The sequence below is a fragment of the Streptomyces sp. NPDC004327 genome (assembly GCF_042873935.1).
In the GTDB taxonomy this organism is placed as follows: Bacteria; Actinomycetota; Actinomycetes; order Streptomycetales; family Streptomycetaceae; genus Streptomyces.
This window is the reverse complement of sequence record NZ_JBIAME010000009.1, coordinates 1-56033: the sequence shown is the minus strand read 5'-3', so window position 1 is coordinate 56033 and position 56033 is coordinate 1. Positions and strand designations below refer to the sequence as shown.

At 71.4% G+C, this 56033-nt stretch carries 53 protein-coding genes, 1 tRNA gene and 1 pseudogene (1 of these 55 running past the window's edge); 39 read left to right on the top strand and 16 right to left on the bottom strand.

The window, feature by feature from the left end:
* The 5 genes from ACFYU9_RS28525 to ACFYU9_RS28505 form a co-directional block, all read left to right on the top strand.
* Positions 1-321, top strand: partial view of an NADP-dependent oxidoreductase gene (locus ACFYU9_RS28525; protein ID WP_389208540.1) — the end only. Its footprint begins 609 nt before the window's first position; the window shows 321 of its 930 coding nt (coding positions 610-930); its start codon lies beyond the left edge, outside the window; its stop codon occupies positions 319-321.
* Positions 322-522: 201 nt separating this feature from the next.
* Positions 523-1566: a methyltransferase gene (locus tag ACFYU9_RS28520; RefSeq protein ID WP_389208542.1), complete on the top strand. Its 1044-nt coding sequence runs from the start codon at positions 523-525 to the stop codon at positions 1564-1566.
* A gap of 270 nt (positions 1567-1836) precedes the next feature.
* Positions 1837-2187, top strand: a complete 351-nt coding sequence (locus tag ACFYU9_RS28515) for a DoxX family protein (protein ID WP_389208544.1) — start codon at positions 1837-1839, stop codon at positions 2185-2187.
* A 117-nt stretch (positions 2188-2304) separates the two neighbouring features.
* Positions 2305-2955 carry a disulfide bond formation protein DsbA gene (locus ACFYU9_RS28510; protein ID WP_389208546.1) on the top strand — a complete coding sequence of 217 codons (651 nt, stop codon included), beginning with the start codon at positions 2305-2307 and terminating at the stop codon, positions 2953-2955.
* Between the two features lie 364 nt (positions 2956-3319).
* Positions 3320-4945: a M4 family metallopeptidase gene (locus tag ACFYU9_RS28505; RefSeq protein WP_389208548.1), complete on the top strand. Its 1626-nt coding sequence runs from the start codon at positions 3320-3322 to the stop codon at positions 4943-4945.
* Between the two features lie 84 nt (positions 4946-5029).
* Here ACFYU9_RS28505 and ACFYU9_RS28500 read toward each other — a convergent pair whose 3' ends face one another.
* The gene (locus ACFYU9_RS28500) at positions 5030-6040 is read right to left on the bottom strand and encodes a DUF5954 family protein (RefSeq protein WP_389346536.1); all 1011 of its coding nucleotides are present in this window, start codon (positions 6038-6040) and stop codon (positions 5030-5032) included.
* A 171-nt stretch (positions 6041-6211) separates the two neighbouring features.
* Between ACFYU9_RS28500 and ACFYU9_RS28495 the strand changes: the two genes are divergently transcribed.
* Positions 6212-6556: a hypothetical protein gene (locus tag ACFYU9_RS28495; protein WP_389346533.1), complete on the top strand. Its 345-nt coding sequence runs from the start codon at positions 6212-6214 to the stop codon at positions 6554-6556.
* Between the two features lie 220 nt (positions 6557-6776).
* On the opposite strand, the gene ACFYU9_RS28490 is transcribed toward ACFYU9_RS28495, so the two are convergent.
* A tRNA-Arg gene (locus ACFYU9_RS28490) sits at positions 6777-6848 on the bottom strand.
* A 158-nt stretch (positions 6849-7006) separates the two neighbouring features.
* On the opposite strand from ACFYU9_RS28490, the gene ACFYU9_RS28485 reads away from it, so the two are divergent.
* The 26 genes from ACFYU9_RS28485 to ACFYU9_RS28360 all read left to right on the top strand — a co-directional run bounded on the left by ACFYU9_RS28485 (position 7007) and on the right by ACFYU9_RS28360 (position 33864).
* Positions 7007-7495, top strand: coding sequence for a response regulator (locus tag ACFYU9_RS28485; RefSeq protein WP_389208551.1), 489 nt, complete (start codon positions 7007-7009; stop codon positions 7493-7495).
* Between the two features lie 231 nt (positions 7496-7726).
* On the top strand, positions 7727-8692 hold the full coding sequence (gene nrtL, locus ACFYU9_RS28480; protein WP_389346531.1) for an ArgS-related anticodon-binding protein NrtL: 966 nt from the start codon (positions 7727-7729) through the stop codon (positions 8690-8692).
* Between the two features lie 14 nt (positions 8693-8706).
* The gene (gene lysA / locus ACFYU9_RS28475; RefSeq protein ID WP_389208555.1) at positions 8707-10098 is read left to right on the top strand and encodes a diaminopimelate decarboxylase; all 1392 of its coding nucleotides are present in this window, start codon (positions 8707-8709) and stop codon (positions 10096-10098) included.
* Positions 10099-10258: 160 nt separating this feature from the next.
* Positions 10259-11551, top strand: a complete 1293-nt coding sequence (locus ACFYU9_RS28470) for a homoserine dehydrogenase (protein ID WP_389208557.1) — start codon at positions 10259-10261, stop codon at positions 11549-11551.
* 6 nt (positions 11552-11557) lie between these two features.
* The gene (thrC, locus tag ACFYU9_RS28465) at positions 11558-12628 is read left to right on the top strand and encodes a threonine synthase (protein WP_389208559.1); all 1071 of its coding nucleotides are present in this window, start codon (positions 11558-11560) and stop codon (positions 12626-12628) included.
* Positions 12629-12890: 262 nt separating this feature from the next.
* Positions 12891-13808 carry a homoserine kinase gene (gene thrB / locus ACFYU9_RS28460; RefSeq protein ID WP_389208561.1) on the top strand — a complete coding sequence of 306 codons (918 nt, stop codon included), beginning with the start codon at positions 12891-12893 and terminating at the stop codon, positions 13806-13808.
* 424 nt (positions 13809-14232) lie between these two features.
* Positions 14233-16263 carry a transcription termination factor Rho gene (gene rho / locus ACFYU9_RS28455; RefSeq protein WP_389346529.1) on the top strand — a complete coding sequence of 677 codons (2031 nt, stop codon included), beginning with the start codon at positions 14233-14235 and terminating at the stop codon, positions 16261-16263.
* Between the two features lie 232 nt (positions 16264-16495).
* Entirely contained in the window at positions 16496-17590 is a 1095-nt protein-coding gene (locus ACFYU9_RS28450; RefSeq protein ID WP_389208565.1) for an LCP family protein, read from the top strand.
* 155 nt (positions 17591-17745) lie between these two features.
* A complete protein-coding gene (gene rpmE / locus ACFYU9_RS28445; protein WP_046909139.1) occupies positions 17746-17964 on the top strand; it encodes a 50S ribosomal protein L31 in 219 nt (72 codons plus the stop codon).
* Between the two features lie 115 nt (positions 17965-18079).
* Positions 18080-19156 (top strand): peptide chain release factor 1, encoded by a 1077-nt coding sequence (prfA, locus tag ACFYU9_RS28440; RefSeq protein WP_389208567.1) that lies wholly within the window; start codon positions 18080-18082, stop codon positions 19154-19156.
* 38 nt (positions 19157-19194) lie between these two features.
* Positions 19195-20040, top strand: a complete 846-nt coding sequence (gene prmC / locus ACFYU9_RS28435; RefSeq protein ID WP_389208569.1) for a peptide chain release factor N(5)-glutamine methyltransferase — start codon at positions 19195-19197, stop codon at positions 20038-20040.
* Positions 20041-20080: 40 nt separating this feature from the next.
* Positions 20081-20728 (top strand): L-threonylcarbamoyladenylate synthase, encoded by a 648-nt coding sequence (locus tag ACFYU9_RS28430; RefSeq protein ID WP_389208571.1) that lies wholly within the window; start codon positions 20081-20083, stop codon positions 20726-20728.
* The gene (locus tag ACFYU9_RS28425; protein ID WP_389208573.1) at positions 20725-21378 is read left to right on the top strand and encodes a protein-tyrosine-phosphatase; all 654 of its coding nucleotides are present in this window, start codon (positions 20725-20727) and stop codon (positions 21376-21378) included. The genes ACFYU9_RS28430 and ACFYU9_RS28425 overlap by 4 nt, the downstream gene beginning before the upstream one ends.
* A 270-nt stretch (positions 21379-21648) precedes the next feature.
* Positions 21649-22938, top strand: a complete 1290-nt coding sequence (gene glyA / locus ACFYU9_RS28420) for a serine hydroxymethyltransferase (protein ID WP_389208575.1) — start codon at positions 21649-21651, stop codon at positions 22936-22938.
* Between the two features lie 107 nt (positions 22939-23045).
* Positions 23046-24392 (top strand): MraY family glycosyltransferase, encoded by a 1347-nt coding sequence (locus ACFYU9_RS28415; RefSeq protein ID WP_389208577.1) that lies wholly within the window; start codon positions 23046-23048, stop codon positions 24390-24392.
* A gap of 263 nt (positions 24393-24655) precedes the next feature.
* Positions 24656-25069, top strand: a complete 414-nt coding sequence (locus ACFYU9_RS28410) for a hypothetical protein (protein WP_389208579.1) — start codon at positions 24656-24658, stop codon at positions 25067-25069.
* Between the two features lie 225 nt (positions 25070-25294).
* The gene (gene atpB / locus ACFYU9_RS28405) at positions 25295-26104 is read left to right on the top strand and encodes a F0F1 ATP synthase subunit A (RefSeq protein ID WP_389208581.1); all 810 of its coding nucleotides are present in this window, start codon (positions 25295-25297) and stop codon (positions 26102-26104) included.
* An 89-nt stretch (positions 26105-26193) separates the two neighbouring features.
* Complete coding sequence (atpE, locus tag ACFYU9_RS28400) at positions 26194-26427, top strand: ATP synthase F0 subunit C (RefSeq protein WP_010474382.1); 234 nt, start codon at positions 26194-26196, stop codon at positions 26425-26427.
* A gap of 41 nt (positions 26428-26468) precedes the next feature.
* Positions 26469-27014 carry a F0F1 ATP synthase subunit B gene (locus ACFYU9_RS28395; RefSeq protein ID WP_389208583.1) on the top strand — a complete coding sequence of 182 codons (546 nt, stop codon included), beginning with the start codon at positions 26469-26471 and terminating at the stop codon, positions 27012-27014.
* Positions 27011-27826 (top strand): F0F1 ATP synthase subunit delta, encoded by an 816-nt coding sequence (locus tag ACFYU9_RS28390; RefSeq protein WP_389208585.1) that lies wholly within the window; start codon positions 27011-27013, stop codon positions 27824-27826. The genes ACFYU9_RS28395 and ACFYU9_RS28390 overlap by 4 nt, the downstream gene beginning before the upstream one ends.
* A 129-nt stretch (positions 27827-27955) precedes the next feature.
* Positions 27956-29551 (top strand): F0F1 ATP synthase subunit alpha, encoded by a 1596-nt coding sequence (atpA, locus tag ACFYU9_RS28385; protein ID WP_389208587.1) that lies wholly within the window; start codon positions 27956-27958, stop codon positions 29549-29551.
* Between the two features lie 20 nt (positions 29552-29571).
* Entirely contained in the window at positions 29572-30489 is a 918-nt protein-coding gene (locus tag ACFYU9_RS28380; protein WP_389208589.1) for a F0F1 ATP synthase subunit gamma, read from the top strand.
* Positions 30489-31931, top strand: a complete 1443-nt coding sequence (gene atpD / locus ACFYU9_RS28375; RefSeq protein ID WP_365755241.1) for a F0F1 ATP synthase subunit beta — start codon at positions 30489-30491, stop codon at positions 31929-31931. Before ACFYU9_RS28380 ends, atpD begins: the two co-directional genes overlap by 1 nt.
* Positions 31932-32129: 198 nt before the next feature.
* Entirely contained in the window at positions 32130-32504 is a 375-nt protein-coding gene (locus ACFYU9_RS28370; RefSeq protein WP_389208591.1) for a F0F1 ATP synthase subunit epsilon, read from the top strand.
* 146 nt (positions 32505-32650) lie between these two features.
* Complete coding sequence (locus tag ACFYU9_RS28365; RefSeq protein WP_389346767.1) at positions 32651-33097, top strand: DUF2550 domain-containing protein; 447 nt, start codon at positions 32651-32653, stop codon at positions 33095-33097.
* A gap of 68 nt (positions 33098-33165) precedes the next feature.
* The gene (locus tag ACFYU9_RS28360) at positions 33166-33864 is read left to right on the top strand and encodes a 4'-phosphopantetheinyl transferase family protein (RefSeq protein ID WP_389346526.1); all 699 of its coding nucleotides are present in this window, start codon (positions 33166-33168) and stop codon (positions 33862-33864) included.
* Here the strand turns inward: ACFYU9_RS28360 and ACFYU9_RS28355 are convergent.
* From ACFYU9_RS28355 to ACFYU9_RS28345, 3 genes are all read right to left on the bottom strand, one after another.
* The gene (locus ACFYU9_RS28355) at positions 33861-35711 is read right to left on the bottom strand and encodes a glycosyl hydrolase family 18 protein (protein WP_389208597.1); all 1851 of its coding nucleotides are present in this window, start codon (positions 35709-35711) and stop codon (positions 33861-33863) included. The two genes, ACFYU9_RS28360 and ACFYU9_RS28355, sit on opposite strands and share 4 nt — an antisense overlap.
* A 123-nt stretch (positions 35712-35834) precedes the next feature.
* Positions 35835-36566 carry a response regulator gene (locus ACFYU9_RS28350; protein ID WP_389208599.1) on the bottom strand — a complete coding sequence of 244 codons (732 nt, stop codon included), beginning with the start codon at positions 36564-36566 and terminating at the stop codon, positions 35835-35837.
* Entirely contained in the window at positions 36563-37783 is a 1221-nt protein-coding gene (locus tag ACFYU9_RS28345) for a sensor histidine kinase (RefSeq protein WP_389208600.1), read from the bottom strand. The genes ACFYU9_RS28350 and ACFYU9_RS28345 overlap by 4 nt, the downstream gene beginning before the upstream one ends.
* A 160-nt stretch (positions 37784-37943) precedes the next feature.
* On the opposite strand from ACFYU9_RS28345, the gene ACFYU9_RS28340 reads away from it, so the two are divergent.
* On the top strand, positions 37944-38573 hold the full coding sequence (locus ACFYU9_RS28340) for a hypothetical protein (protein ID WP_389208602.1): 630 nt from the start codon (positions 37944-37946) through the stop codon (positions 38571-38573).
* Here the strand turns inward: ACFYU9_RS28340 and ACFYU9_RS28335 are convergent.
* The 3 genes from ACFYU9_RS28335 to ACFYU9_RS28325 are packed head-to-tail and all read right to left on the bottom strand — an operon-like array spanning position 38493 to position 40613.
* A complete protein-coding gene (locus ACFYU9_RS28335) occupies positions 38493-39065 on the bottom strand; it encodes a cob(I)yrinic acid a,c-diamide adenosyltransferase (protein ID WP_389208604.1) in 573 nt (190 codons plus the stop codon). The two genes, ACFYU9_RS28340 and ACFYU9_RS28335, sit on opposite strands and share 81 nt — an antisense overlap.
* 13 nt (positions 39066-39078) lie before the next feature.
* Complete coding sequence (locus ACFYU9_RS28330) at positions 39079-39828, bottom strand: ABC transporter permease (protein ID WP_389208606.1); 750 nt, start codon at positions 39826-39828, stop codon at positions 39079-39081.
* A gap of 11 nt (positions 39829-39839) precedes the next feature.
* A complete protein-coding gene (locus tag ACFYU9_RS28325) occupies positions 39840-40613 on the bottom strand; it encodes an ABC transporter ATP-binding protein (protein ID WP_389208608.1) in 774 nt (257 codons plus the stop codon).
* Between the two features lie 92 nt (positions 40614-40705).
* Between ACFYU9_RS28325 and ACFYU9_RS28320 the strand changes: the two genes are divergently transcribed.
* The 4 genes from ACFYU9_RS28320 to ACFYU9_RS28305 all read left to right on the top strand — a co-directional run bounded on the left by ACFYU9_RS28320 (position 40706) and on the right by ACFYU9_RS28305 (position 46069).
* Positions 40706-41344: a TetR/AcrR family transcriptional regulator gene (locus ACFYU9_RS28320; protein ID WP_389208610.1), complete on the top strand. Its 639-nt coding sequence runs from the start codon at positions 40706-40708 to the stop codon at positions 41342-41344.
* 266 nt (positions 41345-41610) lie between these two features.
* Positions 41611-42459, top strand: a complete 849-nt coding sequence (locus ACFYU9_RS28315) for a 3-hydroxyacyl-CoA dehydrogenase family protein (RefSeq protein ID WP_389208612.1) — start codon at positions 41611-41613, stop codon at positions 42457-42459.
* A 197-nt stretch (positions 42460-42656) separates the two neighbouring features.
* Positions 42657-42980, top strand: a complete 324-nt coding sequence (locus ACFYU9_RS28310; protein ID WP_389208614.1) for an STAS domain-containing protein — start codon at positions 42657-42659, stop codon at positions 42978-42980.
* Between the two features lie 239 nt (positions 42981-43219).
* The gene (locus tag ACFYU9_RS28305; protein ID WP_389208616.1) at positions 43220-46069 is read left to right on the top strand and encodes an ATP-binding protein; all 2850 of its coding nucleotides are present in this window, start codon (positions 43220-43222) and stop codon (positions 46067-46069) included.
* Positions 46070-46129: 60 nt separating this feature from the next.
* On the opposite strand, the gene nucS is transcribed toward ACFYU9_RS28305, so the two are convergent.
* Complete coding sequence (gene nucS / locus ACFYU9_RS28300) at positions 46130-46801, bottom strand: endonuclease NucS (protein ID WP_329424257.1); 672 nt, start codon at positions 46799-46801, stop codon at positions 46130-46132.
* Between the two features lie 272 nt (positions 46802-47073).
* On the opposite strand from nucS, the gene ACFYU9_RS28295 reads away from it, so the two are divergent.
* On the top strand, positions 47074-47466 hold the full coding sequence (locus ACFYU9_RS28295; protein WP_389208618.1) for an SCO5389 family protein: 393 nt from the start codon (positions 47074-47076) through the stop codon (positions 47464-47466).
* A 205-nt stretch (positions 47467-47671) separates the two neighbouring features.
* Here the strand turns inward: ACFYU9_RS28295 and ACFYU9_RS28290 are convergent, their stop codons facing one another.
* Complete coding sequence (locus tag ACFYU9_RS28290; RefSeq protein WP_389208620.1) at positions 47672-48739, bottom strand: LLM class flavin-dependent oxidoreductase; 1068 nt, start codon at positions 48737-48739, stop codon at positions 47672-47674.
* A 246-nt stretch (positions 48740-48985) separates the two neighbouring features.
* Between ACFYU9_RS28290 and ACFYU9_RS28285 the strand changes: the two genes are divergently transcribed.
* Entirely contained in the window at positions 48986-49309 is a 324-nt protein-coding gene (locus ACFYU9_RS28285; protein ID WP_389208622.1) for an ATP/GTP-binding protein, read from the top strand.
* Positions 49310-49331: 22 nt separating this feature from the next.
* Here the strand turns inward: ACFYU9_RS28285 and ACFYU9_RS28280 are convergent, their stop codons facing one another.
* The 6 genes and pseudogenes from ACFYU9_RS28280 to ACFYU9_RS28255 form a co-directional block, all read right to left on the bottom strand.
* Positions 49332-50174, bottom strand: coding sequence for an ABC transporter permease (locus ACFYU9_RS28280; RefSeq protein ID WP_389208624.1), 843 nt, complete (start codon positions 50172-50174; stop codon positions 49332-49334).
* The gene (locus ACFYU9_RS28275) at positions 50171-51292 is read right to left on the bottom strand and encodes an ABC transporter ATP-binding protein (RefSeq protein ID WP_389208626.1); all 1122 of its coding nucleotides are present in this window, start codon (positions 51290-51292) and stop codon (positions 50171-50173) included. The genes ACFYU9_RS28280 and ACFYU9_RS28275 overlap by 4 nt, the downstream gene beginning before the upstream one ends.
* Before the next feature lie 256 nt (positions 51293-51548).
* Positions 51549-52328 (bottom strand): ABC transporter permease, encoded by a 780-nt coding sequence (locus ACFYU9_RS28270; RefSeq protein ID WP_389208628.1) that lies wholly within the window; start codon positions 52326-52328, stop codon positions 51549-51551.
* Positions 52329-53300, bottom strand: coding sequence for an ATP-binding cassette domain-containing protein (locus ACFYU9_RS28265; protein WP_389208630.1), 972 nt, complete (start codon positions 53298-53300; stop codon positions 52329-52331). It abuts the gene before it with no gap.
* A gap of 209 nt (positions 53301-53509) precedes the next feature.
* Positions 53510-54445: a cellulose-binding protein gene (locus ACFYU9_RS28260; RefSeq protein ID WP_389208632.1), complete on the bottom strand. Its 936-nt coding sequence runs from the start codon at positions 54443-54445 to the stop codon at positions 53510-53512.
* 115 nt (positions 54446-54560) lie between these two features.
* Positions 54561-56033, bottom strand: a pseudogene (locus ACFYU9_RS28255) (hypothetical protein); the annotation flags it as partial.

The window sequence follows — 56033 nt, the reverse complement described above, 5'->3', positions numbered from 1 at the left end:
AAGGCCGTCGCCCCGAACGGCGTGCACGCCGTGGCCCACCTGGCCGGCGACCCGGTCGCCGCCGCCGCGCTCGTCACCGCCGGCGGCCGGCTGGCCTCCACCCTGGGCTTCGGCCCGGAGGCGGCCACCGAGCTCGACATCACCGTCACCTCCGTGATGGCCAACCCCGACGCGGCCACCCTGCAGCGCCTCGCCGACGCCGTCGTCTCCGGCGCCCTGACGGTGCCGATCGGGCAGAGCGTCTCCCTGGACGCGGTCGGCCAGGGCTTCGCCGCCTTCGGCGCCGGCACGGTCGGCAAGATCGGCGTCACGGTCGCCTGACGCGCCGGCCCGCCGGAAGGCCGTACGGGGTGGCCCCTGCCACCCCGTACGGTCGCGCGCCCGCGCCGCCGTCCCCGACCGCGGCACTTCAGCACCTACCTACGCCCTTCCGTACTTCCGCACCTCCGTACTTCCGCACCTCCGTACTTCCGCACCTCCGTACACCGACCCTCCTCCCGAGCCCCCGGAGCAGACCTCCCCATGGACGCACGCACCAGCGGACCTGAGCAGCAGGACCGGCAGCCCGACTTCCAGCGGATGTTCGAGATCGTCACCAGCTACTGGGTGTCCCGGGCCGTCCACGCCGGCACCGCGCTCGGCGTGCCGGACCTCGTGGCCGAGGCCCCCCGTACCGCCGCAGAGCTCGCCGCGGCCACCGGCACCGACCCGCGCTCCCTGCACCGCCTGCTGCGCGCGCTCGAAGGCGTCGGCGTCCTGAGCGTCGACGACGAGGGCCGCTACGCCACCACCGCGCTCGGCGACACCCTGCGCACCGACGTCCCCGGCTCGCTCGCCTCCCTGGTCCAACTGGAGCTCGGCACCGCCCACCACGGCACCTGGGGCCGGCTCGCGGAGTCCGTCCGTACCGGAGCCCCGGTCTTCGAGGCCGCGAACGGCATCCCGATCTGGGAGTACTTCGAGCGCACGCCGGAGCTGGCCGACCACTTGGGCAAGGCCATGACCGGCCTGACCGCGATGGTGGCCGACGCGGTCGTGGAGGCCTTCGACTTCGCCCCGTACGGCACGGTCGTCGACGTCGGCGGCGGCGAGGGCGGCTTCCTCTCCGCGATCCTGCGCGCCCAGCCGGAGGCCCGGGGCATCGTCTTCGACCTGCCGCACGTGGTCGCCAACGGCCGCGCCCGGGTCGCCGAGGCGGGCCTCGCGGACCGCTGCGAGCTGGTCGGCGGCAGCTTCTTCGAGAAGGTGCCGGAGGGCGGCGACCTCTACACGATGAAGTGGGTCCTGCACGACTGGAACGACGAGTCGAGCATCGAGATCCTCAAGTCGGTGCGGCGCGTGATGTCCCCGGAAGCCCGGCTGCTCGTCGTCGACACGGTCGTGCCGGAGGGCGGCGGCTTCTCGCCGAGCAAGATCATCGACCTCAACATGATGGTGCTGAGCGGCGGCCAGGAGCGCACCGCGGAGGAGTTCCGGGCGCTGTTCGACGCCGCCGGCTTCACGCTCACGCGGATCCTGCCGACGCGCTCGCCGAGCAGCGTGGTCGAGGCGATCCCGCGCCCCTGACGTCGCCGCCGCGGGGGCCCGGGCCCTGACTCCCGGGCCCTGACCCCGGGTGCCGGCCCCCGGGGCCGACCCCGGGTCCCTGACTCCCGGGCACCTGACTTCCTCACCCCGACTTCCTTCTCTCTCCTGGACAGTCCCCTTTCCGTCCCCCTTCCGTCCCCTTTGCCTCCCCTCCCTCCCGCTCCCTCCCCATCTCCGTCCCTTTCCTTCCCTTCCCTTGCCCCTCCTCCCTCCTCCCACCCCCTCCCACAACCCGCTCAAGGAGCAACCGTGTTCATCGCCTATGTCGTCCTCGCGATCCTGGTCTCGCTGGTCCTCGTCGGCTCGGCGCGCGGCAAGCTGGTCCGCGACGAGAAGATCGTGGCCGGCATGCAGAAGGTCAACGTCCCGGACTCCTGGCTGCCCCGCCTCGCGATCCTGGAGATCCTGGGCGCGATCGGCCTGATCGCCGGCATCTGGTTCCGTCCGCTGGGCATCGCCGCCGGCGTCGGCGTGGTCCTGTACTTCGTCGGCGCGTTCATCACGCACCTGCGCGCCAAGGACGGCAAGGGCGCCCCGGTCCCGGTGGTCCTCGCGCTGCTGGCGGCCGCGCCGGTGGTCCTGGGCCTGGCGACCAACTGACGCAGTGCTGTGGGGTTCACGTCGACCGCGGCGGCACGCGGGGGACGTGAACCCCGTCGTCGTACGTACGGATGTGTACGGATGTGTGCGGATGTGCACGAAGGAGAGGAACGGAACATGACCACCACCGAAGAGCAGACGCGCGTCCCCGTGGACTTCTGGTTCGACCCGCTGTGCCCGTGGACGTGGGTGACCTCCCGCTGGCTGGTGGAGGCCGAGCAGCAGGGCCTCGCCGAGATCCACTGGCACGTGATGAGCCTGGCGATCCTGAACGAGGACCGGCTGGACCAGATCCCGGAGCAGTACCGGGAGCTGCTGGGCCCCAAGGGCTGGTACCCGGTGCGGACGCTGGCCGCGGTCAAGGACAAGTACGGCAACGAGGCGGCCGGCCGGCTCTACACCGAACTCGGCACCCGCTACCACCCGGGCGGCCGGGCGCCCGAGCTCGACGTGATCGAGGAGGCGCTGGCGGCGGCGGACCTGCCGGCCGGCGAGCTCCTGGCGTACGCGAGGAACGACACGTACGACGGCGAGGTGCGCGCCTCGCACGAGGCGAGCCAGGCGGCCGTCGGCGAGGAGGCGGGCAGCCCGGTCCTCGCGGCGCCGGGCCCGGACGGCGCACGGCTCGGCTTCAACGGCCCGGTCCTCACCCGGATCCCGAGGGGTGAGGAGGCGGCGCGGCTGTGGCGGGCGACGCTGCTCGCGGCGTCGGTGTCGGGCTTCGCGGAGCTGAAGCGGGCGCGGGTGTCGGGGCCGGTGTTCGACTGAGTGCGACGCGTGGGGGAGGGGCGGGAGGCCGGGTGCGCAACCGGACCTCCCGCCCCTTTTCGCGCTGGGCGCACCTTTCGCGCGCTGTCGCGCACCGTCCTCCCGCCTTCCCGAAACCCTCCTCCGCCCCTCCCGGCACCCTCCGCGCACCCCTCTCCGGCGCCCCTACCCCGCCCCTATTGCACCCCTGCACGACCCTTGAGGCGGTCAGCTCCCCGTATAGCGGACGGAGTTGGCCGCCCTTCGGACAACTGCAGGTCAAATCCTTGTTGCATACCTGTCAATCGGCTCTGGTTGATGGCACGCTCACGTCACGCACCACCCCCCACAACAAACCCCCACGCTTCACAGCGAAGGAGCCCGCGTGACCCGCCTGCAGTCCTCGCCTCGCCGTACCACCGCCCGCGCCGCCGCCCTGATCGCCTCGGCCGCCATGGTCGTCGTCGGCATCCAGACCGGATCCGCCAGCGCCGCCGGGACCGCCGCCCAGCGCGAGGCCGGTGCGACCGCCGTCGCCCTCTCGGGCAGCCAGCGCGCCGCCGCCATCAAGGACGCCCAGTCCACCGCGGCCGACACCGCGCAGGCCATCGGCCTGTCCGGCCAGGAGAAGCTGGTCGTCCGTGACGTCGTCAAGGACGCCGACGGCACGGTCCACACCCGCTACGAGCGCACCTACGAGGGCCTGCCGGTCCTCGGCGGCGACCTCGTCGTGCACCAGAAGAAGAACGGTGCCCGCTCCACCACCAAGGCGACCGCCGCGAAGATAGCCGTGGCCTCCACCACCCCGGCCCTCACCGCCACCACCGCCGGCAAGAACGCCGTCGCCGCGTCCGGCGCCGCCGGCGACAAGGCCACCGGCTCCTCCGCCCGCAAGGTCATCTGGGCCGTCACCGGCAAGCCCGTCCTCGCCTGGGAGACCATCGTCACCGGCACCCAGGCCGACGGCACCCCGAGCAAGCGTCACGTCATCACCGACGCCAACACGGGCAAGCAGCTCGAGTCCTACGAGGCCATCGAGACCGGCATCGGCAACACCGAGTACAGCGGCCAGGTCACCCTCGGCACCTCCGCCGGCTTCTCCCTGACCGACGCCACCCGCGGCGGCCACAAGACGTACGACCTCGCCGGCGGCACCTCCGGCCAGGGCACGCTCTTCACCAACTCCACCGACACGTGGGGCAACGGCCTGTCCTCCAACCGCGAGACCGCGGCCGCCGACGCCCACTACGGTGCGGCCGTCACCTGGGACTTCTACAAGAACGAGCTCGGCCGCTCGGGCATCCGCGGCGACGGCGTCGCCGCCTACTCCCGCGTCCACTACGGCAGCGCGTACGTCAACGCGTTCTGGGACGACTCCTGCTTCTGCATGACCTACGGCGACGGCATCGGCAACACCCACCCGCTCACGTCGCTCGACGTGGCCGGTCACGAGATGTCCCACGGCCTGACCTCCTCCACCGCCAACCTCCGCTACAGCGGGGAGTCCGGCGGCCTGAACGAGGCCACCTCCGACATCCTGGGCACCTCGGTCGAGTGGTACGCCAACAACTCCACCGACGCCGGTGACTACCTCATCGGCGAGAAGATCGACATCAACGGCAACGGCACCCCGCTGCGTTACATGGACCAGCCCAGCAAGGACGGCAGCTCCGCCGACTACTGGTCCAAGACCGTCGGCCGCCTGAACGTCCACTACTCCTCGGGCCCGGCCAACCACTTCTTCTACCTCCTCTCGGAGGGCAGCGGCGCCAAGACCATCAACGGCGTCTCCTACAACTCGCCCACCTACAACGGCTCCACGGTGACCGGCATCGGCCGCCAGGCCGCGTACAAGATCTGGTACAAGGCCCTCACCACCTACATGACCTCCACCACCGGCTACTCGGGCGCCCGCACCGCGACCCTGTCGGCGGCGAGCGACCTGTACGGCGCCGGCAGCACGCAGTACAACGCGGTGGCCGCGGCCTGGACCGCGATCAACGTCAAGTAACCGCACAGCTCTTCAGGGGCCGCACGGCATCACCGCCGTGCGGCCCCGCTGCGTTCCCGGCGCACATCGGGGCCATGCTCAGGCTCACTCGCCGTAGTGGATGGTGCCGTCCTCGTCCATGGTCGGATGCATCTTCATCGGCTCGCTGTCGTCCACGTCCGACGTCCGCGGCCCCTCGGGGCCGTCGGGCCCGAAGCGGACCATCCGCTCGATGCGGAAGATCCGGAACAGGCGTCCTTCCGCGGTGAGTTCGTTCGCACGGCCGAGAGCCCTGAACTCCTCGGCCGCGCGCGCGTACCGCTTGCGCTGCTCGTCCTCCAGCTCGTAGATGAGCGGCCAGAGTTCGGTCAGCGCCACGTACAGGTGCGCGCGGGCGTCGTGCGGGGTCGCCATGAAGGAGCCCTGCGGATTCCAGGTCTCGCCCGTCTTCTCGGCCACGCCGAACGTCGTCGGCATCACCACGATCTCGGGATGCGTCCTGACCGCCCGCTCGGACCCGGCCCGCACGTCGGCGGGGTAGCGCCTCCCCGAGTACGAGAACCCCCGAAGGCCGAGCCGCATCGCCTCCGCCATCGGCCCGGCCTCGCGCGCGGGATCGAGGACGAAGCCCCGGTCGGGCGACGGGGTCCGCGGGCTTCCCATCTCCCAGGACCGCTCCAGCGGCTCGACGTCGGTGGGCCGGGGCGGCTCCAGCCCGTCGTCCCCGCACCGCGCCAATTCGTCCCCCCGCACGATCCGGAACCGCTCCCCGAGCACCTCGATCTCGTCGATCCGCTCCCGCTCGAGGACGCTGACCGCGGCGAGCAACTCGCGCCGCTCGCCCCGGTCCTCGGTGTCGTCCTTCGCCCGGAACCACAGCATCGAGTGCAGACTGTCCCGCGAGCCCTGCGGCGTCCCGTCCCGCAGCGGCGACACCATCCGCCACACTCCCTCCCGGCAGGCCGCCACCCCGAACAACGCCCCGCGCACGGCCAGCGACGGATACCGCACCGCCCGCTCCACCGCGTCCCGCTCACTCACCCACGCGACCGGATCGCCCTCCCTGATGAGGTTGTCCCGAGCCCTCTCGAGCCGTCGCTTCCAGTCATCGGTCATGCGCGCATTGTGATCCGCTGTGGCAGCCCGGCGAGGCCGAACGGGGGAACTGTCCGGCGGACGAGCTACTTTGGCGCGCGGCCGTTGCCGGCCGGCAGCGGGCAACCCGAAGACAGCCCGCCGTGGGCCCGGCGAGTGATCGTGGCTGGTCAGCTGCTGCATACTCCGGGCATGGACATATCCGATGCGGGCCCAAGGCTCGATGCTTCGTGGGCAGACGTGAACAACAACGTGTGCGGTGTCCTGCACGGTTGCCGTGATGCCTCCGCCGTGGCGGCGCGCTTCGTCCGGGCCGGCTGGTCCTCGCGATCGTCATCCTGGGACGGCTACGAGCTGGAAACCAGCTGGTGTCAGGTGGAGATCGATCCGGTCGACGGCCCGGACGTTCTGCTGAGCGGAGTCGTGGACCCGGCGCGCTTCGAGGCGTTGGGCCGGCTCCTCGCCGCCTTTGGCTTCGCGCACACGCTGGAGCTGAGTGACGAGAACGACGTCTCCGTACGAGAGATCCGAGGGTGATCCAGCACCGGCACTCCATAGGTCCCTAGGTCCCTGGATCTGCCCGGGGCCTTCCTCGTCTTCGCGTTCTCGCCCGGCGTTTCGCCCCACGGCCCAGGCCGCGCATAGGCCGCGACCCCTGTCGGGCGGCGACTCGGTGCGGCACAGGCCTGCGCATACAACAAGACCCCGCGTTCAGCGTTTCCGCTGATCACGGGGTCTTTTGGCACTTCCTGCGAAGTGCCCCCGGCAGGATTCGAACCTGCGCACACGGCTCCGGAGGCCGTTGCTCTATCCCCTGAGCTACGGGGGCGTTGCCGCTTCTCGCGGCGACGGAAGGAACACTACCAGCTCTCGGAGGGTGCCTGTGAACAGGTATTTCCGGGGCGTCACCGAGGGGGCGTTCCCTCGCACGGGTCAGAAGTGGGCAAAAGCCGGACGCGGCCGCTTCCCGCGACCTACTCTCGACGTGTGTCAGGGGTGTCCGGGCGGGTGCTGGTTGTGGATGACAACCGGGTGATCCGTCAGCTGATCAGGGTCAATCTCGAACTCGAGGGGTTCGAGGTGGTGACCGCGGCCGATGGTGCCGAGTGTCTGGATGTGGTGCATCAGGTGTGTCCTGATGTGGTCACCCTCGATGTCGTCATGCCCCGGCTCGACGGGCTGAAGACCGCCGCGCGGCTGCGCGAGGACCCGCGGACGCGGCATCTGCCGGTGGCCATCATCAGTGCCTGCACCGATTACGAGACGGACGGCGGCGCCGGTGTCTCCGGTGTCGACGCGTTCCTGGCGAAGCCCTTCGAGCCGACAGAGCTCGTGCGGGTCGTACGGCAGCTCATGCACCGGGAACCGCGGGAGCGGCGCGGGCGCCGGGACGAGGCGGGCGGGCAGGACGCCGGCGAGGAGCCGGCCGCAGGGGAGGACAGACGGGGGGCCTGGAGCATGAGGCCGAACGGATAGCGCCGGGCCGTACGAACGTATGGGTTCGACGGCGCGGCCCGGCGCGCACGAGTCGTACGAGGCGGGGCTTCGGCGGCGCGGCCCGGCATCGCTCCGCCCGTGCCGCCCCGGCATCCCCACGCCGAACTCACGTCCGGCTCCGCCGCCATCGAACGCTCGGCCCCCCGCCCCACCGCCCACATGGCGAAACCCGTTCGCGTTCCGACCCCCCTCCTCCCCTAGGCTGGTCCCGTGACCCCCGCGGACCTCTCTCTCACCGTGCTGCACGCCGTGCGCCGTGCGGTCGACGAGGGTGTGCTCCGTGTCGAGGTGCCCTCGCGCGTCAAGGTCGAGCGGCCCCGGGCCGGGGGAGTGGGCGACTACGCCAGCAGTGTCGCGCTCGGGCTTGCCCGGGGCGCCGGGCTCGATGCCCGGGCCGTGGCCGAGCTGCTCAAGGAGCGGCTGCACCCGCACCCCGGCATTCGCTCCGTCGACATCACCGGGCCCGGCTTCCTCAACTTCACCCTGGGCGAGGCGAACGACACGCGGCTCGTGCAGCGCGTCCTCGCCGAAGGGACCCGGTACGGGTGCTCCGCCGCGCTCGCCGGCACGCGGACGCGGCTCCGCGCCGCCGACGAGCCCCGGGCGGCTCTCGTCACCGACACCGTGCTGCGGCTGCTCCGCGCGCAGGGGGCCGAGGCCGCGCTCGACGCCGACGGGGAGCCGCTTCCCGTACTTCCCGCTCCGTACGAGCCCGAAGTGCTCGGTGGCGACGCCGCCCGCTGGGCGCTGCTGCGGCCCGCCGCGCACGATCACGCTCTGCCCGGCGCTCCCCTTCTCGTCCAGCACGAGCGCAATCCGCTCTTCAGGGTCCGCTACGCCCACGCGCGGGCGAGGAGACTCCTTCACTACGGGGCCGAGCTCGGCGTCACCCCCGCCTACGGCGTTCCCGTCGACGCCCCTCGCCTCCTCACCCTTCTCGGTGACCATCCCGACGTCCTCCTCTCCGCCGCCCGCCTCCGCGCGCCCGATCGGGTCGCCCGGCATCTGGAGGGTGTCGCCGACGCGCTGCTCGCGTTCCAGCACACCGTGCTGCCCCTCGGTGACGAGAAACCCTCGGCCGCCCACCGTTCCCGGCTCGCGCTCGCCGAAGCCGCCGGGACGGTGCTCGCCGGTGGCCTCTCCCTGCTCGGCATCAGCGCACCCGACCAGATCTGAAAGAGCCAGTCGTCATGAGCCGTTCCGCCCACCCCGCCGGGCCCCGTCACGCCGATGTCCTTCCCGAGGGGCACTACTCCGCGCCGCCCGCCGACCTCAACCGCCTCGACCCCAAGGTCTGGGCCCGTACCGTCACCCGGGACGAGCGCGGGATGCTGACCGTCGGCGGCCTGGGCGTCGACCGCCTCGCCGAGGAGTTCGGCACGCCCGCCTACTTCCTCGACGAGTCCGACTTCCGCGCCCGCTGCCGCGCCTGGGCCGAGGCCTTCGGCAAGGACGCGGACGTGTTCTACGCGGGGAAGGCGTTCCTCTCCCGCGCCATCGTCCGCTGGCTCCACGAAGAGGGACTCAACCTCGACGTCTGCTCCGGCGGCGAGCTGTCCACCGCGCTCTCCGCCGGCATGCCCGCCGAGCGCATCGCCTTCCACGGCAACAACAAGTCCGAGAGCGAGATCCGCCGCGCCGTCACCGCCGGCGTCGGGCGCATCGTCCTCGACTCCTTCCAGGAGATCGTCCGCGTCGCGCACATCGCCGAGTCCCTCGGCAAGCGGCAGCGCGTGCAGATCCGCGTCACCGTCGGCGTCGAGGCGCACACCCACGAGTTCATCGCCACCGCGCACGAGGACCAGAAGTTCGGCATCGCGCTGGCCGGCGGGCAGGCCGCGGAGGCGGTGCGCCGGGCGCTGGGGCTCGACGGTCTGGAGCTCATCGGCATCCACTCCCACATCGGTTCGCAGATCTTCGACATGGCCGGCTTCGAGGTGTCCGCGCGGCGCGTCGTCCAGCTGCTCGCCGAGGTGCGCGACGAGCACGGGGTCGAGCTGCCGGAGATCGACCTCGGGGGCGGGCTCGGCATCGCGTACACCTCGGACGACGATCCGCGCGAGCCGCACCACATCGCCAAGGCGCTCACCGAGATCGTCACCCGCGAGTGCGAGGCCGCCGGGCTGCGGACGCCGCGGATCTCCGTCGAGCCGGGGCGCGCCATCGTCGGGCCGACGGCGTTCACGCTGTACGAGGTGGGCACGGTCAAGCCGCTCGAGGGGCTGCGCACGTACGTCTCCGTCGACGGCGGCATGTCGGACAACATCCGCACCGCGCTGTACGACGCCGAGTACAGCGTCGTCCTCGCCTCGCGGACCAGCGACGCCGAGCCCATGCTCTCCCGCGTCGTCGGCAAGCACTGCGAGAGCGGCGACATCGTCGTGCGCGACGCGTTCCTGCCCGCCGACGTGGCGCCCGGCGACCTGCTCGCCGTGCCCGCCACCGGCGCGTACTGCCGCTCGATGGCGAGCAACTACAACCACGCGCTGCGCCCGCCCGTCGTGGCCGTCCGGGACGGCGAGGCGCGCGTCATCGTGCGGCGCGAGACGGAGGAAGATCTCCTGCGTCTCGACGTCGGATGAGGGAAATAGTCATGTGATGGAATCCCTGTCTCACTATCTGGACATCGCGCTGAAACGGCCATCGGGTGAGTGAGACTGGTTTCCACCGTAGGGGTTCGGTAGAACCCGTGGGAAAACGACCGTAGAGATACGGGTCAGTAGGTACGAGAAACGAGGTCGGATGATGCGTACGCGTCCGCTGAAGGTGGCGCTGCTGGGCTGTGGAGTGGTCGGCTCAGAGGTGGCGCGCATCATGACGACGCACGCCGACGACCTCGCCGCGCGCATCGGCGCGCCGGTCGAGCTCGCCGGCGTCGCCGTCCGCCGGCCCGACAAGGTCCGCGCGGGCATCCCCGCCGAGCTGCTCACCACCGATGCGACCGCCCTCGTCAAACGGGGCGACATCGACGTCGTCGTCGAGGTCATCGGCGGCATCGAGCCGGCCCGCGCGCTCATCACCACCGCCTTCGAGCACGGCGCCTCCGTCGTCTCCGCCAACAAGGCGCTGCTCGCCCAGGACGGCGCGACCCTCTACGCCGCCGCCCAGGAGCACGGACAGGACCTCTATTACGAGGCCGCCGTCGCCGGCGCCATCCCGCTCATCCGGCCGCTGCGCGAGTCCCTCGCCGGCGACAAGATCAACCGGGTGATGGGCATCGTCAACGGCACGACCAACTTCATCCTCGACAAGATGGACACCTCCGGGGCCGGCTACTCCGAGGCCCTCGACGAGGCCACCGCCCTCGGTTACGCCGAGGCCGACCCGACCGCCGACGTCGAGGGCTTCGACGCCGCCGCCAAGGCCGCCATCCTCGCCGGCATCGCCTTCCACACCCGGGTCCGCCTCGACGACGTCTACCGCGAGGGGATGACCGAGGTCACCGCCGCCGACTTCGCCTCGGCCAAGCAGATGGGCTGCACCATCAAACTGCTCGCCATCTGCGAGCGGGCCGCCGACGGCGGGTCCGTCACCGCGCGCGTGCACCCCGCGATGATCCCGCTCAGCCACCCGCTCGCCTCCGTCCGCGAGGCGTACAACGCGGTCTTCGTCGAGGCGGAGGCCGCCGGGCAGCTCATGTTCTACGGTCCCGGGGCGGGCGGCTCGCCGACCGCCTCGGCCGTTCTCGGCGACATCGTCGCCGTGTGCCGCAACCGTCTCAACGAGGCGACGGGCCCCGGCGAGTCCGCGTACACCCAGCTGCCCGTGAGCCCCATGGGCGACGTGGTGACGCGGTACCACATCAGTCTCGACGTGGCCGACAAGCCGGGCGTGCTCGCCCAGGTCGCGACGGTCTTCGCCGAGCACGGCGTATCCATCGATACGGTGCGCCAGCAGGGCAAGGACGGCGAGGCTTCGCTCGTCGTCGTCACCCACCGCGCGCCCGACGCCGCCCTCTCCGGGACCGTCGAGGCGCTGCGCAAGCTCGACACCGTGCGCGGTGTCGCCAGCATCATGCGTGTTGAAGGGGAGTAAGGACCCATGACCAGCAAGGGCACCCACCAGTGGCGCGGCATCATCGAGGAGTACCGGGACCGCCTTCCGGTCACGGACACGACGCCGGTCGTCACGCTCCGTGAGGGCGGCACGCCGCTCGTCCCCGCTCAGGTCCTCTCCGAGCGCACGGGCTGCGAGGTGCACCTCAAGGTCGAGGGCGCCAACCCCACCGGATCCTTCAAGGACCGGGGCATGACCATGGCCATCTCGAAGGCCAAGGAGGACGGCGCCAAGGCCGTCATCTGCGCCTCCACCGGCAACACCTCGGCCTCCGCCGCCGCCTACGCGGTGCGCGCCGGGATGGTCTCCGCGGTCCTCGTGCCGCGGGGCAAGATCGCGCTCGGCAAGATGGGCCAGGCCCTCGTGCACGGCGCGAAGATCCTCCAGGTCGACGGCAACTTCGACGACTGTCTGGACCTGGCCCGCGCGCTCTCCGACAACTACCCGGTCGCGCTGGTCAATTCCGTCAACCCGGTCCGCATCGAGGGCCAGAAGACCGCCGCCTTCGAGATCGTGGACATGCTGGGCGACGCCCCCGACATCCACGTCCTGCCGGTCGGCAACGCGGGCAACATCACCGCGTACTGGAAGGGGTACCGGGAGTACGCCGGCGACGGCCTCGCGGCGCGCACCCCGCGCATGTGGGGCTTCCAGGCGTCCGGCTCCGCCCCGCTGGTGCGCGGCGAGGTCGTCAAGGACCCGGCGACCATCGCCACCGCGATCCGCATCGGCAACCCGGCCTCCTGGGACTACGCGATCGCCGCGCGCGACGAGTCCGGCGGCCTCATCGACGAGGTGACGGACCGTGAGATCCTGCAGGCGTACCGCCTGTTGGCCTCGCAGGAGGGCGTCTTCGTCGAGCCCGCCTCGGCCGCCTCGGTCGCCGGTCTGCTGAAGGCCGCCGCCCAGGGCAAGGTCGACCCGGGCCAGACCATCGTCTGCACGGTCACCGGCAACGGCCTCAAGGACCCCGACTGGGCCGTCGCCGGCGCGCCGCAGCCGGTCACCGTCCCCGTCGACGCCTCGGCCGCCGCCGAGCGCCTCGGTCTGGCCTGAAACAGCCTCGGTGCGGGTTCCTGAGCCGGGGTAAAACCCGATCAGGAACTCACACAGATGCACAGGTTGGCGCGCGACACGCATCGTGCGCCTCCTGTGCGCCCTATGTCGCCACAGAACCTTCCTTCGATAGGCTGTGCCGAACCCGCCCCGCCGCGTGTGTGCGGTGTTGTCGCCGTCGTCGCCCGTGAGGCGCGAACGGCCGCCGGGTTCCGACGTACTTCCTTCGAGTCACCCCGCACGTCAAGGAGATCATCGAGCGATGGCCGGTCCAGCGTTCCGCGCCGCCGCCGTACGGGTGCGCGTCCCCGCCACCAGCGCCAACCTCGGCCCGGGCTTCGACGCCTTCGGCCTGTCGCTGGGCCTCTACGACGACGTGGTCGTCCGGGTCGCCGACTCCGGGCTGCACGTCGACATCGCCGGCGAGGGCGCCGACAACCTGCCGCGCGACGAGAGCCACCTGCTCGTACGTTCCCTGCGCACGGCCTTCGACCTGCTCGGCGGACAGCCGCGCGGTCTCGAGGTCGTCTGCGCCAACCGCATCCCGCACGGCCGCGGCCTCGGCTCCTCCTCCGCCGCCATCTGCGCCGGCATCGTCGCCGCCCGCGCCGTGACCATAGGCGGCGACGCCCGCCTCGACGAGGCCGGCCTGCTCGAACTCGCCACCGAGATCGAGGGCCACCCCGACAACGTCGCCGCCTGTCTGCTCGGCGGCTTCACGCTCGCCTGGACCGAGTCCGGCGCCGCGCGGGCGATCAGGATGGATCCCCACGATTCCATCGTTCCGGTGGTTTTCGTCCCCGGAAAGCCCGTACTGACCGAGACCGCCCGCGGCCTGCTCCCGCGCAACGTCCCGCACGTGGACGCCGCGGCCAACGCCGGCCGGGCCGCCCTCCTCGTCGAGGCCCTGACCCGCCGCCCCGAGCTGCTGCTCGCGGCCACCGAGGACCGGCTGCACCAGGAGTACCGGGCCCCCGCGATGCCCGAGAGCATCGCCCTCGTGAACCGGCTGCGGGCGGACGGTGTGCCCGCGGTCATCTCCGGCGCGGGCCCCACGGTGCTCGCGCTGGCGGAGCCGGGCACGGCCGACAAGGTCGCCCTGCTCGCGGGCGAGGGCTGGGCCGCGAACCGGCTCGACCTCGACACCTCGGGCGCGAGCGTCCTGCCGCTCGCGCCCTGACGGGCCCACCGCACGGTCCTTCCGAGCCGGGGGCCGTGCGGACACGTGATTGCCGGTGACGGAGAGGGGGAATGTTTGTTGGAGCCGGTAGTGTTAACCTCAAGTCTGCACCCGACGTCTTTCAGGTGCGGTGCTGAGTGTCCCCATCAGGGACCACCCATTCTTCCGGGAGCCTCCTCCACTGCCTGAGCAGCCTGCCTGAGCAGTTTCGAGCACGCTCCGGAACCGGCACGACACCCCTCGCTCTTCTTCTTGGTGAGGGCCGAGCAGGGGGCGCTCGGGCCGGACCACAGCACGTTTCTCTCTTCCGCCGCACCCGGCGGGACCACCGCCCCGGCACGGCCCACCAAGCAGGGCCGATGTCGGACAGCACAACCGGTCGCCGAGCCAGATGGCCGACGTCCGCTCCAGGGAAGGACCCTTCGTGAGCGACACCACCGATCTGATGGGCGTGACTGCCGACAACAGTGTCGACACCGCCGCGCCCGCCGCAGGTGCTGCCACTGGCACCACCGCACGGCGCCGCCGCTCCGGCACCGGCCTCGAGGGCATGGTCCTGGCCGAGCTGCAGCAGGTCGCGTCCGGCCTCGGCATCAGGGGCACCGCGCGGATGCGCAAGGGCCAGCTGATCGAGGTCATCAAGGAGGCGCAGGCCGGGGGCTCCGGTGCCGCCGCGTCCGCCAAGTCCGCCGACGCCGCCGAGACCAAGCCGAAGCGCCGCGCCACCTCCAAGGCCCGCACGGGCGAGACCGCCGCCGAGGCGGCGCCGAAGGCCGAGAAGGCCGAGCCGGCGCCCCAGCAGCAGATCGAGATCCCGGGCCAGCCGGCCTCCGACGACGCCCCCGCGGGCGAGCGCCGCCGTCGCCGCGCCACCGCCCCCGCCGGTTCGCCGGAGGGCGCCGAGGCCGGCCAGGCCGTCAAGACCGAGGCCCGTACGGAGGCCAAGGCCGAGACGAAGACCGAGGCGCAGCCGCAGGCCGACGCCAAGGCCGAGGCCGCCGTCGACGGTGCCGAGGGCCGTGGCCGCCGCGACCGCGGTGAGCGTGGCGAGCGCGGTGACCGCCGCGACCGCCGTGACCGCCAGGACCGTCAGCGCGACCGCAAGGGCGACGAGCAGCAGGGCGCCGGCCAGGGCGGCCAGCGTCAGCGCCAGGGCGGCCAGCAGGGCCAGCAGGGCGGCCAGCCGGCCGGTCCGCAGGACGACGACGACTTCGAGGGCGGCCGGCGCGGCCGTCGCGGGCGCTACCGCGACCGTCGTGGCCGTCGCGGCCGTGACGAGTTCGCGGGTGGCGCCGGCGAGCCGCAGGTCTCCGACGACGACGTGCTGATCCCCGTCGCGGGCATCCTCGACATCCTCGACAACTACGCGTTCATCCGCACCTCCGGCTACCTGCCCGGCCCGAACGACGTGTACGTCTCCCTCGCCCAGGTCCGCAAGAGCGGTCTGCGCAAGGGTGACCACGTCACCGGTGCCGTGCGCCAGCCGAAGGAGGGCGAGCGCCGCGAGAAGTTCAACGCGCTGGTGCGCCTCGACTCGGTCAACGGCATGGCGCCGGAGTCCGGCCGCGGCCGCCCCGAGTTCAACAAGCTCACGCCGCTCTACCCGCAGGACCGGCTCCGTCTGGAGACCGACCCGGGCGTGCTGACCACGCGGATCATCGACCTCGTGTCGCCGATCGGCAAGGGCCAGCGCGGTCTGATCGTGGCCCCGCCGAAGACCGGCAAGACCATGATCATGCAGGCGATCGCCAACGCGATCACCCACAACAACCCCGAGTGCCACCTGATGGTCGTCCTGGTCGACGAGCGTCCGGAAGAGGTCACCGACATGCAGCGGTCGGTCAAGGGCGAGGTCATCTCCTCGACCTTCGACCGCCCGGCCGAGGACCACACCACGGTCGCCGAGCTGGCCATCGAGCGCGCCAAGCGCCTCGTGGAGCTGGGGCACGACGTGGTCGTCCTGCTCGACTCCATCACCCGCCTGGGCCGCGCGTACAACCTCGCGGCGCCCGCCTCCGGCCGCATCCTGTCCGGTGGTGTCGACTCGACCGCGCTCTACCCGCCGAAGCGCTTCTTCGGTGCCGCGCGCAACATCGAGGACGGCGGCTCGCTGACCATCCTGGCCACCGCGCTGGTCGACACCGGCTCGCGCATGGACGAGGTGATCTTCGAGGAGTTCAAGGGCACCGGCAACATGGAGCTCAAGCTCGACCGCAAGCTCGCCGACAAGCGCATCTTCCCGGCCGTCGACGTCGACGCCTCGGGTACGCGCAAGGAGGAGATCCTGCTCGGCAGCGACGAGCTCGCGATCACCTGGAAGCTGCGTCGCGTGCTGCACGCGCTCGACCAGCAGCAGGCGATCGAGCTGCTGCTCGACAAGCTCAAGCAGACGAAGTCGAACGGCGAGTTCCTGCTGCAGATCCAGAAGACCACGCCCGGCGGCAACAACGACTGATGCCGGCGGCGTCACGCACACGCTGACGCCGAGAGGTCCGTCACAGGAAGATCCGGGGCCCCCGGCCCCGTAATCTCGCCGTGACCTGCGCAAACGACCGCGCCCACCGAGCCAGCTCGGTGGGCGCGGTCGTTTGCGTGATGATCACTCACCGAAACCTCACAGGCTCGTATGCAACCCTTTCGGGTGGTTCGCCGTCACACAAGGTGAATCATTGGGCTGAGGGAAGACGATGAGCGAGCAGAAGACGAAGGGCCGAATACGGGCCGGCGGAGGCCGCCGCCGCAAGCCGCCCGCCAAGGGGCGCCGCGCCGCGGTCGTCGCCGCCTGGGGCGCCGCCGCGGTCGTCCTCGTCGGCGGCTCCGGGCTCGGCTACGTGTACTTCAAGCTGAACGGCAACCTCAAGGGCGTCGACATCAACGGGCAGCTCGGCAAGGACCGGCCCGACAACGTCGACAACGGATCGATGGACATCCTGGTCCTCGGCTCCGACTCGCGCTCCGGCGCCAACGGCGAGTACGGCCACGACGAGGGCGCCGCCCGCTCCGACACCGCGATGGTCGTGCACGTCTACGAGGGCCACAAGAAGGCGTCCGTGGTCTCCATCCCGCGCGACACCCTCATCGACCGCCCGCGCTGCACCGACGCCAAGGGCGACACCGTCGCCGGCGAGCACCGGGCCATGTTCAACACGGCGTACGAGGTCGGCGGGCCGGCCTGCGCCGTGAAGACCGTCGAGTCGATGTCCGGCATCCGCATGGACCACTACATCGAGGTCGACTTCACCGGCTTCAAGAAGCTCATCGACAAGCTCGGCGGCGTCGAGATCACCACGACGAAGCCCATCAAGGACGCCAAGAGCCACCTCGACCTCGCCCCGGGCACGCACACCCTGGACGGCGAGCAGTCCCTCGGCCTCGTCCGCACCCGCAAGAGCGTCGGCGACGGCAGCGACCTCGGCCGCATCCAGCTCCAGCAGGCGTTCATGAAGGCCTTCATCGAGCAGGTGAAGGGCGTCGGCGTCTTCTCCAACCCGAAGAAGCTCTTCGACGTCGCCGACACCGCCACCAAGGCCATCACGCCCGACTCCGAACTCGACAGCGCGAGCGCGCTGATGGGCTTCGCGAAGGGCCTGTCCGGGCTCGGCGCCAAGGACGTCCACATGGTGACCATGCCCGTCCGCTACGACCCGGTGGACCCCAACCGCGTGGTGCCCCTGGAGAAGCAGGCGCGGCAGGTCTGGGCTGCCCTGAAGGCCGACCGGCCGATCCCCGCGTCGGCCACCGCGGACGCGGCCACCGGCAAGGCCGGGGGCCTGGTCAGGTAGCCCGCGGCCGGCCCGCGGCACCGCCAGGAATAGTTCCGCACCGACCCCGGTTTTGGGAGATGCGGCCGGTCCTGGCAGACTGGTACGTCGGCCCCGGTTCACGCATGTGCATCCCGCACGGGCGACCCGGAGCCCTCCCGAAACTAGGAGACACCTTGAAGCGCGAGATCCACCCCGAGTACGTCGAGACCCAGGTCAGCTGCACCTGTGGCGCGTCGTTCACCACCCGTAGCACCCTGACCGAGGGCACCATCCGTGCCGAGGTCTGCTCCGAGTGCCACCCGTTCTACACGGGCAAGCAGAAGATCCTCGACACCGGCGGCCGCGTCGCCCGCTTCGAGGCCCGCTTCGGCAAGGCTGCGGCCAAGAAGTAGCACGTCACTGCGCCGGTCCTGGGTCGCTCCCGCACGGGGGCACCGGACCGGCGCTTTGCCGTCCCCGCAGTATTTCCCGCAGCAGCCCTTCACGAATTCACCCCAGGAGCACCCGATGTTCGAAGCGGTCGAGGAACTGGTCGGCGAGCACGCCGACCTCGAGAAGAAGCTCGCCGACCCTTCGGTCCACTCCGACCAGGCGAACGCGCGCAAGCTCAACAAGCGTTACGCGGAGCTGACCCCGATCATCGGCACGTACAAGGCGTGGAAGCAGTCGGCGGACGACATCGAGACGGCCAAGGAGCTGGCCGCCGACGACCCCGACTTCGCCGCCGAGGTCAAGGAGCTGGAGAAGCAGCGCGAGGAGCTCACCGAGAAGCTCCGCCTGCTGCTCGTTCCGCGCGACCCCAGCGACGACAAGGACGTCATCCTGGAGATCAAGGCCGGCGCCGGCGGCGACGAGTCCGCCCTGTTCGCCGGGGACCTGCTGCGCATGTACCTCCGCTACGCCGAGCGCGTGGGCTGGAAGACCGAGATCATCGACGCCACCGAGTCCGAGCTCGGCGGCTACAAGGACGTCCAGGTCGCCGTGAAGACCAAGGGCGGCAACGGGGCCACCGAGCCCGGCCAGGGCGTCTGGGCGCGACTGAAGTACGAGGGCGGAGTGCACCGCGTGCAGCGCGTGCCCGCCACCGAGTCGCAGGGCCGCATCCACACCTCCGCGGCCGGCGTGCTCGTCACGCCCGAGGCCGAGGAGGTCGAGGTCGAGATCCACGCCAACGACCTGCGCATCGACGTCTACCGCTCGTCCGGCCCCGGCGGCCAGTCCGTCAACACGACCGACTCCGCCGTCCGCATCACGCACCTGCCGACCGGCATCGTCGCCTCCTGCCAGAACGAGAAGAGCCAGCTCCAGAACAAGGAGCAGGCCATGCGCATCCTCCGCTCCCGGCTGCTCGCCGCCGCGCAGGAGAAGGCCGAGGCCGAGGCCGCGGACGCGCGCCGCAGCCAGGTCCGCACCGTCGACCGCTCCGAGAAGATCCGGACGTACAACTTCCCGGAGAACCGCATCTCGGACCACCGCGTCGGTTTCAAGGCGTACAACCTCGACCAGGTGCTCGACGGCGAGCTCGACCCGGTCATCCAGGCGTGCGTCGACGCGGATTCCGCCGCGAAGCTCGCAGCAGCGTAAGACCTTGTAAAGCCCCACCCGCACCACGGAGGACCAGCGTGAACCTGCTGCTTGCCGAGGTGGCCCAGGCCACCCAGCGGCTGGCCGACGCCGGCGTTCCCTCACCGCGTTTCGACGCCGAGGAGCTCGCCGCGTTCGTGCACGGCGTCAAGCGGGGGGAGCTGCACAACGTCAAGGACGCGGACTTCGACGCCCGCTACTGGGAGGCCGTCGCCCGCCGCGAGGCGCGCGAGCCGCTCCAGCACATCACCGGCCGCGCGTTCTTCCGCTACCTGGAGCTCCAGGTCGGCCCCGGCGTCTTCGTGCCCCGCCCCGAGACCGAGTCGGTCGTCGGCTGGGCCATAGACGCCGTACGGGCCATGGACGTCGTCGAACCGCTCATCGTCGACCTGTGCACCGGCTCCGGCGCCATCGCGCTCGCCATGGCCCAGGAGGTGCCGCGCTCGCGCGTGCACGCCGTCGAGCTGTCCGACGACGCGCTCGTGTGGACCCGGAAGAACGCCGAGGGCTCGCGCGTCACCGTGCACCAGGGCGACGCGCTCACCGCGCTGCCGGAACTGAACGGCCAGGTCGACCTCGTCATCTCCAACCCGCCGTACATCCCGCTCACCGAGTGGGAGTACGTGGCGCCCGAGGCCCGCGACCACGACCCCGAGATGGCGCTGTTCTCCGGCGAGGACGGCCTCGACACCATCCGCGGCATCGAGCGCACCGCGCACCGGCTGCTGCGGCCCGGCGGGCTCGTCGTCATCGAGCACGCCGACACGCAGGGCGGCCAGGTGCCGTGGATCTTCAACGAGGAGGCCGGCTGGGCGGACGCCGCCGACCACCCCGACCTGAACAACCGGCCGCGCTTCGCGACCGCCCGCAAGGCGACCCCATGACCAGCCAGACGCATGACGTGTACGAGGAGGAGCGGGACTGATGGCTCGGCGATACGACTGCAACGAGGCGACGGACCGTGCGACGGGTCTGCGCGAGGCCGCGTCCGCCGTGCGCCGCGGCGAGCTGGTCGTGCTGCCCACCGACACCGTGTACGGGATCGGGGCGGACGCCTTCAGCTCGGAGGCCGTCGCGGACCTCCTGGCCGCCAAGGGCCGGGGCCGCAACATGCCCACGCCCGTGCTCATCGGCTCCCCGAACACCCTGCACGGCCTGGTCACGGACTTCTCCGAGGCCGCCTGGGAGCTCGTCGACGCCTTCTGGCCCGGCGCGCTGACCCTGGTCGCCAAGCACCAGCCGTCGCTCCAGTGGGACCTCGGCGACACCCGCGGCACCGTCGCGATCCGGATGCCGCTGCACCCGGTCGCGATCGAGCTGCTCACCGAGGTCGGCCCGATGGCCGTCTCCTCGGCGAACCTCACCGGCCACCCGTCGCCCGAGGACTGCGACGCCGCGCAGGGCATGCTCGGCGACTCCGTCTCCGTCTACCTGGACGGCGGCCCGACGCCCGGCATCGTGCCGTCCTCCATCGTCGACGTCACGGGCAAGGTGCCGGTGCTGCTGCGCCAGGGCGCGCTGTCCCCGGAGGAGCTCCGGAAGGTGGTACCCGACCTCGAGGTGGCGAATTGACCGCCCCTGAGGGGCGTGGCATAGCGGGGCACGAGTACGACAGCAGTACCTTCCGCATCCTCCACGTCAGCACCGGCAACGTCTGCCGCTCGCCGATCACCGAGCGGCTGACCCGCCATGCCCTCGTCGACCGGCTCGGCGACCCCAGGAGCGGCGGCCTGATCGTGGAGAGCGCGGGCACCTGGGGCCACGAGGGCGCCCCGATGGAGGCCAACGCCGAACTCGTCCTCGCCGACTTCGGCGCGGACCACACCGGCTTCGCGGGCCGCGAGCTCCTCGACGAGCACGTCATCCGCGCCGACCTGGTCCTCACCGCGACCCGCGACCACCGCGCGCAGGTCATCTCGATGGGCCACTCCGCGGGCCTGCGCACCTTCACCCTGAAGGAGTTCACCCGCCTCGTCCGCGCCATAGACCCCACGACCCTCCCGGACCCCCTCGGCGACCACGGCACCGTCGACCGCGCCCGCGCCCTGGTCCGCGCGGCCGCCGCTCTACGCGGGTGGCTCCTGGCCCCGTCGGCGGAGGCGGACGAGGTGAACGACCCGTACGGGGCGCCGATCACGTTCTTCCGCTCGATCGGCGACGAGATCAACCAGGCTCTCGACCCGGTGGTGACGGCGCTGACGGGCGTTCCGGCGAAGCGCTGACGCCGCGGCGTCGCTTGTTCGGCGCGCACGATCGCCGGCCGGAGGCCGGCGCAGCGGCACGAAGCCTGGGAGGCCCCTTGGGGCCGAGCAGTGCGAGTGGTGCGTCGGGGTGGGTGCTCAACCAGGCTCTCGACCCGGTGGTGACGGCGCTGACGGGCGTTCCGGCGCGTCGGTAGGGGGCTCCGGCACGGGTGGGTCACTGGGGGCGCGGGGCGGCTCAGGCGTGCCTACAGTGGATTTCTAGGCCCCGCTCACGCCCGGAGTGCCCCCATGCCCGCCACCGCTCCACCAGAAGCCGCGCACGAAGCCGTGCGCCATGCCGCCTACGAAGCCGAGCAGCAGCTCGACGTGCTGCGCCGCCAGGATCCCGAGGTCGCCGACGTGCTGCTCGGGGAGGCGCGGCGGCAGGGGGACAGTCTGCAGCTGATCGCCGCGGAGAACTTCACGTCGCCGGCGGTGCTCGCCGCGCTCGGCTCGCCGCTCGCCAACAAGTACGCGGAGGGGTATCCGGGGGCGCGGCACCACGGGGGCTGCGAGTACGCGGACGCGGTCGAGCGGATCGCGGTCGACCGGGCGAAGTCGCTGTTCGGGGCCGAGCACGCGAACGTACAGGCGCATTCGGGGTCGTCGGCGGTGCTCGCCGCGTACGCCGCGCTGCTGCGGCCCGGGGACACGGTCCTGGCGATGGGGCTCGCGTACGGCGGTCACCTCACGCACGGCTCACCGGCGAACTTCTCGGGCCGCTGGTTCGACTTCGTGCCGTACGGGCTCGACGCCGAGACCGGGCTCGTCGACTACGAGCAGGTGGCCGCGCTGGCCCGGCACCACCGGCCGAAGGCGATCGTCTGCGGGTCGATCTCCTATCCGCGGCACCTCGACTACGCCGTCTTCCGGGCCATCGCCGACGAGGTCGGCGCCTATCTGATCGCCGACGCCGCCCACCCGCTGGGCCTGATCGCCGGCGGCGCGGCGCCGAGCCCCGTGCCGTACGCGGACATCGTCTGCGGCACCACGCACAAGGTGCTGCGCGGCCCGCGCGGCGGGCTCGTGCTGTGCGGCGAGGAGCTGGCGGCGCGGGTGGACCGGGCGGTGTTCCCGTTCACGCAGGGCGGCGCGCAGATGCACACCATCGCGGCCAAGGCGGTGGCCTTCGGGGAGGCGTCGACGCCGGCCTTCACCACCTACGCGCATCAGGTGGTCGAGCACGCCCGGGTGCTCGCCGCCGCGCTCGCCGCCGAGGGTTTCGCGGTGACCACGGGCGGCACGGACACCCATCTGATCACCGCCGACCCCTCGCCGTTCGGCGTCGACGGCCGCACGGCGCGGGCCCGGCTCGCCGCCGCCGGCATGGTGCTCGACACCTGCGCGCTGCCGTACGGGGACGGTCGCGGGATCCGGCTCGGCACGGCCGCGGTGACGACGCAGGGCATGGGGGCGCCGGAGATGGCGAGAATTGCCGGACTGTTCACCACGGCGTTGCGTGATGACGCGCGGGAAACGGCCAGGGTACGCGCGGAAGTACGCGACCTTGCCGGGCGATTTCCCCCGTATGGCAGGTAACGCGCGCCCCGCCGGAACCGTTCGGGACCCCCGGGTGTCCTCGACCATGGGGACGGCCCGGCTAGTGTGTGGGGCTGAGATGGCCAGCGATTCCTGTGGGGCAGCCCGTGCGTGATTACCTGCTGACGCTCTGTGTCACGGCCGCGGTGACCTATCTGCTGACCGGTCCGGTGCGGAAGTTCGCCATCGCGACCGGGGCGATGCCGGAGATCCGCGCCCGCGACGTACACCGAGAACCGACTCCGCGGCTCGGTGGCATCGCCATGTTCTTCGGGCTGTGCGCGGGCCTGCTGGTCGCCGACCACCTGCAGAACCTCAACAGCGTCTTCGAGCTGTCGAACGAGCCGCGCGCGCTGCTCTCCGGCGCCGCCCTGATCTGGCTGATCGGCGTCCTCGACGACAAGTTCGAGCTGGACGCGCTGATCAAGCTCGGCGCGCAGATGATCGCCGCCGGCGTGATGGTCATGCAGGGTCTGACGATCCTGTGGCTGCCGATCCCGGGTGTCGGCACGGTCGCGCTGACCCAGTGGCAGGGCACCCTGCTGACCGTCGCCCTGGTCGTGCTCACGATCAACGCGGTGAACTTCGTCGACGGGCTCGACGGCCTGGCCGCGGGCATGGTGTGCATCGCCGCCGCCGCGTTCTTCCTCTACGCGTACCGGATCTGGTTCAGCTACGGCATCGAGGCGGCCGCCCCCGCGACCCTCTTCGCCGCCATCCTGATGGGCATGTGCCTGGGCTTCCTGCCGCACAACATGCATCCGGCGCGGATCTTCATGGGCGACTCGGGCTCGATGCTGATCGGCCTGATCCTGGCCGCCTCCGCGATCTCCATCACGGGTCAGGTCGACCCGGACGCGCTGAAGATCTTCGAGGGTTCGACGAAGGCCGCGACGCACGCGGCGCTGCCGGTCTTCATCCCGCTGATGCTGCCGCTGAGCATCATCGCGATCCCGATGGCCGACCTGGTCCTCGCGATCGTGCGCCGTACGTGGAAGGGCCAGTCGCCGTTCGCGGCGGACCGCGGACACCTGCACCACCGGCTCCTGGAGATCGGGCACTCGCACAGCCGCGCGGTGCTGATCATGTACTTCTGGTCGGCGCTCATCGCCTTCGGCACGCTGGCCTACTCGGTGCACTCGACGTCGATGTGGATCGTCCTCGCCGTGGTCTTCCTGAGCGCGGTCGGTCTGGTGCTGCTCCTGCTGCCGCGGTTCTCGCCGCGTGCCCCGCGCTGGGCGGAGGCGGTCGTTCCGCCGCGCTACCGGCGCCGTGCCGGGACGCTGCCCGACGGCGTGCCCGCCGCCGAGTCGACGGAGACGGCCGAGGCGACGGAGGCAGGCGAGGAGCCGGACGACGAGCGCGAGCCGGTGCCCGCCGGAGTCAACGGCGCTACCGCCATCGGTCACCGTTCGCGCTTCACCGACCGGAGTAAGGCCGGGGCGCGGGGTTGACGAAACCCCCACGCGGGGTCAATACCAGACAAGTTGGCCCCGTGTCGTGCACACACGCGCGGGGTCACTCTCACGTGTGACAGTTGGCACACCACACGGGTAAAGACCTATTCAAATAGTTTGTGATACGGTTCACGAGACCCGGCGACAGTGCCGAAAGACCGTAGTGCGACGGTCCTTTAGGCCCCGAGACACACCTCGGACCGGGCTTACGCTCGTCCATGACGACACCATCGCCCCCTCCAGCAAGCGGAGACACCGCCATGCCGTCCAACGACGCACGCACCCTGCTGCTCACCGCAGTGCCCACCGCCGCCGCCGGCATCATCGCCACGGTCATCAGCGGTGTGGTCGGCGGGAGCAAGGGCGCGCTCGGCGCCGTCGTCGGCACCGCGCTCGTGATCCTCTTCATGGGTATCGGGCTGGTGGTGCTGCAGCGGACGGCGAAGAAGCTTCCGCAGTTGTTCCAGCCGATGCTGCTCATGCTCTACGCGGCCCAACTGCTCCTGCTCTTCATTGTCTTGGCCTTGCTGAAGGACACCACGGCGTTCGACTTCAAGGCCTTCGCCTTCACCCTGCTCGGAACCACTCTCGTGTGGGTCGCCGCACAGGCCCGGGCCTACATGAAGGCCAAGATCATGTATGTCGACCCCGACAAATCGGGGCCGAAGCCGTGAAGGGTAGGGCCGGGATAAAGCCGCGTTCGGCTTCCTGCTATCGTCCGGTGCCAACTGCGGCACTGCGGGCGCGGGCATCCGAAGCGGCGCCTGTCCCAGCGCGAGGCTCGATGCCGAACCGCCGCCCCCTTATCCGTAAGACCAGTCCAGTGCCGAACCGCGGCTGCGTGCCGCGCCGACACAACGAGGTTGCCGTACCTATGCGCCACGCTGAAGGAGCCCGCGGTGAGTGCTGACCAGACGCTTGCCTTCGACCCGGATTGCCACATCTTCACCGGATGTGGCTTCCCGGCGCCGGGGCTGCACACGTTCATGTACGAGCCCATCTTCACCGTGGGCAGCTTCGAGTTCACCAAGCCGATGCTGCTCGCCATCCTGGGTTCGATCGTGGTCGTCGGCTTCTTCTGGGCCGCCTTCAACAAGCCGAAGCTGATCCCCGGCAAGATGCAGATGGTGGGCGAGGCCGGCTACGACTTCGTGCGCCGCGGGATCGTCTACGAGATCATCGGCAAGAAGGACGGACAGAAGTACGTCCCCTTCATGGTCTCGATGTTCTTCTTCGTGTGGATCATGAACCTGTGGTCGATCGTCCCGGTCGCCCAGTTCCCGGTCACCTCGCTGATCGCCTTCCCGGCGGCCCTCGCGCTGATCGTGTACGTCCTCTGGATCACGCTGACCTTCAAGAAGCACGGCTTCGTCGGCGGCTGGAAGAACATCGTCGGCTACGACAAGTCGCTCGGCCCGATCCTTCCCCTGGTCGTCGTTCTCGAGTTCTTCTCGAACCTGCTCATCCGGCCCTTCACGCACGCGGTCCGACTGTTCGCGAACATGTTCGCCGGTCACCTGCTCATCGTGATGTTCTCGCTGGCGACCTGGTACCTCATGAACGGCATCGGCTTCGTCTACGCCGGCGCCTCCTTCGTGATGGTCATCGTGATGACCGCCTTCGAGCTCTTCATCCAGGCCGTCCAGGCGTACGTCTTCGTCCTCCTGGCCTGCAGCTACGTCCAGGGCGCGCTCTCCGAGCACCACTGAGCCGGCCCGGCAGCAGCACCACCCCCCTTACCAACAGTCGTCCGGTGGCCAACCCCCACCGGGTCCTTGAAAGAGAAGGAAGAACCGGCATGTCCGCTCTCGAGACTCTCGCCGCCGTCAACGGAAACGTCGCCTCCATCGGCTACGGCCTCGCTGCCATCGGCCCCGGCGTCGGCGTCGGCATCATCTTCGGTAACGGCACCCAGGCCCTCGCCCGTCAGCCCGAGGCGGCCGGCCTGATCCGTACCAACCAGATCATGGGTTTCGCCTTCTGTGAGGCGCTCGCCCTCATCGGCATCGTCATGGGCTTCGTCTACAAGTAAGCCGGCCCTGACAGTCCGATTCTTTTACGGAAGGCACTGATGTGAACGCTCTGCTTCTTGCGGAAGCGGCGGAGGAGCAGCCTCCGCTCATCCCGCATCTCGACGAGCTCGTCATCGGCCTGATCGCCTTCGTCATCGTCTTCGGCTTCCTCGCCAAGAAGCTCCTCCCGAACATCAACAAGGTTCTGGACGAGCGTCGCGAGGCCATCGAGGGTGGCATCGAGAAGGCCGAGTCGGCCCAGATCGAGGCTCAGAGTGTGCTGGAGCAGTACAAGGCTCAGCTCGCCGAGGCCCGCCACGAAGCCGCACGTCTCCGCCAGGAGGCGAACGAGCAGGGCGTCGCGATCATCGAGCAGATGAAGGCGGAAGGCACGCGCCAGCGCGAGGAGATCGTCGCCGCCGGTCAGGCCCAGCTCGAGGCCGACCGCAAGGCCGCGACCGCCACGCTGCGTCAGGACGTCGGCAAGCTCGCCACCGACCTGGCGTCGAAGCTGGTCGGCGAGGCCCTCGAGGACCACGCTCGTCAGAGCCGGACCATCGACCGCTTCCTCGACGAGCTCGAGGAGAAGGCCGAGGCCGTGCGATGAACGGAGCGAGCCGCGAGGCACTGAGTGCCGCACGTGAGGCCCTCGACGCGCTGACGGACAACACGTCGGTGGACGCGGGCAAGCTCGCGGGAGAGCTGGCCGCGGTCACCGCGCTGCTCGACCGCGAGGTGTCGCTGCGTCGGGTCCTGACCGACCCGGCGCAGGCGGGCGAGGCCAAGGCCGAGCTCGCGCAGCGACTCCTGGCCGGACAGGTCGGCGGCGAGGCCGTCGACATCGTCTCGGGCATGGTGCGCTCCCGCTGGTCGCGTTCGCGCGACCTGGTGGACGGCGTGGAGGAACTGGCGAACATCGCCGACCTCACCGCCGCCCAGAAGGCGAACGGCCTCGACGACGTCGAGGACGAGCTGTTCCGCTTCGGCCGGATCGTCTCCTCCAGCACCGAGCTCCGCTCGGCGCTGACGGACAAGAAGGCCACTGCCACCGCCAAGGGCGAGCTGCTGCGCAGCCTGCTCGGCGGCAAGGTGAACGCGGTCACCGAGCGTCTCGTCGTCCGTCTGGTGACCCAGCCCCGGGGACGTAGCCTGGAAGCGGGACTCGAGTCCCTGTCCAAGCTCGCCGCGGCGCGCCGGGACCGGATGGTCGCCGTGGTCACCTCGGCGGTGCCGCTCACCGACCAGCAGAAGCAGCGTCTCGGTGCCGTGCTGGCCAAGCTGTACGGCCGCCAGATGCACCTGAACCTGGACGTGGACCCGACGGTCCTCGGCGGGATCGTGGTGCGCGTCGGTGACGAGGTCATCAACGGCACCATCGCGGAGCGCCTCGACGAGGCGACCCGCCGCCTGGCCGGCTGACCTCGGCCAGAACAGAACACGCATGACATGCGGCCCGGTTGGGCCGTGCAGAGATTGCAGAAGATTCCTGGGGGTCGCCCCCAGACCCCTAAGAAACTTCGGGCCCAACAAGGAGAGCAGGGAACCCAGATGGCGGAGCTCACGATCCGGCCGGAGGAGATCCGGGACGCACTGGAGAACTTCGTCCAGTCGTACCAGCCGGACGCGGCCTCGCGCGAGGAGGTCGGCACGGTCAGCCTGGCCGGCGACGGTATCGCGAAGGTCGAGGGTCTTCCCTCGGCCATGGCGAACGAGCTGCTGAAGTTCGAGGACGGCACCCTCGGCCTCGCGCTCAACCTGGAAGAGCGCGAGATCGGTGCGATCGTCCTCGGCGAGTTCAGCGGCATCGAGGAGGGACAGTCGGTGCAGCGCACCGGCGAGGTCCTCTCCGTCGGTGTCGGTGAGGGATACCTGGGTCGCGTCGTCGACCCGCTCGGCAACCCGATCGACGGTCTCGGCGAGATCGCGACCGAGGGCCGCCGCGCCCTCGAGCTGCAGGCCCCGGGCGTGATGGCCCGTAAGTCGGTGCACGAGCCGATGGAGACCGGCTACAAGGCCGTCGACGCCATGACGCCGGTCGGCCGTGGTCAGCGTCAGCTGATCATCGGTGACCGTCAGACCGGCAAGACCGCGCTGTGTGTCGACACGATCATCAACCAGCGCGACAACTGGCGCTCGGGCGACGTGAACAAGCAGGTCCGCTGCATCTACGTCGCCGTCGGCCAGAAGGGCTCGACCATCGCGTCCGTTCGCGGCGCCCTGGAAGAGGCCGGTGCGCTCGAGTACACGACGATCGTCGCCGCCCCGGCGTCCGACCCGGCCGGCTTCAAGTACCTGGCGCCGTACACCGGTTCCGCCATCGGCCAGCACTGGATGTACCAGGGCAAGCACGTCCTGATCGTCTTCGACGACCTGTCGAAGCAGGCCGACGCCTACCGCGCCGTGTCGCTGCTGCTGCGCCGCCCGCCGGGCCGCGAGGCGTACCCGGGTGACGTCTTCTACCTGCACTCGCGTCTCCTCGAGCGCTGCGCCAAGCTCTCGGACGAGCTGGGTGCCGGTTCGATGACCGGTCTGCCGATCGTCGAGACGAAGGCCAACGACGTCTCGGCGTTCATCCCGACCAACGTCATCTCCATCACCGACGGCCAGTGCTTCCTGGAGTCCGACCTGTTCAACGCCGGCCAGCGCCCGGCCCTGAACGTCGGTATCTCGGTCTCCCGAGTCGGTGGCTCCGCCCAGCACCCGGCCATGAAGCAGATCGCCGGCCGCCTCCGCGTGGACCTGGCCCAGTTCCGTGAGCTGGAGGCGTTCGCCGCCTTCGGTTCCGACCTGGACGCCGCGTCGAAGGCGCAGCTGGAGCGCGGTCAGCGCATGGTCGAGCTGCTGAAGCAGGCCCAGTACCAGCCGATGCCGACCGAGAACCAGGTCGTCTCCGTCTGGGCCGGCACCACCGGCAAGATGGACGACGTCCCGGTCGCCGACATCCGTCGCTTCGAGGCCGAGCTCCTGGCGTACCTGCGTCAGAGCCACTCCGGTCTCATGACCTCCATCCGCGAGGGCAAGAAGATGTCGAACGACACCCTGACGGCTGTCGCCGACGCCATCGCGGAGTTCAAGAAGCAGTTCGAGACGTCTGACGGCAAGCTGCTCGGCGACGACGCCTCCGCCGTCAACGTCTCGAAGTGACGACGGAAGGGACCTGACTCATGGGAGCGCAGCTCCGGGTCTACAAGCGTCGCATCAAATCCGTCACCGCGACGAAGAAGATCACCAAGGCGATGGAGATGATCGCCGCCTCCCGCGTCGTCAAGGCGCAGCGCAAGGTGCAGGCGTCGACCCCGTACGCGACCGAGCTCACCCGCGCGGTGACCGCGGTCGCCACGGGTGCGAACGACAAGCACGCGCTGACCACCGAGGCGGAGAACCCGACCCGCGCCGCGGTCCTGCTCCTCTCGAGCGACCGCGGTCTGGCCGGCGCCTTCAACTCCAACGCCATCAAGGCGGCGGAGCAGCTCATCAAGAAGCTGGAGGGCGAGGGCAAGGAGGTCGACATCTACGTGGTCGGCCGCCGTGGTGTCGCGCACTTCAACTTCCGTGAGCGGAAGCTGAGCGACACGTGGGTCGGCTTCACCGACGAGCCCACGTACGCGGACGCCAAGAAGATCGCGGTACCGCTGATCGAGGCGATCGAGAAGGACACGGCCGAGGGTGGCGTGGACGAGCTCCACATCATCTACACCGAGTTCGTCTCGATGATGACCCAGACGGCGATCGAGGCCCGGCTGCTGCCCCTCAGCCTCGACGAGGTGGCGAAGGAGGCCGGTCCGGCGGACACCCTGCGTCCGCTGTACGACTTCGAGCCGTCGGCGGAGGACGTCCTCGACGCCCTGCTGCCGCGCTACGTCGAGAGCCGGATCTACAACGCGCTGCTCCAGTCGGCTGCCTCCAAGCACGCCGCCACGCGCCGCGCGATGAAGTCGGCCACCGACAACGCGGGAGACTTGATCAACAACCTCTCCCGACTTGCCAACGCGGCCCGCCAGGCCGAAATCACCCAGGAAATCAGCGAGATCGTCGGTGGCACCGCAGCCCTGGCCGACGCGACCGCGGGGAGTGACAAGTAATGACGACCACTGTTGAGACGGCCGCCGCCACGGGCCGCGTCGCCCGGGTCATCGGCCCGGTCGTCGACGTGGAGTTCCCCGTCGACGCGATGCCGGAGATCTACAACGCCCTGCACGTCCAGGTCGCCGACCCGGCCGAGGAGGGCGCGCTCAAGACGCTGACCCTCGAGGTCGCGCAGCACCTGGGTGACGGCATCGTCCGCACCATCTCGATGCAGCCCACCGACGGTCTGGTCCGCCAGGCCCCCGTGGTGGACACCGGCGACGGCATCACCGTGCCCGTCGGCGACGTCACCAAGGGCCGCGTGTTCAACACGCTGGGTCAGATCCTGAACGAGCCCGAGGCCGAGTCCGAGGTCGGCGAGCGCTGGTCCATCCACCGCAAGGCCCCGGCGTTCGACCAGCTCGAGTCGAAGACCGAGATGTTCGAGACCGGCCTGAAGGTCGTCGACCTTCTCACCCCGTACGTCAAGGGTGGAAAGATCGGTCTGTTCGGTGGCGCCGGTGTCGGCAAGACCGTTCTGATCCAGGAAATGATCATGCGTGTGGCGAAGCTGCACGAGGGTGTTTCCGTGTTCGCCGGTGTCGGTGAGCGCACGCGTGAGGGCAACGACCTCATCGCGGAGATGGAGGACTCGGGCGTCCTCGACAAGACCGCCCTTGTCTTCGGCCAGATGGACGAGCCCCCGGGCACCCGTCTCCGTGTGGCCCTCGCCGGTCTGACCATGGCGGAGTACTTCCGCGATGTGCAGAAGCAGGACGTGCTGTTCTTCATCGACAACATCTTCCGCTTCACGCAGGCCGGTTCCGAGGTCTCGACCCTGCTCGGCCGTATGCCCTCCGCGGTGGGTTACCAGCCGAACCTGGCCGACGAGATGGGTCTCCTCCAGGAGCGCATCACCTCGACCCGTGGTCACTCGATCACCTCGATGCAGGCGATCTACGTCCCCGCCGACGACCTCACCGACCCGGCGCCGGCGACCACCTTCGCCCACCTCGACGCGACGACGGTTCTCTCCCGTCCGATCTCCGAGAAGGGCATCTACCCGGCCGTGGACCCGCTGGACTCCACGTCCCGGATCCTGGACCCGCGTTACATCGCGCAGGACCACTACGACGCCGCCACGCGCGTCAAGGGCATCCTGCAGAAGTACAAGGACCTCCAGGACATCATCGCGATCCTCGGTATCGACGAGCTGAGCGAGGAGGACAAGCTCGTTGTCCACCGCGCCCGCCGTGTCGAGCGCTTCCTGTCCCAGAACACCCACGCGGCGAAGCAGTTCACCGGCGTGGACGGTTCGGACGTTCCGCTCGACGAGTCGATCGCCGCGTTCAACGCGATCTGCGACGGTGAGTTCGACCACTTCCCGGAGCAGGCGTTCTTCATGTGCGGTGGTCTTGAGGACCTCAAGAACAACGCCAAGGAGCTCGGCGTCTCCTGAGCCCCGTGCTCGTGAGCGGGGGGCGGGGCTCCGTCCCGCCCCCCACTCCACGCCCCTTAGCTGCATCCCCGGGGGACAACCCCCGGACCCCCGGCAATCGCCGGGGCGAGGGCTCTGGCGCACCGGCGCCGTCCGCCCTACTAGACTTTGACCCAACACCCGGCAGCACCGCCGGGTGGTGAACCGAGGAGCCCACCCTTGGCTGCTGAGCTGCACGTCGAGCTGGTCGCCGCGGACCGGAGTGTCTGGTCCGGCGAGGCCACCCTGGTCATCGCGCGTACCACCTCCGGCGACATCGGCGTCATGCCCGGTCACCAGCCGATGCTCGGTGTGCTGGAGTCGGGCCCGGTGACCATCCGTACGAGCGAGGGCGGCACGGTCGTGGCCGCCGTCCACGGCGGTTTCATCTCGTTCGCCGACGACAAGCTGTCTCTGCTCGCGGAGATCGCCGAGCTGGCCGACGAGATCGACGCCCAGCGTGCCGAGCGCGCGCTGGAGCGCGCGAAGTCGGACGAGGACGCCGCCGCCGAGCGGCGCGCCGAGGTCCGGCTGCGCGCGGTCGCGGTCCGCTAGCGGACCGCGCCGAGAGCCCCAGCCCTCAGCCGCGGCACGGTCCGGACGATTCCGGACCGTGCCGCGGCTGAGGCGATGCAGATGCAGGTTGTGTTCGGTCAGGCCGGGTCCACCGGTCACGGGAAGCGGCGAGGAGGTCGGTGAAGATGGTCCTCGCGCTGCTGCTGTGCGGCCTGGTCGTCGCGACTCTGGTGATCGGGCTCTTCGTCTTCGGCTTGCGCCGCAGACTGATCCAGCGGGCCGGCGGCACCTTCGACTGTTCCCTGCGGTGGAACGTCCCCGAGACGCCGGACCTGTCCGGCAAGGGCTGGGTGTACGGCGTCGCCCGCTACAGCGGTGACGAGATCGCCTGGTTCCGCGTCTTCTCGTACTCCCCCCGCCCGAAGCGGATCCTGGAGCGCTCGGCCATCGAGGTCCTGGAGCGCCGGATGCCCGAGGGCGAGGAGGAGCTGGCGCTGCTGTCGGACTCCGTCATCCAGGGCTGTCTGGTCCACGGGACCCGCCTGGAGCTGGCGATGAGCGAGGACGCGCTGACCGGCTTCCTGGCCTGGCTGGAGGCCGCGCCGCCCGGCCAGCGAGTCAATGTGGCCTAGAGAGCTTTCCCGCTGGACGGGGGCACCCCCGGACGACGTCCGGAGGAGAGCCGATGTCGCCTGAGTCGATGCCCGAGATTCCTGTACGGCCCGGTGAGTGCCATGTGTGGACCGCCCGGGCCGTTTGTGTTGCCCATGATCTGGCCCTGCTGCTCGACGAGCGGGAGCGGCGGGTGTACGAGTCGCTCACCGAGGAGCGGGTGCGCGCGCAGTACGTGACCGCGCACGCGCTGCTGCGCACGGTGCTGGGCGAGGTGCTCGACCGCGATCCCGCCGCGCTCTCCTTCGCCCAGGGGCCGCACGGCAAGCCGTACCTCGCCGACGCGCCCGTGGAGTTCTCGCTGTCCCATTCGGGGGAGCTGGTCGCCGTCGCGCTGTCGCTCGGCGCCCCGGTGGGCGTGGACGTGGAACGGGTGCCGGTGCCGTCCGCCGAGCTGCCGCTGCCGGTGCTGTCGCCGGCCGAGCGCGCGGCGTACGACCTGGTGCCGGAGCCGGAGCGGGCCGCCGCGTTCACCACGTACTGGGTGCGCAAGGAGGCGGTCCTGAAGGCGACGGGGGAGGGGCTGCGGGTGGATCCCGCGCGGCTCACGGTGGCCGCCCCCGACCGGCCGGCGCGGCTGCTCGGCTGGCGGGGGCGGGTCCGGGGCCGGGGCGCCGGACAGCCGCACCCGCCGGTGCGGCTGTACGACCTGGACGCGGTGGACGGATACCGGGGGGCCGTCGCCCTGCTGGGCGGGCCCCACCGGATCGTCCCGAGAAGCCGCTAGCTCAGACCGCTGTTGATGGCGCCGACGAGCTCGCCGGTGGTGGTGTCACCGCTGAACTCCCAGAAGAACGCGCCGCCGAGGCCCTGGTTCCTGGCCCAGCTCATCTTGGAGGTGACGGTGGCGGGGGTGTCGTAGCTCCACCAGTTGGTGCCGCAGTGGGCGTAGGCGGTGCCGGCGATCGTGCCGGTGGCCGGGCAGGAGCCCTTGAGCACCTTGTAGTCCTCGATGCCCTGCTCGTACGTGCCCTGGGCCGGCCCGGTGGCGGTGCCGCCGGGGGCGTCCTGGGTGACGCCGGTCCAGCCGCGGCCGTAGAAGCCGATGCCGAGCAGCAGCTTGTTGGCCGGGACGCCCTTGGCCTTGAACTTGGCGATGGCCTCGGCGGAGTTGAAGCCCTGCTGCGGGATGCCGGGGTACGAGGTCAGCGGGGAGTGCGGGGCGGTCGGGCCCTTGGCCTCCCAGGCGCCGAAGAAGTCGTACGTCATCACGTTGAACCAGTTCATGTACGGCGCCGCGCCCGCGTAGTCGGTGGCGTCGATCTTGCCGCCGGCGGAGGCGTCGGCCGTGACGGCCGCGGTGACGATCGCGTTCTGGCCGAACTTGGCGCGCATGGCCTGGATCATGTTCTTGAACGCGGCCGGGCCGCTGGTGTCGCAGGACAGGCCGCAGGCGTTCGGGTACTCCCAGTCGAGGTCGATGCCGTCGAAGACGTCGGCCCAGCGCGGGTCCTCGACCAGGTCGTAGCAGGACTGGGCGAAGGCGGCCGGGTTCGCCGCGGCCTGGCCGAAGCCGCCGGACCAGGTCCAGCCGCCGAAGGACCAGATGACCTTGATGTTCGGGTAGGCCTTCTTCAGCTTGCGCAGCTGGTTGAAGTTGCCGCGCAGCGGCTGGTCCCAGGTGTCGGCGACGCCGTCGACGGACTGGTCGGCGGTGTAGGCCTTGTCGTAGTCGGCGTAGGAGTCGCCGATGGCGCACTTGCCGCCGGTGACGTTGCCGAAGGCGTAGTTGATGTGGGTGATCTTCGACGCGGAGCCCGAGGTCGCGATGTTCTTCACGTGGTAGTTGCGCCCGTAGACGCCCCAGTTGGTGAAGTAGCCCATCTTCACGACGTTCGGCGGCGGGGTGCCGCCACCGCCGCCCGTGGTGCGGACGGCGACCGGGCCGGCGGCGGGGCCGGTCTGGTCGGCGGTGTCGCGGGCGACGACCGTGTAGCTGTAGTCGGTGCCGGCGGTCAGGCCGGTGTCGGTGTACGTGAGGCCCGTGGTCGTGGTGACCTTGGCGCCGTCGCGCAGCACGTCGTAGTTCTTGACGCCCTTGTCGTCGGTGGCGGCGGTCCAGGTGAGCTTCGCCGAGGTGTCGGTGATGTTCGAGGCGGCCGGGGCGCCGGGGGCGGAGGGCGGGTTGTCGCCGGGCGGGGTGGTGGAGCCGTCGCAGGAGGCGCCGTTGACCTTGCAGCCGGAGGGGGCGCCGGGGCCGGCGCCGTTGTAGCCGAAGGAGACGGAGGCGCCGGGGGCGAGGGCGCCGTTCCAGCCGGCGTTCTTGGCGGTCCAGTGGTTGCCGGAGCTGGTGACGGTGGCGTCCCAGGCGGAGGTGACGGAGGTGCCGGCCGGGTAGTCCCACTCGACGGTCCACGAGGAGATCGCGGTGGTGCCGGTGTTCTTGACCGTCCAGCTGGCACCGAATCCGGTGCCCCAGTCCTGGGTCTTGGTGTACGTGGCGGTGACGGAGGTGGCGGCTTCGGCGGGGGCGGCGAGGCCGACCAGCGCGGCCAGCGGCAGGACCAGGGCGGTCAGACCGGCGGCGGCCCGGCTTCTCAACCCTGCTCTGCGCGTCGGTGCTTGAGTGCTCAACGGTGCTCCTCAAGTAGCGGACGGTCAACGTGGGGGTGGTCCGTGAGTTGCGCGCGCCCCGTGAGCGTAGAAAGGTCTGTACCAACCGTCAAGAGGTCCAGACCAACGTCGGAATCGGATCTCTCAGATTCCCAACTCCCGTGCCAGTACCGCCGCCTGGACCCGTGACCGCAGTTCCAGCTTGCCCAGCACCTTCGACACATGTGTCTTCACGGTCGCCTCCGCCATCTCCAGGCGCACCGCGATCTCCGCGTTCGACAGCCCCGAGCCGAGCGCCGCCAGCACCTCGCGCTCCCGGGGCGTCAGCACGTCGAGCACCGACGCGTCCGGTACGGCCGGCGGGCTCGGGGCCGCGAACTCGGCGATCAGCCGCCGGGTCACCGCCGGGGCGATCAGCCCCTCGCCGCGCGCCACCGTGCGCACCGCCTCCACCAGGTCCTTCGCGTCCGTGTTCTTCAGCAGGAAGCCCGCCGCGCCCGCCCGCAGCGCCCCGAACACGTACTCGTCCAGATCGAAGGTGGTGAGTACCAGGACGTCGGTGAGGCGCTCGGCGACGATCTGCCGGGTCGCCGACACCCCGTCCAGCTTCGGCATCTGCACGTCCATCAGGACCAGGTCCGGGCGCAGTTCGCGCGCCAGCTCCACCGCCCGCTCGCCGTCCGCCGCCTCGCCGACGACCTCGATGCCGGGCGCGCTGCCCAGGATCAGCACGAGCCCCGCCCGTACCGCGCTCTGGTCCTCGGCGACCACGACGCGGATCGTCCCGCCGTCGCTCGCCACGCCGTCGCTCGCCCGGCCTCCGGCCGTACGGCCGTCCGTCGTCCTGCCTCCGGTCGTCATGCGTCCGGTCGTCATGCGTCCGGTGTCCTCTCCTCGGCGGGCAGCACGGCCCGCACCTGCCAGATCCTGCCGCCGTCCCCGTCCGGGACGGCCCCCGCCGCGAACTCCCCGCCGAGCAGCGCCACCCGCTCCCGCATGCCGACCAGACCGGCCCCGGAGCCCGGCGCGCGCGGCCCCGGCCGCTCCCCGCCCCCCTGTCCGTACGGGCTGGTCACCCGCACCGTGAGGGCCTTGTCGTCACGGGACAGGAAGATGCCGACGGGGCCGGGCCCGGCGTGCTTGAGGGCGTTGGTCAGCGACTCCTGCACGATCCGGTACGCGGCCAGCTCCACCGGCGCCGGCAGCGGCTCCGCGTGCTCCGCGTGCGCGTCGTCGAGCGTGAAGTCCAGGCCGCTCGACTCCCCGTTCGTCCGGGCCTGCGCGACCAGCGCGGCCAGGCCCGAGAGCCGGGGCGCGGCGGCCGGCTCGGTGTCCGTGTCGCTGTCCCGCAGGAGCCCGATGAGCCGGCGCATCTCGGCGAGGCCGGCGACGCTGTTCTCCCGGATCACGGTCAGCGCCTGCTGCGTGGTGGCCGGCTCGTCGATCGACAGCGCGGCCGTGGAGTGGATCGCGATCGCCGAGAGGTGGTTGGCCACCATGTCGTGCAGCTCGCGGGCCATCCGGGTGCGCTCGGCGGTGACCGCCTGGGCCCGGTCCATCTCGGCGAGCAGCGCGGTCTGTTCGGCCCGCAGCCGGGCGGCGTCCGCGGCCTGCCGGTGGTTGCGCACGATGGCGCCGGTGAGCGCGGGCAGGAAGCTGACCATGCCCGAGAGGACGCCGATGAGCAGGGCGACCGCGTTCTGCCACCAGATCAGCAGGACGACGGTGATGGCGACGGTGACCAGGCCCGTGGTGTACGGGATGCGCCGGGCCGAGGCCGGCGGGCCGTACACCACCGACGCGTAGACCACGTCCGTGAACATCAGGACGGTGGCGAGGTTGCCGTGGGTCAGCTGGTCCGCGGCGATGGCCAGGGTGCCGACGATGAGCGCGATGCGCGGCAGCGTCCGGCGCAGCGCCTCCATGGCCGCCATCACCGTCAGCGGGATCAGCGGGGCCCACCGCGCGGTGAAGACGGTCTGCCCGGTCACGGACAGACCGAAGGCCCACAGGACCAGCCCGCCGGCCAGGCCGATGAAGGCGATCAGCAGGTCGTCGCGATGGGGGCGGGGGAGGGGTCGGGGCAGGCGCACCCCCTCATCCAACACGCTGCCGCCGCCCCGGACGTCCTCGCCGGGGCCGAGCCTTCGGTGTCCGCGCCTCCGCCGAAGGATGTAGGCGCGGTTCCTCACCGCCGACGAGGAAACCGCCCGGGACGGACGGGAGCCTGGAAGGGTACGGAAGGGGAGAGCCGTGATCGTCACGCTCATCGTGATCTGCGAGGTCGGCTTCTGGGTGCTGCTCGCGGCCGGCCTCGGCGCCCGCTATCTGCTGAGGATGCCGCGCACCGGTCTCGCGCTGCTGCTGTGCGAGCCGCTCCTGGAGGTCGTGCTGCTGGCCGTCACCGCGATCGACCTGAGGAACGGCGCCGAGCCGAGCTGGACGCACGGGCTCGCCGCCGTCTACATCGGCTACACCGTCGGCCACGGCCACCGCACCGTGCGGTGGCTCGACGGCCACGCGGCGCACCGCCTGGGCGGCGGCCCGCCGCCGGTGAAGCCGCCGCGCCACGGGACGGCCCGCGCCCGCCACGAGGGCAAGGTGTGGCTGGGCTCCCTGGCCGGCGCGGTGGTGGCGACGGTGCTGCTGCTCGTCGCCATCCGGTACGTCGGCGACGGCGGCAGCACCGGGTCGCTCAGGAGCTGGATCCTCGTGGCCTGGCGGGCGGCGGGCATCCACGGCCTGATCGCGCTGTCGTACGCGATCTGGCCGAAGAAGGCCCCGAAGGGCGGGCGCCGGGACTCAGCGGTCGCCGCCGGGGACCCAGAGCACGTCCCCGACCTCCTTGTTCGCGGTCCTGGCAAGGATGAACAGCAGGTCTGACAGCCGGTTGAGGTACGTGGCGGTCAGCGGGTTCATCGTCTCGCCGTGCACCTCCATCGCGGCCCAGGTGGAGCGCTCCGCCCGCCGGACCACCGTGCACGCCTGGTGCAGCAGCGCCGCGCCGGGCGTGCCGCCGGGCAGGATGAAGGAGCGCAGCTTGTCGAGCCGCTCCAGGAAGTGGTCGCAGTCCGCCTCCAGCTTGTCGACGTAGCTCTGCTCGACCCGCAGCGGCGGGTACGCGGGGTTGTCGACCACGGGGGTCGACAGGTCCGCGCCCACGTCGAACAGGTCGTTCTGGACGCGGACGAGGACCTTGACGACCTCCTCGTCGAGCCGGCCGAGCGCGACGGCCGTGCCGATGACGGCGTTGGCCTCGTTGGCGTCGGCGTAGGCCGAGATCCGCAGATCGGTCTTGGCGGTCCGGCTCATGTCGCCGAGGGCGGTGGTGCCCTTGTCGCCGGTGCGGGTGTAGATGCGCGTCAGATTGACCATGCGTCCAGCCTAGTTACGCGCTCGCCTTCCGGAACGTGCGTGTGCCCACCGTCACGGCGAGCGCCGCGAGTCCGGCCGCGGCGAGGACGCCGTACAGCATCGTGGTGGTCGCGTAGTGCCCGAGGTACGCGTCCCGTACCGCGTCCACCAGGTAGCGGAACGGCATGAAGTGCGACAGGACGTCGAGCCAGCCCGGGGCGAGGGCCATCGGGAGCATCAGGCCGGACAGCAGCATCGACGGCATCGCCAGCGTGTTGATCGCGGGCCCGAAGGCCTGCGGGCTGGGCAGCCGGAGCGCGAGCACGTACGACAGCGAGGCGAGCGAGAAGGTGAGCAGGGCGACGAAGCCGAAGCCGATGAGGATGCCGGCGAGGGGCGCGCGCAGGCCCATGAGCAGGGCGGCGAGCACCAGCAGGACGGCCTGGAAGAGGAACAGCGTGGCGTCCCGCAGGGTCCGGCCGAGGAGCAGCGCGAGGCGGCTGACCGGGGTGACCCGCAGGCGTTCGAGGACGCCCCAGTTCTGTTCCATGATGACGGCGAAGCCGGCGAACGAGGCCCCGAAGAGGCCGAGCTGGAGCAGCAGGCCCGGCACGAGGACCTGCCAGGAGTCGCCGGCGCGGCCGAGGGGCAGCCCGGTCAGCAGCGGGCCGAAGAAGAACAGGTAGAGCAGCGGCATCAGCGCGCCGAAGAAGATCTGGAACGGCGAGCGCAGGGTCTGCCGGGCGTAGCGGCCGTAGAGGACCGCGGTGTCGTGGAGAAGCATCGGGTCGGCTCCTAGACGGCGACGGGCGTGTTGTCGGCGGGCGCGGGGGTGCGTCCGGTGACGGCGAGGAAGGCGTCCTGGAGGGTGTCCGTGCCGTGCGCGGCCTTGAGCGCGGCCGGGCTGCCCTCGGCCGCGACGACGCCCCGGTCGATGATCACCAGGCGTTCGGCGAGGGCGTCGGCCTCGTCGAGGTAGTGGGTGGTGAGCACGACCGTGGTGCCGTGCTCGTCGCGCAGGCGCCGCACCAGGTCCCACAGGGCGGCGCGGCTGCCCGGGTCGAGGCCGGTGGTCGGCTCGTCGAGGAAGAGCAGCGCGGGGCGGTGGGTGAGGCCGAGCGCGAGGTCGAGGCGGCGCCGCTGGCCGCCGGAGAGCGCGGTGGTGGAGCGGTCGAGCAGCTCGGTGAGGCCGAGGTCGCGGGCGAGTTCGGCGGCGCGCCCGGCGGCCTCGGCGCGGGTGAGTCCGTAGAGCCGGCCCTGCAGGACGAGTTCGGAGCGCACGGTCTCCTGCGGGTCGGTGCCGCCGGACTGGGCGACGTAGCCGATCTCGCGGCGCACGGCGACCGGGTCGCGCAGCAGGTCGTGGCCGGCGACGGTGGCGGTGCCGCCGGTGGGCGGGAGCAGGGTGCTGAGCATGCGCAGGGTGGTGGACTTGCCGGCGCCGTTGGGGCCGAGGAAGCCGAGGATCTCGCCGCGGCGGACGGTGAGGTCGATGCCGCGGACGGCGGTCACCTCGCCCCGCTTCGTGCGGAAGGTCCGGGAGAGCCCGGACGTGCTGATGATGGGCATGGCGACTACGAAAACAGAGTCACTGAAATTTTGCAACGCCTCCAAAATTTCAGGACATCCATGATCCTTCGGGATCCGCCTAGGATGGCGGCATGGCTGAAGGGCTCAGGGAGCGCAAGAAGCGCCAGACGAAACAGCGGATCTCGGACATCGCGACCGGGCTCTTCCTGCAGCGCGGCTTCGCGGCCGTCACGGTGGCGGAGATCGCGGAAGCCGCCGACGTCTCCGTCAACACCGTCTACAACTACTTCCCGGCCAAGGAGGACCTCTTCCTCGACCGGATGGAGGGCGTCACCCAGCGCCTCGCCCGGATGATCCGCGGCCGCGACCGCGGCGAGTCCGCCGCCCGCGCCGTGCTCCGCGAGATCCGCGGCCATGTCACCGCCGTCTCGCCCGCCTACGGACTGATGACCGGCTTCGCCGACTTCATGCGGGTCATCGACGACGCCCCCACCCTCCAGGCCCGGCTCATGGCCCTCCAGCAGGAGGTCCGCCGCACCACCGTCGAGGCCCTGCGCGAGGAGGTCGGCACCGGGCCCGAGGACCCGATGCCGCTGCTCGTCGGCGGCCAGATCGCCTGGATCCAGGGCGCCGTCGTCGAGTTCATCACCGCCGAGATGACCGCCGGCCGCGACCCGGGCGAGGTGTCCCGCGAGGCCCTCGGCCTCCTCGACGAGATCGAGGACCTGCTCAGCGAGACCGTGCTCGACTACGCGGTGCGCGCCGGCTGAGCCCCCCCCGCACGCCGGCCGCCGGCGCGTGCGCCGCGCGCACCGCGTCGTCCGGGTTCCCTCGACTCCATGCCCCGGGGGGTATGTGTGACGGGGATCCGGCCGCGTCGGGGGTGTCGCGAGTGTGACGTCCGTCAAAGCGGGCGTGACGTGCCTTACTAAGCGGTCACATGGCGCTTCCGGGCCGCTAATCTCCGCCGAAGAAGCAGAATGTGAACCGTCGTTACGCGCTGCGTGCGCGACATGGGCGATATGGGGTGGAAGACGTGGCAGGGAAGCTCGCCGTCATCGGGGCCGGACTCATGGGGTCCGGCATCGCGCAGGTCTCGGCCCAGGCCGGCTGGGACGTCGTCCTGCGCGACGTCACCGACGCCGCGCTGACCCGGGGCACCGACGCCATCCGTACCTCGTACGAGAAGTTCGTCGCCAAGGGGAAGATGGAGGCCGCGGACGCCGAGGCCGCTCTCGGTCGCATCACGGCCACCACCGACCTCGACGCGGTCGCCGACGCCGACATCGTCGTCGAGGCCGTCTTCGAGAAGCTGGAGGTCAAGCACGAGATCTTCCGCTCCCTCGACAAGATCGCCAAGGACGGCGCGGTCCTCGCCTCCAACACCTCCGCCATCCCGATCACCAAGATCGCGGCGGTGACCGGGCGCCCCGAGTCCGTCGTCGGCGTCCACTTCTTCTCGCCGGTCCCGATGATGCAGCTCGTCGAGCTCGTCCGCGGCCACAAGACCAGCGACGAAGCCCTCGCCACCGCGCGGGAGTTCGCCGAGTCCGTCGGCAAGACCTGCATCGTCGTCAACCGCGACGTGGCCGGCTTCGTCACCACCCGTCTGATCTCGGCGCTCGTCGTCGAGGCCGCCAAGCTCTACGAGTCGGGCGTGGCCACCGCCGAGGACATCGACATCGCCTGCAAGCTCGGCTTCGGGCACGCGATGGGCCCGCTCGCCACCGCCGACCTCACCGGCGTGGACATCCTGGTCAACGCGGCCGGCAACATCTACACGGAGTCCCAGGACGAGAAGTTCGCGCCGCCGGAGCTGATGCGCCGGATGGTGGACGCGGGTGACATCGGCCGCAAGAGCGGGCAGGGCTTCTACACGTACTGACACCGCGTCGGCGCGTAGGCCGGGGCGGTGAACCGATTCCGCACAGGGGTCCGATCGCCCCGGCACCATCGCCCCCAGGGGTGAATTTCGATATCAGTTCGCTTACAAGGCGCAACGCTTCTGCCGATGCGGAAGTCAAGCGTTGCGAAGACGGGCACACGACCGGCACCACGACGGAGCACTCTCGGGGAGCGCATATGCACATCAGGGGCGACCACGCCGAACTGGTCGTCGGGGGCCGCCTTGACGTCCGAAGTGCGGCGGACGCCCGAACGGTGCTGCACTCGGCGGTCGACGACGGAGTCGGCGACCTCGTGCTCGACCTGACCGGCCTCGACTCCTGGGACGCCACCGGACTCGGCGTCATCATGGGCGTCCACCGCCGGGCCGGCCGCTGCGGCCGCCGCCTAGTGCTGCGCGGAGTGCCGCCCCAGATGCAGCGCCTCCTCGTCGCCACCCGGCTGCACCGCATCCTCGCCATCGAGGGCGGCCTCGCCGCCGAGTCGCTGCCCCGGGTCTGACCGCTCCCCACGGGCAGCGTCACCCCGCCGGGCACCCCTGCCGGGCGCCCCCGCGGACACCCCGCTGGTCACGGCCGCGACACGCGCCTGTGAAGCACCTGTGAGAACCAGGCGTCACACTCAATCCTCACAAGACCGTGACGTCTTGGTCTCCACACCACCCCACCTGTTCCCGCAGCTCGGACAACCGTCTAGGGTCGGCTCGCCTGCACATCGCCCGCCGCTTGGGAGCTTGGACCATGGACCCGATCAACCGGGGACCGGAGGACTACGGTCACGACACCGAGGGCGAGGACGCGCGCCCCGGCCCCGTCGCCCCCGCGCCCACGGCCGGCACCCCCACCCGGGTACGCACCGCGCGCCTCGTCTCCGGCGGGCTGCTGCTCACCGTCAACCCCCTCGACGGCAGCGAGGTCGAGGTCTGCCCGCCCGCCGACCTGCCCCCGGCCCCCAGACGCCGCACCGCCAAGGAGCGCGCCGAGGCCGCCCGCGCCGCCGCCCCGCCCGTACCGCCGGGCCCCGCGGCCCCCGCCCTCCCGCTGCTCGAACGCCAGGAACAGCGCGAACAGCTCGTCCAGCACCTCAGCCGCGGCCGCTCCGCCCGGCTCTGCGGACCCGCGGGATCCGGCCGCACCGCCCTCCTCGACGCCGTCGCCGCCGACTGCGCCGACATCGCGCCCGACGGCGTCGTCCGGCTCTCCGGCCACCACCGCACCCCCACCGAGCTGCTCTACGAGCTCTTCCAGGCCGTCCAGTACGCCCCCGGCTTCCGGCCCGACCGCGAGGAACTCCTCCTGGAGGTCCGCTCCGTCGGCGCCATCGTCGTCGTCGACGACCTCGAGTTCGGCGGCGCCGCCCTCGACCAGCTCCTCGACGCCACCCCCGACTGCGCCTTCCTGTTCGCCGTCACCCCCGCCACCCCGGCCGCCTCGCCCGAGGCCGGCCTGGAGGAAATCGCGCTGGACGGGCTCTCCCGCGCCGCCGCCGTCGAACTCCTCGCGGCCGCCACCGGCCGCGCCCTCGGCGAGGACGAGGCCAACTGGGCCGGCGACCTCTGGTTCGAGTCCGAGGGCCTGCCGCTGCGCTTCGTCCAGGCCGGCGCCCTGCTGCGGCAGCGCGACCGGCTGCGCGTCGGCCCCGCCGAGTTCGACGCCTTCGGCGCCCTGGAGGAGGCGTTCGGCCCGTCCGGGCTGCCCGCGCCCACCCCGTCCGCCGACGACCCGGACGTCGAGCTGCGCGACATGGCACTGCCCACCCTCGCCGAGGGCGCCGCTCCCGCCACCCTGCTCGCCTCCCGGCTCAGCCGCGCCGCCCAGGACACCCTGCGCTTCGCCGTCGCCCTCGCCGGCGAGGTCCCGCACCAGGCCCACCTGCCCGCCCTCGTCGGCGACACCCACGCCGACGCCGCGGTCGGCGAACTCATGGCCTGCGGCCTGCTCTCCCCGGTCGGCGCCCGCTACCGGCTCGCCGCCGGCGTGCTCACCCAGCTCCTCGCCGAGGAGTACGAGCCCGACACCGCCGCCCGCGCCCACACCGCCGCCCAGCACTACGCCTGGTGGGCCGGCCACCCCTCCGTCACCCCCGAGCGCGCCACCGCCGAGGCCGACTCGCTGCTCGCCGCGCTCACCGTGCTCGTCCCCGGCAGCGCCGACGGCCACCCCGCCGCCGCCGTCCAGCTCGCCCGCGCCGCCGCGCCCGCCTTCGCCGCCGGACTGCACTGGGGCGCCTGGGAGCGGGCCCTGCGCGGCGGCCAGGAGGCCGCCCGGCTCGCCGGAGAGGTCGCCGAAGAGGCGTACTTCCACCACGAGTTGGGCGTCCTCGCGCTCTGCCGCGGCAGCCTCCAGCGGGCCCGCGCCGAACTCGAGGCGTCCATCGGCATGCGCGGCGCCCTCGCCGACAAGCGCGGCACGGTCGCGGGCCGCCGCACCCTCGCGCTCGTCGCCGACCTGACGGGCGACCCCGCGCCGCTGGAGCTCACGCCGCCGGAGCCGGGCACGGCGCCCACGCCGGCGCTCGGGTCCGCGTTCGGCGCCGGGTCCGCGTTCGGCTCCGCGCCGAAGGCCGGTCCGGCCTCCGGCTCCGCGCCCGCGGCGACGCCCGCCGCGTCCGCCTTCGGCTCCGCGCCCTCGACCCAGCCCGCCAAGCCCGCCGCGTCCGCCTTCGGCTCCGCGCCCTCGACCCAGCCCCTCAAGCCCGCCGCGTCCGCCTTCGGCTCCGCGCCCTCGGCGCAGCCCGACAAGCCCGCCGCGCCCGACCCGCTCGCCTCCGGCCTGCCGCGCCGCGACGGCCCCGCCTCGCCGCCCCGGGGCATCCCGGCGGCCGGCCCGCCGACCGCCGCCACCGTCCCGGTGGCCGCGGCCCTCCCGGCCAAGTCCGCCTTCCCCGACCTCGCGCCGCCGACCCCGGCGAAGCCCATGCCGCCGGTGGCCTCCAAGGCGTCCCTCGACGCCTTCGCCTCCTTCGACAAGGAGGCTCCGACGGTCGTCGTCGGCCCGCCCGTCCCGGCCCCGGTCTCCGGACCGGCCCGGCGCGGCGCCGGCCTGAAGGCCGGCATCCTCAGCGGTACCCGGCGCAACCTGGCCGCCGTCGGCGCGGGCGCCCTGCTCGTCGCCGTGCTCGGCACCGTGGTGACCCTCGGCGCCACCTCCGGCAACGGCGACGACACCGGCACCGGGGACAGGGTCACCTCCGACAGCACCGCGACCCAGGACACCACCCAGGACGGCACCGGCGGCGAGACCGGGCCCGGCGACGGCGCCACCGACGGCCCGAGCGACCCGGCGGCCCCGAACCCGACCGGCACGGCGGACCCGACCGCCACCGGCCCCTCCGGCACCCCGACGAGCCCGTCGGCCACGCCGACGGCGACGGACGGCACGCGGCCGACGGACCCGGCGACGACGAAGCCGCCGAAGCCGACCGAGAGCCCCACGCGGACGACCCCGCCGACCAGGCCGCCGACGACCCCGCCGACGACGCCGCCCACCACCCCGCCGACGACGGAGCCGACGACCCCGACGCCCACCGACACGAGCAGCACGGGCACCGGCACCGGCCCCGCCACCACCAGCGGCTCCCCGGCCACCTGACCGGCGCACGCGAAAGGCCCGGGTGCGGTCCACCGCACCCGGGCCTTCGTCGTACTGCCGTCAGAACAGCCGCAGCTTGTCGTCCTCGATCCCGCGCAGCGCGTCGTAGTCCAGCACCACGCAGTCGATCCCGCGGTCGTTCGCGAGCACGCGCGCCTGCGGCTTGATCTCCTGCGCCGCGAAGATGCCCTTCACCGGCGCCAGGTGCGGGTCGCGGTTGAGCAGCTCCAGGTAGCGGGTCAGCTGCTCGACGCCGTCGATCTCGCCGCGCCGCTTGATCTCCACCGCGACCGTCGCCCCGTCGGAGTCCCGGCACAGGATGTCGACCGGGCCGATCGCCGTCGGGTACTCGCGGCGGACCAGCGTCCAGCCCTCGCCCAGCGTCTCGATGCGGTCCGCGAGCAGCTCCTGGAGGTGCGCCTCGACGCCGTCCTTGATGAGGCCCGGGTCGACGCCCAGCTCGTGCGAGGAGTCGTGGAGGATCTCCTCCATCGTGATGATCAGTTTCTCGCCCGCTTTGTTGATCACGGTCCAGATGCCCGCCTCGCCGTCGGCACCCTCCTTCAGGGTGCACGGCGGGGACATCCAGTTCAGCGGTTTGTACGCGCGGTCGTCCGCGTGGATCGAGACGCTGCCGTCGGCCTTCACCAGGATCAGACGGGGGGCGGAGGGCAGGTGGGCGGTGAGCCGGCCGGCGTAGTCCACGGAGCAACGGGCAATGACGAGACGCATGGTCCGCAACGCTACAAGACGGACGGCGTCCGGCGCGATTCGGGCGCCGGACGTCCGGCCGGGGCGCGGCGCCGCCCGCCCGGCGCACGCCGTGGATGCGCCCAACACCCGTCACTTATCGGCCGGTTGTATGCCCATTCTCCTGGTGCGGGCCGGGACCGGCGCTTACCGTGGAGGACAGGAGGTCGTCGCCCGGGCACGCTGCGTGCGCGTCGCCGGCCCCTGTCCCTGCCCGCAAGACCCCGCCCGACGGGGTCGCGAGAGGAGAACCCATGTCGCTCGACGTCTCACCGGCCCTCTTGGCACAGGCCGAGCGAGGCGAGGTCGACGAAGCCGACTTCGTCGACTGCGTCCGGACCTCCCTGCCCTACGCATGGGAGATGATCAGTTCTCTGGTGGCACAGCTGAAGGTCGACGGCGGAGAGTTCGCCGACAACCAGACGCCGCCGCCGAATGAGCAGGCACGTGGTCAGCTGCTGCGCGCTCTGGCGAGCGATGCCATCCGTGGTGCGCTGCAGCGGCATTTCGGGGTGCGACTCGCCTTCCAGAACTGCCACCGGGTGGCGGTCTTCCCCCTGGACCCCGCGGTGGACGAGCGGCTCGCCCGCTTCACCTCCGTACGGGGGCAGCTCCTCAACCAGTCGCCGGAACTGCGCGACTGCTGACAGCACCGCTGACTGACAGGTCCGGTGCCGCCGCCCCGCCTCGCGGGAGAGCACGACTGATGCCGGAGCGGCGGCACGGTCCCTGCACAGCGCACAAGTCCCTGCACGACAGAACCCCTGCCTGACAGAGTTCCGCACGACAGAGTCCCTGCCCGGCACGGTCCCTTTACGGCCAAATCTCATCAGCCCCATGTCACGCGAGACGTCACACGAGCAGCGGGAGCACCTCGGCGCCCAGGCGCCGGACGTTCTCCTCGGTCGCCGCGAGGTCGCCGGAGCCCTCGGCGAGCAGCGCGAAGCGGGTGATGCCCGTGCGCTCCGCGGTCGCCGCGAGCCGGTCGGCCGCGAGCCTCGGCGTGCCGACGGGGTGCAGCCCGCACAGCAGCTCCGTGTACGCGACGGGGTCGCGCATCACGCGCTGCCGGCCGTCCACCGTCACATGGGCGTCGAGCCCCTGCCTCAGCCACCCCGGCATCGCCTTGACCAGGGCCTCCGTCGCCTCCGGGACGCGGTCCGCGAGCTGGACCACGCCGGCCGACACATGGCCGGCGCCGATCCGCGCGATCTCGTCCGGGTCCCGCCCGGCCTCCCGGGCGCACCGCTCCCAGCAGGCCACCATCTCGGCCTTGTCCTCGTCGCCGCAGTGCATGCCGAGCAGCATCGGCAGCCCGCGCCCGGCGGCCAGCCGCACGCTCTTGGGCGAGGTGCAGGCGACGAGCACCTCGGGGGAGTCCGGCCCGCCGATCAGCTCGCCGGGCGCCGGGACGACCGCCACCTCGCGGAAAGCGAATCGTTCCCCCTCGCCGCCTCCGCGCGCGCCCCCGGCCCCGCTGCCGGCGCCGACCCGCTGCTCGGTCAGCCAGCGGAGCAGCAGGTCCAGCGATTCCGGGAAGCCCCGCTCGTACGCCGCGAGGCCCCCGCCGAACACCTCCAGGTCGACCCAGGGGCCGCCCCGGCCCACCCCGAGGGTGAAGCGGCCGCCCGAGGTCAGGTGCAGCAGCGCCGCCGACTCGCCGAGCGCCACCGGGTGCGCGCTCGGCAGCACGCTGACGGCCGTGCCGACCCGGATCCGGCGGGTCCGGCCGAGCAGCAGCGCGGCCAGGGTGACGGCCGACGGGCACACCCCGTACGGCACGAAGTGGTGCTCGGCCAGCCAGACGGAGTCGAGCCCCGCCTCCTCTGCGACCTCGGCCGTCCGCACCGCCCGGTGCAGTGCCTCCTGCTGACCCTGGCCCGGGAACTGGGCGGCCAGGACGAACGTACCCACGCGCATCACGCTTCTGCCTCCTCGCGGCCGGCGCGTCTCCCCTCGGACGTCCCTCTCGGACATCCGTCTCGGGGGTCCCCCGGTGAACTCCCCGTACTGGCATCAACGCCTGACACGTGCCATAGGCAACGGCCGTTCATGAAGTTCTTGCGATTTTCCGCTGATCCGTCACGGACGGGTTCGGAGTCACCCCGTCGCGCCCCGTACGCTGGACGGAACCGTCCGTGTTCCCGTCCCCAGTGAGGTGTCGAAGTGTCCCCGCGCCACAACCGATCCCGCGGAGCCGCGAAGCCGGCACGGCAGGACGAGGGTGACCGGTACGGCGGTGTGCAGAACACCGAGACGTGGCAGGGCGAGGAGTGGTGCGTGCGCCATGTCGCCGGCGCCAGCTCGCCCGGCAAGCGCTACCGCTGCCCCGGCTGCGACCAGGAGATCCCGCCCGGCGCCCCGCACGTGGTGGCCTGGCCGGAGTACGGCGGCGTCGACGACCGCCGCCACTGGCACAAGGCGTGCTGGAACGCGAAGGACCGCCGCACCTCGCGGGTGCAGCGGTCCCGTAACGCGCCTCGCTACTGAGGCGGGAGCTCCTCCGGGCCGGTCAGACGTCCCGGCTGTTCAGCAGCGCGTACGCCGTGCCGAGGACGGCCGCCGCGAGCCCGGCCATGATCAGCACGGGCTCCCAGCCCGACGGGCCCTGGCCGCGGAACGACCCGGTCTCGTTGTAGAGCGCGATCATCTGCGCCGGGATCGCGTACGTCATCAGCGCCTCCTGCACCGGGCGCATCGCCTCGGAGAACATGAACAGCGCCGCCACCAGCGGCAGCAGCAGCACGCCGATCATCACCGTGATCGCGCCCGCCGAGTGCCGCATGATCGCGCCGATCCCCATCGCGAGCAGCCCGAGCAGCGCCATGAACAGGCCCACGCCGACCGTCGACCGCAGCCACTCGCCGGCCGTCGGCTCCTGGAAGCCGGTGCCGACCATGCCGACCTGCGCCGCGCCGACCAGCGCGGCGAGCAGCGTGACGATCGAGAACACCATCAGGAAGAAGACGATCGCCTTCGCCGTGAGCACCCGGGCCCGGCTGGGGCAGGCGGTCAGCGTCGTGCGGATCATGCCCGTGCCGAACTCCGAGCTGATCGTGAGCACCCCGAGGGTCATCACGCAGATCGAGGCCGGCAGCAGGCCGAAGAAGCCCATGACGAGCGCGGACGAGCCCGTCTCCGGCGTCGGCTCCGCGGTGGAGACGACCGCGCCCACGCCGAGCCCGATGCCCAGCATCAGCAGCGCCATGACCCCGAGCGTCCAGATCGTCGAGCGCACCGAGCGGATCTTGGTCCACTCGGAGGCGAGCGCGTCACCGAGGTGCGCCCTGCGGACCGGGATGGGCGAGACGTACACGTACGGGACGGGCGTCTGCGGCGGGGTGGGCGCGGTCATCGGGCGTCCTCGGGGTTCTGCCGGGCCGGGGCCTGCGGGGCCTGGGCCGGGGGCTGCTGCGGGGTGGCGTACGGGTTCTGTCCGGGCGGCGGCGGGGCGTACCAGCCCTGCTGCGGCACCTCCGGCACCTCGTACCCCGGCTGCTGCGGCTGCGGCAGCTGGTGCGGCTGCAGCGGCGGCTGGAGGTGGGCGAGCCGGTCGTCGGTGGAGCGGTAGTCCACGGCGGCCTGCGTCATCCGCATGTACGCCTCCTCCAGGGACGCCCGGTGCGGCGACAGCTCCCACAGCCGCACGTCCGCGCCGTGCGCCAGGTCGCTGATCCGCGGCAGCGCGAGGCCGGTCACCCGCAGTGCGCCGTCCGGCTCCGGCATCACCTGGCCGCCGGCCTCGGTGAGCACGGTCGTCAGCTTCTCCCGCTGGTGCGGCTCGGTGTGCGGGGTGCGCACCCGGGCGAAGTCCGAGGAGTTCGCCGCGATGAAGTCCGTCACGCTCATGTCGGCGAGCAGCTGACCGCGGCCGATCACGATCAGGTGGTCGGCCGTGAGCGCCATCTCGCTCATCAGGTGGCTGGAGACGAAGACCGTGCGGCCCTCGGAGGCCAGCTTCTTCATCAGGTTGCGCACCCAGAGGATGCCCTCCGGGTCGAGCCCGTTGACCGGCTCGTCGAAGAGCAGCACCTGCGGGTCGCCGAGCAGCGCCGCGGCGATCCCGAGCCGCTGGCCCATGCCGAGCGAGAAGCCGTTGGAGCGCCGCTTGGCCACGTCCTGCAGGCCCACCACGCCGAGCACCTCGTCCACCCGCTGTGCCGGGATGCCGGCCAGCTGGGCGAGCGAGAGCAGGTGGTTGCGGGCGCTGCGGCCGCCGTGCACGGCCTTGGCGTCGAGCAGCGCGCCGACCTGCCGGGGCGCGTTCGGCAGCTGCCGGAACGGGTGCCCGCCGATCGTCACGTGCCCGGACGTCGGCCGGTCGAGGCCGAGGATCATTCGCATCGTGGTCGACTTGCCGGAGCCGTTGGGCCCCAGGAAGCCGGTGACATGGCCGGGCCTCACCTGGAAGGAAAGGTTGTACACGGCCGTCTTGGCGCCGTAGCGCTTCGTCAGGCCGACTGCCTCGATCATTCTGCAGCCCCATCGACAGGTCAGGTCGTCGTCGGGGCGTGTTGGCCGGTGGCCGGAGCCCCCCGTATGAGCTAGGAGCTTATCCAGCCGTTGACGGTTCCGGCGAAGTACGGACCGTGATCAGCGGACGATCAGGGAAAGGTCGGGGAAAGCTCAGGGTCGCGTCAGGGTCCGCGGCCGTGGTCCTCGCGTGGGGGCGCGTACGGGAGGGGAGCGGCGGGGCGGGGCGGGGCCGAGGGCGGGAGCGGGGCCGGGGCTACGCGTCGCGCTTCTTCAGCACCAGGTAGCCGCCGAGCAGCGCCGCCACCACCCAGATCAGCATGATCCCGAGCCCGCCCCACGGGCCGTACGGCGCCTTCTCCGAGTTCATGGCGTCGGGGACGACCCGCATGATCTTCGAACCGGCCTGGTCTGGGAAGTAGCGGGCCACCTCCTTGGCCTTCGGCACGGCCGACAGGATCTGGGAGATCAGGAAGAAGAACGGCACCAGGATGCCGAGCGAGAGCATCGAGGAACGCAGCATCGCCGCCACGCCCATGGAGAAGACCGCGATCAGGCCCATGTAGAGCCCGCCGCCGAACACCGCCCGGAGCACGTTGTCGTCCCCGATGGAGGCCCGGTGCACGCCGAGCAGCGACTGCCCCAGGAAGAAGGCGAGGAAGCTCGTCGCGAGCCCCACCAGGAGCGCGAGCGCGCCGGCCACCGCGATCTTCGAGAAGAGGAAGGTCGCCCGCTGCGGCACGGCGGCCAGCGAGGTGCGGATCATGCCGGAGGAGTACTCGGTCCCCACCACCAGGACGCCGAAGACCACCATCGCCAGCTGCCCCAGGATCATCCCGTAGAAGCTGACCAGGGTCGGGTCGAAGGTGGCCTTCTCGACCTCCCGCATGTCGTCGTAGGTGGCGTTCGTCAGCGCGCACAGCGCCGCGCCCATCGCCACCGTGACGAACAGGGCGCTGGCGAGCGTCCACACCGTCGACGAGACCGACCGGATCTTGGTCCACTCCGACCGGAGGACCGCCGTTGCCGCTGCCATCTACCGTGCTCCCTCGAAGCTCTCGCCCCAGCGCGACCCGTCCACGGGGCCGCCGTCGTGCACATCCGTGCCGTGCGCGTGGTACTCCACCGCCGCCGCCGTCATCTGCATGAACGCCTCTTCGAGCGAGGCCCGTTGGGCGCTCAGCTCGTGCAGCACGATCTGGTGCGCCGCGGCCAGCTCGCCCAGCCGCTCCGTCGTCGTCCCGTCGACCTCCAGGATCCCGCCGGCCGTCTCGACGGCGATGAAGCCGTTCGCGTGCAGCACGTCCCGCAGCCGTTCCATCTGCGGCGAGCGCAGTCGCACGTAACTGCGCGAATTCTGCTGGATGAAATCCGCCATCGACGTGTCTGCCAGCAGTTTTCCCTGCCCGATGACGATCAGATGATCGGCCGTCAACGCCATTTCACTCATCAGATGGCTGGAAACGAAGATCGTCCGGCCTTCCGCGGCGAGCGCCTTCATCAGATTGCGGATCCAGTGAATTCCCTCCGGGTCCAGACCATTGACGGGTTCGTCGAACATCAGGATCTCCGGGTCGCCGAGCAGCGCCGACGCGATTCCGAGCCGCTGCCCCATGCCCATCGAGAAGCCCTTCGACTTCTTCCGCGCGACCGCCGTCAGACCGACCAGATCGAGCACCTCGGAGACCCGCCGCTCCGGGATCCGGTTCGACTGGGCCAGGCACAGCAGGTTGTTGTAGGCGGAGCGGCCGCCGTGCATCGCCTTCGCGTCGAGCAGAGCCCCGATGTACTTCAGCGGCTCCTTGAGCTCGCGGTAGTGCTTCCCGTCGATCCGGACCGTGCCGCTCGTCGGGTTGTCCAGATCGAGCATCATCCGCATCGTCGTCGACTTGCCCGCCCCGTTGGGCCCCAGGAAGCCGGTCACCACTCCCGGTCGCACCGTGCACGTGAGGTGGTCGACCGCCGTCTTCGATCCGTAGCGCTTGGTGAGGCCCTCCAGCTCGATCATGCGTACCAACCTAGAGGCATGCGAAACCCCCCGCCACCGGAGTGACAGGGGGTTTTCGCACGGTCCGCGCACGGTTCCCGCGCGCCTCCCGCAGGGCTCTCGCAACGCTCTCGCACGGGGTACGAGCCGGTGCGTGCCGTCGCGTCGTCAGGGGTTCAGCACGACGGCGGGGTGACCGGAGCGCATACGGTCCTCAGCGTGTCAGCGTGTCAGCGGGTCTGCTGCGCCGGGACGCCCGCCGTGCGCTCCTCGTCCAGCGGGGAGCCGGCCGCGGCCACCGCGGCACCGGTCAGCGTGGCCAGCATCTCGCGGACGTTGGTCAGCTGCGCGTTGATGGAGTCGCGGCGGTTCGTCAGCGCCGCGAGCTCGCGCTCCGATTCCGAGCGGATCCGGTCCGCCTTGGCGTTCGCGTCGGCCACGATGTCCTCGGCCTGGCGCTGCGCGGTCTCCACCGTCTGACGGGCCCGGCGCTCCGCGTCCGTACGCAGCTTCTCGGCCTCCAGGCGCAGCTGCTCCGCCCGGTGCTCGATCTCCGCCAGGCGCTTCTCCGCCTTCGCCTGACGCGAGGCCAGGTCGCGCTCCGACTGCTCGCGGCGCTTGGCCAGGTTGGTCTCGAAGTCCGCGGCGGCCTGGGCGGCCTTGGCGCGGGTCTCCTCGAAGAGGGCGTCGGCCTCCTCGCGCTTCGACTGCGCGTCCTTCTGCGCCTCGGCGCGCAGCGAGTTGGCCTCGCCCTGCGCCTTCTCGACGATCCGGACGCCCTCGTCCTCGGCCTTCGACTTGCGCTCGGCCGCGAACGCCTCCGCGTCGTTGCGGACCTGCTGGGCGGCCGACTCGGCCAGCTCACGGTGCTGTTCGGCGGCGCGACGGGCCTCCTCGCGCAGGTCCTTCGCCTCCTCCTCGGCGAGCCGCAGGATCTTCTCGACGCGGGCGCCGAGACCGGCGTACGACGGCTCCGCGTCGGACACCTGGGCCTGGGCGTTCTGCGTCTCGAGGTGGAGTTCCTCGATGCGCTTTTCCAGCGAGGTGATGCGCGACAAGGCGCTGTCACGGTCGGCGACGAGCTTGGTAATGCGGTCGTCCACCTGACCGCGGTCGTAACCACGCCGCACGAGCTCGAAGCCGAAGGGGGAGGAAGTGTCGCTCATGAGGTTCCTGTCGAATGAGACCGGCTGAGGTGTTAGAGGGAATCCTAGGGGTCGAAGCGGCGTGTCATCGAGCGTATGCCCGTTTGATCTGGAGAATGTCCAGCCTTTTGAGTGGCTAGCTCTCGGAGGACTTGCCACTCGAACGAGTGGCCCCCGCCGACGCGCCCGTCTTGAGTCCGTCCTTACCGCCACCACCCGGCGCCTCGAAAGACTCCAACGCCTCCAGGACGTCCTGGACACGGGAGATCTCGGCATTGATGTCCTGGCGCCGGCGGGTCAGGACGTCCAGCTCGCGCTTGCCCTCGGTGACCGTCTTCTCGGCCTCGCGCTCCGCGTCCGCCTTGATCTTCTCGGCCTCCGCGACGAGCCGGGCCTTCTTCTGCTCGGCCTCCTTCAGGAGCCCCTCGGCCTTCTTCACAGCGGCGATCCGGACCTTGCTGGCCTCCGAACTCGCCTCCGAGAGCATCTCCCTGGCCTTCTCCTCGGCCTCGGCCTTCTGCTCCTCGGCGGCCTTGACCAGCTTGTCGACGCGCTCGCCCGCCGACTTCATCTGCTCGGCCGTCTCGCGCCGCGCCCGCTCGTGCAGTTCCTCGATCTCGGTCTCGATGCGGCCGCGCAGCTCCTCCGCCCGCTCCCTTATGGCGGTGGCGTCGCTGCGTGCCCCGACGAGCAGCTCGTCGGCGTCCGTACGGGCCTTCTCCACCAGCGTGTTGCCCTCGATGGTGGCCTCGGCGACGATCCGCTCGGCCTCCTTGCGGGCCGCGCCGACCATCGTGTCCGCCTGCTCCTCGGCCTCGGTGGTGGCGCGCAGCGCCTCCTCCTGGGCCTTGGTCATCAGCTGGTCGGCCTGCTCGGCCGCGTCCGCGCGCTTCTTCGCCCCGGCCTCGCGGGCCTCGTCGAGCGTGCGGTCGGCCTCGGCGCGCGCCTCGGAACGCATCTCCTCGGCCGCCGCCTCGGCGTCCGACATGACCCGGGCCGCCTCCACGCCGATCCGCTCGGCCTCCGCCGTCGCCTCCGCGACGACCGTCTCGGCGGTCTGCCGGGCCTCGTCGAGGACCTGCTCGGCCTCGACGCCGATCCGCTCGGCCTCCGTACGGGCCTCGCCGATGAGGGAGTCCGCCTGCTCGGCCGCGTCCGCGCGCCGCTTGTCGGCGGCCTTGCGGGCCTCGTCCAGGATCCGGTCGGCGTCCGCGAGCGCGGCGCTGCGCAGCGCCTGTGCGTGCGCCTCGCCGTCGATCTTGACCTGCTCGGCCTCGGCCCGCAGCCGCGCCGCCTCCTGCTCGGTCGCGTCGAGGAGTTCGGCGGCCTCGGTGGTGAGCCGCTCGGCCTCCGCCGTCGCCTCGCCGATGAGGGTGTCGGCCTGTTCGGCGGCGTCGGCGCGGCGCTTGTCGGCGGCCTGGCGTGCCTCGTCGAGGAGCTGGTCGCCGTCGGCCCGTGCGGCGGCGCGCAGGGCTTCGGCCTCGGCTTCGCCGTCGGCCTTGACCTGTTCGGCTTCGGTGAGGAGCTGGGCGACCTCTTCGGTGATGCGCTCGGCTTCGGCGCGGGCCTCGCCGATGAGGGTGTCGGCCTGTTCGGCGGCGTCGGCGCG

What these genes read in the sequence shown, in the direction of transcription:
- thrC (WP_389208559.1), top strand. Translation starts at nt 11,558, where the DNA reads ATGACCAGCAAGGGCACCCACCAGTGGCGCGGCATCATCGAGGAGTAC.
- ACFYU9_RS28365 (WP_389346767.1), top strand. Translation starts at nt 32,651, where the DNA reads ATGGTCCTCGCGCTGCTGCTGTGCGGCCTGGTCGTCGCGACTCTGGTG.
- atpA (WP_389208587.1), top strand. Translation starts at nt 27,956, where the DNA reads ATGGCGGAGCTCACGATCCGGCCGGAGGAGATCCGGGACGCACTGGAG.
- ACFYU9_RS28350 (WP_389208599.1), bottom strand. Translation starts at nt 36,566, where the DNA reads ATGACGACCGGACGCATGACGACCGGAGGCAGGACGACGGACGGCCGT.
- ACFYU9_RS28330 (WP_389208606.1), bottom strand. Translation starts at nt 39,828, where the DNA reads ATGCTTCTCCACGACACCGCGGTCCTCTACGGCCGCTACGCCCGGCAG.
- nucS (WP_329424257.1), bottom strand. Translation starts at nt 46,801, where the DNA reads ATGCGTCTCGTCATTGCCCGTTGCTCCGTGGACTACGCCGGCCGGCTC.
- ACFYU9_RS28450 (WP_389208565.1), top strand. Translation starts at nt 16,496, where the DNA reads ATGAGCGAGCAGAAGACGAAGGGCCGAATACGGGCCGGCGGAGGCCGC.
- ACFYU9_RS28265 (WP_389208630.1), bottom strand. Translation starts at nt 53,300, where the DNA reads ATGATCGAGCTGGAGGGCCTCACCAAGCGCTACGGATCGAAGACGGCG.
- prfA (WP_389208567.1), top strand. Translation starts at nt 18,080, where the DNA reads ATGTTCGAAGCGGTCGAGGAACTGGTCGGCGAGCACGCCGACCTCGAG.
- ACFYU9_RS28270 (WP_389208628.1), bottom strand. Translation starts at nt 52,328, where the DNA reads ATGGCAGCGGCAACGGCGGTCCTCCGGTCGGAGTGGACCAAGATCCGG.
- ACFYU9_RS28520 (WP_389208542.1), top strand. Translation starts at nt 523, where the DNA reads ATGGACGCACGCACCAGCGGACCTGAGCAGCAGGACCGGCAGCCCGAC.
- ACFYU9_RS28260 (WP_389208632.1), bottom strand. Translation starts at nt 54,445, where the DNA reads ATGAGCGACACTTCCTCCCCCTTCGGCTTCGAGCTCGTGCGGCGTGGT.
- atpE (WP_010474382.1), top strand. Translation starts at nt 26,194, where the DNA reads ATGTCCGCTCTCGAGACTCTCGCCGCCGTCAACGGAAACGTCGCCTCC.
- ACFYU9_RS28500 (WP_389346536.1), bottom strand. Translation starts at nt 6,040, where the DNA reads ATGACCGATGACTGGAAGCGACGGCTCGAGAGGGCTCGGGACAACCTC.
- glyA (WP_389208575.1), top strand. Translation starts at nt 21,649, where the DNA reads ATGCCCGCCACCGCTCCACCAGAAGCCGCGCACGAAGCCGTGCGCCAT.
- ACFYU9_RS28510 (WP_389208546.1), top strand. Translation starts at nt 2,305, where the DNA reads ATGACCACCACCGAAGAGCAGACGCGCGTCCCCGTGGACTTCTGGTTC.
- ACFYU9_RS28410 (WP_389208579.1), top strand. Translation starts at nt 24,656, where the DNA reads ATGCCGTCCAACGACGCACGCACCCTGCTGCTCACCGCAGTGCCCACC.
- ACFYU9_RS28325 (WP_389208608.1), bottom strand. Translation starts at nt 40,613, where the DNA reads ATGCCCATCATCAGCACGTCCGGGCTCTCCCGGACCTTCCGCACGAAG.
- ACFYU9_RS28430 (WP_389208571.1), top strand. Translation starts at nt 20,081, where the DNA reads ATGGCTCGGCGATACGACTGCAACGAGGCGACGGACCGTGCGACGGGT.
- ACFYU9_RS28310 (WP_389208614.1), top strand. Translation starts at nt 42,657, where the DNA reads ATGCACATCAGGGGCGACCACGCCGAACTGGTCGTCGGGGGCCGCCTT.
- ACFYU9_RS28380 (WP_389208589.1), top strand. Translation starts at nt 29,572, where the DNA reads ATGGGAGCGCAGCTCCGGGTCTACAAGCGTCGCATCAAATCCGTCACC.
- ACFYU9_RS28295 (WP_389208618.1), top strand. Translation starts at nt 47,074, where the DNA reads ATGTCGCTCGACGTCTCACCGGCCCTCTTGGCACAGGCCGAGCGAGGC.
- thrB (WP_389208561.1), top strand. Translation starts at nt 12,891, where the DNA reads ATGGCCGGTCCAGCGTTCCGCGCCGCCGCCGTACGGGTGCGCGTCCCC.
- lysA (WP_389208555.1), top strand. Translation starts at nt 8,707, where the DNA reads ATGAGCCGTTCCGCCCACCCCGCCGGGCCCCGTCACGCCGATGTCCTT.
- ACFYU9_RS28305 (WP_389208616.1), top strand. Translation starts at nt 43,220, where the DNA reads ATGGACCCGATCAACCGGGGACCGGAGGACTACGGTCACGACACCGAG.
- ACFYU9_RS28335 (WP_389208604.1), bottom strand. Translation starts at nt 39,065, where the DNA reads ATGGTCAATCTGACGCGCATCTACACCCGCACCGGCGACAAGGGCACC.
- ACFYU9_RS28320 (WP_389208610.1), top strand. Translation starts at nt 40,706, where the DNA reads ATGGCTGAAGGGCTCAGGGAGCGCAAGAAGCGCCAGACGAAACAGCGG.
- ACFYU9_RS28470 (WP_389208557.1), top strand. Translation starts at nt 10,259, where the DNA reads ATGATGCGTACGCGTCCGCTGAAGGTGGCGCTGCTGGGCTGTGGAGTG.
- atpD (WP_365755241.1), top strand. Translation starts at nt 30,489, where the DNA reads ATGACGACCACTGTTGAGACGGCCGCCGCCACGGGCCGCGTCGCCCGG.
- ACFYU9_RS28280 (WP_389208624.1), bottom strand. Translation starts at nt 50,174, where the DNA reads ATGACCGCGCCCACCCCGCCGCAGACGCCCGTCCCGTACGTGTACGTC.
- ACFYU9_RS28275 (WP_389208626.1), bottom strand. Translation starts at nt 51,292, where the DNA reads ATGATCGAGGCAGTCGGCCTGACGAAGCGCTACGGCGCCAAGACGGCC.
- ACFYU9_RS28290 (WP_389208620.1), bottom strand. Translation starts at nt 48,739, where the DNA reads ATGCGCGTGGGTACGTTCGTCCTGGCCGCCCAGTTCCCGGGCCAGGGT.
- ACFYU9_RS28495 (WP_389346533.1), top strand. Translation starts at nt 6,212, where the DNA reads ATGGACATATCCGATGCGGGCCCAAGGCTCGATGCTTCGTGGGCAGAC.
- ACFYU9_RS28390 (WP_389208585.1), top strand. Translation starts at nt 27,011, where the DNA reads ATGAACGGAGCGAGCCGCGAGGCACTGAGTGCCGCACGTGAGGCCCTC.
- ACFYU9_RS28360 (WP_389346526.1), top strand. Translation starts at nt 33,166, where the DNA reads ATGCCCGAGATTCCTGTACGGCCCGGTGAGTGCCATGTGTGGACCGCC.